This window comes from Amycolatopsis sp. NPDC104587 (assembly GCF_055583645.1).
The window spans coordinates 1-54,551 of the sequence record NZ_JBVJNO010000006.1 but is presented as its reverse complement, the minus strand read 5'-3'; the positions used below and the strand labels follow the sequence as shown (position 1 = coordinate 54,551).

General features: G+C 71.6%; 60 protein-coding genes (1 of these 60 running past the window's edge). 15 read left to right on the top strand and 45 right to left on the bottom strand.

Annotated features, from left to right (window positions below; genetic code table 11):
- The 8 genes from ACZ61C_RS18990 to hemL form a co-directional block, all read right to left on the bottom strand.
- Positions 1-850, bottom strand: the 5' portion of a protein-coding gene (locus ACZ61C_RS18990) for a MinD/ParA family ATP-binding protein (protein WP_465308409.1). Its footprint begins 461 nt before the window's first position; only the first 850 of its 1,311 coding nucleotides appear in the window; the start codon lies at positions 848-850; its stop codon lies off the left edge, out of view.
- Between the two features lie 76 nt (positions 851-926).
- The gene (gene ccsB, locus ACZ61C_RS18985) at positions 927-1,895 is read right to left on the bottom strand and encodes a c-type cytochrome biogenesis protein CcsB (protein ID WP_465308407.1); all 969 of its coding nucleotides are present in this window, start codon (positions 1,893-1,895) and stop codon (positions 927-929) included.
- 3 nt (positions 1,896-1,898) lie between these two features.
- Positions 1,899-3,494: a cytochrome c biogenesis protein ResB gene (resB, locus tag ACZ61C_RS18980; protein ID WP_465308405.1), complete on the bottom strand. Its 1,596-nt coding sequence runs from the start codon at positions 3,492-3,494 to the stop codon at positions 1,899-1,901.
- A complete protein-coding gene (locus tag ACZ61C_RS18975; RefSeq protein WP_465308403.1) occupies positions 3,491-4,264 on the bottom strand; it encodes a cytochrome c biogenesis CcdA family protein in 774 nt (257 codons plus the stop codon). Before ACZ61C_RS18975 ends, resB begins: the two co-directional genes overlap by 4 nt.
- A 195-nt stretch (positions 4,265-4,459) precedes the next feature.
- Positions 4,460-4,813 (bottom strand): hypothetical protein, encoded by a 354-nt coding sequence (locus tag ACZ61C_RS18970; RefSeq protein WP_465308401.1) that lies wholly within the window; start codon positions 4,811-4,813, stop codon positions 4,460-4,462.
- 90 nt (positions 4,814-4,903) lie between these two features.
- Positions 4,904-5,467, bottom strand: coding sequence for a TlpA family protein disulfide reductase (locus ACZ61C_RS18965; RefSeq protein ID WP_465308399.1), 564 nt, complete (start codon positions 5,465-5,467; stop codon positions 4,904-4,906).
- Positions 5,464-6,090, bottom strand: coding sequence for a histidine phosphatase family protein (locus ACZ61C_RS18960; protein WP_465308397.1), 627 nt, complete (start codon positions 6,088-6,090; stop codon positions 5,464-5,466). The genes ACZ61C_RS18965 and ACZ61C_RS18960 overlap by 4 nt, the downstream gene beginning before the upstream one ends.
- On the bottom strand, positions 6,087-7,388 hold the full coding sequence (hemL, locus tag ACZ61C_RS18955) for a glutamate-1-semialdehyde 2,1-aminomutase (protein ID WP_465308395.1): 1,302 nt from the start codon (positions 7,386-7,388) through the stop codon (positions 6,087-6,089). Before hemL ends, ACZ61C_RS18960 begins: the two co-directional genes overlap by 4 nt.
- 62 nt (positions 7,389-7,450) lie before the next feature.
- Here hemL and ACZ61C_RS18950 point away from each other — a divergent pair, with 62 nt between their 5' ends.
- The gene (locus ACZ61C_RS18950; protein ID WP_465308393.1) at positions 7,451-7,927 is read left to right on the top strand and encodes a TspO/MBR family protein; all 477 of its coding nucleotides are present in this window, start codon (positions 7,451-7,453) and stop codon (positions 7,925-7,927) included.
- Here ACZ61C_RS18950 and ACZ61C_RS18945 read toward each other — a convergent pair.
- The 15 genes from ACZ61C_RS18945 to ACZ61C_RS18875 form a co-directional block, all read right to left on the bottom strand.
- A complete protein-coding gene (locus ACZ61C_RS18945; protein WP_465308391.1) occupies positions 7,924-8,466 on the bottom strand; it encodes a hypothetical protein in 543 nt (180 codons plus the stop codon). The two genes, ACZ61C_RS18950 and ACZ61C_RS18945, sit on opposite strands and share 4 nt — an antisense overlap.
- An 11-nt stretch (positions 8,467-8,477) precedes the next feature.
- The gene (locus ACZ61C_RS18940) at positions 8,478-9,683 is read right to left on the bottom strand and encodes an ABC transporter permease (RefSeq protein ID WP_465308389.1); all 1,206 of its coding nucleotides are present in this window, start codon (positions 9,681-9,683) and stop codon (positions 8,478-8,480) included.
- Positions 9,680-10,393, bottom strand: a complete 714-nt coding sequence (locus ACZ61C_RS18935; protein WP_465308387.1) for an ABC transporter ATP-binding protein — start codon at positions 10,391-10,393, stop codon at positions 9,680-9,682. The genes ACZ61C_RS18940 and ACZ61C_RS18935 overlap by 4 nt, the downstream gene beginning before the upstream one ends.
- Positions 10,390-11,679 carry an efflux RND transporter periplasmic adaptor subunit gene (locus ACZ61C_RS18930; protein ID WP_465308385.1) on the bottom strand — a complete coding sequence of 430 codons (1,290 nt, stop codon included), beginning with the start codon at positions 11,677-11,679 and terminating at the stop codon, positions 10,390-10,392. The genes ACZ61C_RS18935 and ACZ61C_RS18930 overlap by 4 nt, the downstream gene beginning before the upstream one ends.
- Before the next feature lie 62 nt (positions 11,680-11,741).
- A complete protein-coding gene (locus ACZ61C_RS18925) occupies positions 11,742-12,068 on the bottom strand; it encodes a hypothetical protein (protein ID WP_465308383.1) in 327 nt (108 codons plus the stop codon).
- Between the two features lie 13 nt (positions 12,069-12,081).
- Positions 12,082-12,528, bottom strand: a complete 447-nt coding sequence (locus ACZ61C_RS18920; protein ID WP_465308381.1) for a hypothetical protein — start codon at positions 12,526-12,528, stop codon at positions 12,082-12,084.
- On the bottom strand, positions 12,525-13,067 hold the full coding sequence (locus ACZ61C_RS18915) for a hypothetical protein (RefSeq protein WP_465308379.1): 543 nt from the start codon (positions 13,065-13,067) through the stop codon (positions 12,525-12,527). The genes ACZ61C_RS18920 and ACZ61C_RS18915 overlap by 4 nt, the downstream gene beginning before the upstream one ends.
- 18 nt (positions 13,068-13,085) lie before the next feature.
- Positions 13,086-14,057 carry a porphobilinogen synthase gene (gene hemB / locus ACZ61C_RS18910; protein WP_465308377.1) on the bottom strand — a complete coding sequence of 324 codons (972 nt, stop codon included), beginning with the start codon at positions 14,055-14,057 and terminating at the stop codon, positions 13,086-13,088.
- Between the two features lie 89 nt (positions 14,058-14,146).
- Positions 14,147-15,679 (bottom strand): bifunctional uroporphyrinogen-III C-methyltransferase/uroporphyrinogen-III synthase, encoded by a 1,533-nt coding sequence (locus ACZ61C_RS18905; RefSeq protein ID WP_465308375.1) that lies wholly within the window; start codon positions 15,677-15,679, stop codon positions 14,147-14,149.
- 87 nt (positions 15,680-15,766) lie between these two features.
- Positions 15,767-16,696: a hydroxymethylbilane synthase gene (gene hemC / locus ACZ61C_RS18900; RefSeq protein ID WP_465309399.1), complete on the bottom strand. Its 930-nt coding sequence runs from the start codon at positions 16,694-16,696 to the stop codon at positions 15,767-15,769.
- 20 nt (positions 16,697-16,716) lie between these two features.
- The gene (locus ACZ61C_RS18895; RefSeq protein WP_465308373.1) at positions 16,717-18,024 is read right to left on the bottom strand and encodes a glutamyl-tRNA reductase; all 1,308 of its coding nucleotides are present in this window, start codon (positions 18,022-18,024) and stop codon (positions 16,717-16,719) included.
- Positions 18,025-18,097: 73 nt separating this feature from the next.
- On the bottom strand, positions 18,098-19,012 hold the full coding sequence (locus ACZ61C_RS18890; RefSeq protein ID WP_465308372.1) for a redox-sensing transcriptional repressor Rex: 915 nt from the start codon (positions 19,010-19,012) through the stop codon (positions 18,098-18,100).
- Between the two features lie 342 nt (positions 19,013-19,354).
- Positions 19,355-20,917 carry a molybdopterin-dependent oxidoreductase gene (locus ACZ61C_RS18885; RefSeq protein WP_465308370.1) on the bottom strand — a complete coding sequence of 521 codons (1,563 nt, stop codon included), beginning with the start codon at positions 20,915-20,917 and terminating at the stop codon, positions 19,355-19,357.
- A gap of 166 nt (positions 20,918-21,083) precedes the next feature.
- Positions 21,084-21,320, bottom strand: coding sequence for a glutaredoxin family protein (locus ACZ61C_RS18880; RefSeq protein ID WP_465308368.1), 237 nt, complete (start codon positions 21,318-21,320; stop codon positions 21,084-21,086).
- A gap of 10 nt (positions 21,321-21,330) precedes the next feature.
- Positions 21,331-22,842, bottom strand: a complete 1,512-nt coding sequence (locus ACZ61C_RS18875) for an AMP-binding protein (protein WP_465308366.1) — start codon at positions 22,840-22,842, stop codon at positions 21,331-21,333.
- 312 nt (positions 22,843-23,154) lie between these two features.
- Here ACZ61C_RS18875 and ACZ61C_RS18870 point away from each other — a divergent pair, with 312 nt between their 5' ends.
- The 3 genes from ACZ61C_RS18870 to ACZ61C_RS18860 all read left to right on the top strand — a co-directional run bounded on the left by ACZ61C_RS18870 (position 23,155) and on the right by ACZ61C_RS18860 (position 26,046).
- Positions 23,155-23,847, top strand: a complete 693-nt coding sequence (locus ACZ61C_RS18870; RefSeq protein ID WP_465308364.1) for a sigma-70 family RNA polymerase sigma factor — start codon at positions 23,155-23,157, stop codon at positions 23,845-23,847.
- A 115-nt stretch (positions 23,848-23,962) separates the two neighbouring features.
- Positions 23,963-25,033 carry a DUF5667 domain-containing protein gene (locus ACZ61C_RS18865; protein WP_465308362.1) on the top strand — a complete coding sequence of 357 codons (1,071 nt, stop codon included), beginning with the start codon at positions 23,963-23,965 and terminating at the stop codon, positions 25,031-25,033.
- 110 nt (positions 25,034-25,143) lie between these two features.
- Positions 25,144-26,046 (top strand): HAD family hydrolase, encoded by a 903-nt coding sequence (locus tag ACZ61C_RS18860; protein ID WP_369904172.1) that lies wholly within the window; start codon positions 25,144-25,146, stop codon positions 26,044-26,046.
- Between the two features lie 51 nt (positions 26,047-26,097).
- On the opposite strand, the gene ACZ61C_RS18855 is transcribed toward ACZ61C_RS18860, so the two are convergent.
- The 5 genes from ACZ61C_RS18855 to ACZ61C_RS18835 all read right to left on the bottom strand — a co-directional run bounded on the left by ACZ61C_RS18855 (position 26,098) and on the right by ACZ61C_RS18835 (position 29,631).
- On the bottom strand, positions 26,098-27,105 hold the full coding sequence (locus ACZ61C_RS18855; protein ID WP_465308359.1) for a lysophospholipid acyltransferase family protein: 1,008 nt from the start codon (positions 27,103-27,105) through the stop codon (positions 26,098-26,100).
- Positions 27,102-28,145, bottom strand: a complete 1,044-nt coding sequence (locus tag ACZ61C_RS18850; RefSeq protein WP_465308357.1) for an NAD-dependent epimerase/dehydratase family protein — start codon at positions 28,143-28,145, stop codon at positions 27,102-27,104. Before ACZ61C_RS18850 ends, ACZ61C_RS18855 begins: the two co-directional genes overlap by 4 nt.
- Positions 28,146-28,404: 259 nt before the next feature.
- Entirely contained in the window at positions 28,405-28,506 is a 102-nt protein-coding gene (locus tag ACZ61C_RS18845) for a 30S ribosomal protein bS22 (RefSeq protein WP_007030867.1), read from the bottom strand.
- Positions 28,507-28,672: 166 nt separating this feature from the next.
- Positions 28,673-28,888: a helix-turn-helix domain-containing protein gene (locus tag ACZ61C_RS18840; protein WP_013222402.1), complete on the bottom strand. Its 216-nt coding sequence runs from the start codon at positions 28,886-28,888 to the stop codon at positions 28,673-28,675.
- 182 nt (positions 28,889-29,070) lie between these two features.
- Positions 29,071-29,631, bottom strand: a complete 561-nt coding sequence (locus tag ACZ61C_RS18835; protein ID WP_465308355.1) for a carboxymuconolactone decarboxylase family protein — start codon at positions 29,629-29,631, stop codon at positions 29,071-29,073.
- Positions 29,632-29,673: 42 nt separating this feature from the next.
- Here ACZ61C_RS18835 and ACZ61C_RS18830 point away from each other — a divergent pair, with 42 nt between their 5' ends.
- Positions 29,674-29,997 (top strand): winged helix-turn-helix transcriptional regulator, encoded by a 324-nt coding sequence (locus ACZ61C_RS18830; protein ID WP_465308353.1) that lies wholly within the window; start codon positions 29,674-29,676, stop codon positions 29,995-29,997.
- Here the strand turns inward: ACZ61C_RS18830 and proC are convergent.
- The 8 genes from proC to ACZ61C_RS18790 all read right to left on the bottom strand — a co-directional run bounded on the left by proC (position 29,994) and on the right by ACZ61C_RS18790 (position 38,768).
- Positions 29,994-30,803, bottom strand: a complete 810-nt coding sequence (gene proC, locus ACZ61C_RS18825; protein ID WP_465308351.1) for a pyrroline-5-carboxylate reductase — start codon at positions 30,801-30,803, stop codon at positions 29,994-29,996. The genes ACZ61C_RS18830 and proC overlap by 4 nt on opposite strands.
- Positions 30,804-30,827: 24 nt before the next feature.
- On the bottom strand, positions 30,828-31,646 hold the full coding sequence (locus ACZ61C_RS18820) for a thioesterase family protein (protein ID WP_465308349.1): 819 nt from the start codon (positions 31,644-31,646) through the stop codon (positions 30,828-30,830).
- Positions 31,647-31,789: 143 nt separating this feature from the next.
- Entirely contained in the window at positions 31,790-32,602 is an 813-nt protein-coding gene (locus tag ACZ61C_RS18815; RefSeq protein ID WP_465308347.1) for a sugar phosphate isomerase/epimerase family protein, read from the bottom strand.
- A gap of 73 nt (positions 32,603-32,675) precedes the next feature.
- Positions 32,676-34,292: a hypothetical protein gene (locus ACZ61C_RS18810; RefSeq protein WP_465308345.1), complete on the bottom strand. Its 1,617-nt coding sequence runs from the start codon at positions 34,290-34,292 to the stop codon at positions 32,676-32,678.
- Between the two features lie 157 nt (positions 34,293-34,449).
- Positions 34,450-35,433 carry a Ppx/GppA phosphatase family protein gene (locus tag ACZ61C_RS18805; protein ID WP_465308343.1) on the bottom strand — a complete coding sequence of 328 codons (984 nt, stop codon included), beginning with the start codon at positions 35,431-35,433 and terminating at the stop codon, positions 34,450-34,452.
- 398 nt (positions 35,434-35,831) lie between these two features.
- Positions 35,832-36,521: a response regulator transcription factor gene (locus ACZ61C_RS18800; protein ID WP_125310281.1), complete on the bottom strand. Its 690-nt coding sequence runs from the start codon at positions 36,519-36,521 to the stop codon at positions 35,832-35,834.
- Entirely contained in the window at positions 36,518-37,762 is a 1,245-nt protein-coding gene (locus tag ACZ61C_RS18795; RefSeq protein WP_465308340.1) for a sensor histidine kinase, read from the bottom strand. Before ACZ61C_RS18795 ends, ACZ61C_RS18800 begins: the two co-directional genes overlap by 4 nt.
- 145 nt (positions 37,763-37,907) lie before the next feature.
- Positions 37,908-38,768, bottom strand: a complete 861-nt coding sequence (locus tag ACZ61C_RS18790) for an aldo/keto reductase (protein ID WP_465308338.1) — start codon at positions 38,766-38,768, stop codon at positions 37,908-37,910.
- Positions 38,769-38,834: 66 nt separating this feature from the next.
- On the opposite strand from ACZ61C_RS18790, the gene ACZ61C_RS18785 reads away from it, so the two are divergent.
- Both ACZ61C_RS18785 and ACZ61C_RS18780 read left to right on the top strand, forming a co-directional pair.
- On the top strand, positions 38,835-39,473 hold the full coding sequence (locus tag ACZ61C_RS18785; protein WP_465308336.1) for a helix-turn-helix domain-containing protein: 639 nt from the start codon (positions 38,835-38,837) through the stop codon (positions 39,471-39,473).
- A complete protein-coding gene (locus tag ACZ61C_RS18780) occupies positions 39,470-40,354 on the top strand; it encodes a hypothetical protein (RefSeq protein ID WP_465308334.1) in 885 nt (294 codons plus the stop codon). The genes ACZ61C_RS18785 and ACZ61C_RS18780 overlap by 4 nt, the downstream gene beginning before the upstream one ends.
- Position 40,355: 1 nt before the next feature.
- Here ACZ61C_RS18780 and ACZ61C_RS18775 read toward each other — a convergent pair whose 3' ends face one another.
- The 7 genes from ACZ61C_RS18775 to ACZ61C_RS18745 form a co-directional block, all read right to left on the bottom strand.
- Positions 40,356-41,105: a phosphoglyceromutase gene (locus ACZ61C_RS18775; RefSeq protein ID WP_465308332.1), complete on the bottom strand. Its 750-nt coding sequence runs from the start codon at positions 41,103-41,105 to the stop codon at positions 40,356-40,358.
- A 446-nt stretch (positions 41,106-41,551) separates the two neighbouring features.
- Positions 41,552-42,436, bottom strand: a complete 885-nt coding sequence (locus ACZ61C_RS18770) for a DUF4349 domain-containing protein (protein WP_465308330.1) — start codon at positions 42,434-42,436, stop codon at positions 41,552-41,554.
- A gap of 69 nt (positions 42,437-42,505) precedes the next feature.
- Positions 42,506-43,018, bottom strand: a complete 513-nt coding sequence (locus ACZ61C_RS18765) for a type III secretion system chaperone family protein (protein WP_465308328.1) — start codon at positions 43,016-43,018, stop codon at positions 42,506-42,508.
- A complete protein-coding gene (gene mshA / locus ACZ61C_RS18760; RefSeq protein WP_465308326.1) occupies positions 43,015-44,262 on the bottom strand; it encodes a D-inositol-3-phosphate glycosyltransferase in 1,248 nt (415 codons plus the stop codon). The genes ACZ61C_RS18765 and mshA overlap by 4 nt, the downstream gene beginning before the upstream one ends.
- A 79-nt stretch (positions 44,263-44,341) precedes the next feature.
- On the bottom strand, positions 44,342-45,157 hold the full coding sequence (locus tag ACZ61C_RS18755) for an alpha/beta fold hydrolase (RefSeq protein ID WP_465308324.1): 816 nt from the start codon (positions 45,155-45,157) through the stop codon (positions 44,342-44,344).
- A 2-nt stretch (positions 45,158-45,159) separates the two neighbouring features.
- Positions 45,160-46,338: a L,D-transpeptidase gene (locus ACZ61C_RS18750; protein ID WP_465308322.1), complete on the bottom strand. Its 1,179-nt coding sequence runs from the start codon at positions 46,336-46,338 to the stop codon at positions 45,160-45,162.
- Between the two features lie 226 nt (positions 46,339-46,564).
- On the bottom strand, positions 46,565-47,620 hold the full coding sequence (locus ACZ61C_RS18745; protein ID WP_465308320.1) for a UDP-N-acetylmuramate dehydrogenase: 1,056 nt from the start codon (positions 47,618-47,620) through the stop codon (positions 46,565-46,567).
- Positions 47,621-47,644: 24 nt separating this feature from the next.
- Here ACZ61C_RS18745 and ACZ61C_RS18740 point away from each other — a divergent pair, with 24 nt between their 5' ends.
- The 5 genes from ACZ61C_RS18740 (at position 47,645) to purU (ending at position 51,059) form a co-directional block, all read left to right on the top strand.
- The gene (locus ACZ61C_RS18740; RefSeq protein ID WP_465308318.1) at positions 47,645-48,151 is read left to right on the top strand and encodes a DUF2505 domain-containing protein; all 507 of its coding nucleotides are present in this window, start codon (positions 47,645-47,647) and stop codon (positions 48,149-48,151) included.
- Positions 48,130-48,930, top strand: a complete 801-nt coding sequence (locus ACZ61C_RS18735) for a class I SAM-dependent methyltransferase (protein ID WP_465308316.1) — start codon at positions 48,130-48,132, stop codon at positions 48,928-48,930. The genes ACZ61C_RS18740 and ACZ61C_RS18735 overlap by 22 nt, the downstream gene beginning before the upstream one ends.
- Before the next feature lie 63 nt (positions 48,931-48,993).
- Positions 48,994-49,695, top strand: coding sequence for a DedA family protein (locus ACZ61C_RS18730; protein ID WP_465308314.1), 702 nt, complete (start codon positions 48,994-48,996; stop codon positions 49,693-49,695).
- A complete protein-coding gene (locus ACZ61C_RS18725; protein ID WP_465308312.1) occupies positions 49,592-50,167 on the top strand; it encodes a maleylpyruvate isomerase N-terminal domain-containing protein in 576 nt (191 codons plus the stop codon). The genes ACZ61C_RS18730 and ACZ61C_RS18725 overlap by 104 nt, the downstream gene beginning before the upstream one ends.
- Positions 50,168-50,192: 25 nt before the next feature.
- Positions 50,193-51,059 carry a formyltetrahydrofolate deformylase gene (gene purU, locus ACZ61C_RS18720; RefSeq protein WP_465308310.1) on the top strand — a complete coding sequence of 289 codons (867 nt, stop codon included), beginning with the start codon at positions 50,193-50,195 and terminating at the stop codon, positions 51,057-51,059.
- 18 nt (positions 51,060-51,077) lie between these two features.
- On the opposite strand, the gene ACZ61C_RS18715 is transcribed toward purU, so the two are convergent.
- Complete coding sequence (locus ACZ61C_RS18715) at positions 51,078-52,127, bottom strand: NAD(P)-dependent alcohol dehydrogenase (RefSeq protein WP_465308308.1); 1,050 nt, start codon at positions 52,125-52,127, stop codon at positions 51,078-51,080.
- Between the two features lie 103 nt (positions 52,128-52,230).
- Here ACZ61C_RS18715 and ACZ61C_RS18710 point away from each other — a divergent pair, with 103 nt between their 5' ends.
- Together ACZ61C_RS18710 and ACZ61C_RS18705 are read left to right on the top strand one after the other, a co-directional pair.
- The gene (locus ACZ61C_RS18710) at positions 52,231-52,830 is read left to right on the top strand and encodes a TetR/AcrR family transcriptional regulator (protein WP_465308306.1); all 600 of its coding nucleotides are present in this window, start codon (positions 52,231-52,233) and stop codon (positions 52,828-52,830) included.
- 9 nt (positions 52,831-52,839) lie between these two features.
- Positions 52,840-53,454 (top strand): pyridoxamine 5'-phosphate oxidase family protein, encoded by a 615-nt coding sequence (locus tag ACZ61C_RS18705; RefSeq protein ID WP_465308304.1) that lies wholly within the window; start codon positions 52,840-52,842, stop codon positions 53,452-53,454.
- Here ACZ61C_RS18705 and ACZ61C_RS18700 read toward each other — a convergent pair.
- The gene (locus tag ACZ61C_RS18700) at positions 53,423-53,755 is read right to left on the bottom strand and encodes an ArsR/SmtB family transcription factor (protein ID WP_465308302.1); all 333 of its coding nucleotides are present in this window, start codon (positions 53,753-53,755) and stop codon (positions 53,423-53,425) included. The two genes, ACZ61C_RS18705 and ACZ61C_RS18700, sit on opposite strands and share 32 nt — an antisense overlap.
- A 70-nt stretch (positions 53,756-53,825) precedes the next feature.
- Here ACZ61C_RS18700 and ACZ61C_RS18695 point away from each other — a divergent pair, with 70 nt between their 5' ends.
- Positions 53,826-54,455 carry a haloacid dehalogenase type II gene (locus tag ACZ61C_RS18695; RefSeq protein WP_465309397.1) on the top strand — a complete coding sequence of 210 codons (630 nt, stop codon included), beginning with the start codon at positions 53,826-53,828 and terminating at the stop codon, positions 54,453-54,455.
- The last annotated feature ends 96 nt before the right edge of the window (positions 54,456-54,551 follow it).

Genomic DNA, 54,551 nt, shown 5'->3' with positions numbered 1-54,551 from the left:
AGAAGGCCTCGGACACGGCCGGGTCCTGCTCGCTCGCGAGGATCTCCAGCCGGCTGGCGCCCTGGGACGTGTACGACCGGACGTCGCTGTAGCGCGTGATGCGGGCCGCGTCGCGCAGGAGGTGGCGGACCGTCGCCGTGGTCTCCAGCGGGAGCTTCTGCGACAGCGTGCCGCGGTCCGGGTTGGCGTCCACCGCCACCACGCGGTCGCCGCGCAGCGAGGCGAACGTCGCCCCGAGCGTCGTGGTCACCGTGGTCTTGCCGACGCCGCCCTTCAGCGACAGCATCGCAATCTTGTAGCACCCGCGCAGCGGCTGGTTGACGCGCGCGATCAGGTCGCGGCGCTGGGTGTCGGCCGGGCTCTCCCCCGGGTTGATCAGCTTGCCGGACCCGACGTAGACGGCCTTGCGCCAGCCGGACTGCGGCGGCCGCTTCACCTGCTTGACCAGGTGCGCGGTCGACAGGTCGTGGCCGTGGCCACCCGGCTGCTGCGGCGGCGCCGCGTGCCGGCCGCCCTGGGGCTGCGGCAGCCCGGACGGCTGCTGCTGCGGGTACTGGGCCTGCGCCTGGGGGTACTGCTGCTGCGGCTGCAGCGGCGGGAGGTTCTGGTCGTAGCCGTACTGGGGCACCTGGTGCGGCCCCGAAACGGCCGGGTTCGGCACCTGGTGCGGCCCGGACACCGCCGGGTTCGCCGGCGGCGCGACGGCCTGCGTCGGCTGCACGTCGAACGCCCCCGAGGTCTCCGGGTGCGGGTGCGAGTCCGTCCGGTCGTCGGCGAACAGGTTCGCCTCAGGCTGCTGCTCGGCCTGTTCGGGGTGGCCAGGAGCCGATTCTTCGCTGGGTCCGGTCACCGGTGTAAACCTCCGCGCACTCCGCCGACATCGCTCTCCCCTGAAGACGACGGTAGTCGGCGTACCCGCGGGATGCTCAGCCCACCCCGGCGTAGGAGTGCAAGCCCGCCGTGACGAGGTTCACGAAGAACAGGTTGAAGATGATCGCGGCGAACCCGACGATGTTGATCGCCGCCGCCCGGGCGCCCCGCCAGCCCGCCGTCGCGCGGGAGTGCAGGTAGGCCGCGTAGACGACCCAGGCGATGAAGGCGACGGTCTCCTTGGGGTCCCAGCCCCAGAACCGGCCCCAGGCCGACTCGGCCCAGACGGCGCCGCAGAGCACGCCGAAGGTGAAGACCGGGAAGGCGAAGATCGTCGTCCGGTAGGCGATCCGGTCGAGGACGTCGGCCGCGGGCAGCTTCGACGCGAACCGGGCGAACTTCGTCTCGTCCTTCTCGTGGGCCGCGCGGAACAGGTAAAGCACGCTCGCGACCCCCGGCACCAGGAAGACGCCGGAGCCGATGATGGCCGCCGAGACGTGGATGACCAGCCAGTACGACTGCAGCGCGGGCTGCACCGGCGCCGCGATCGTGTACAGCAGCGTGCCGTTGACGAACATCAGGATCACGACGGGCAGCAGCAGGAAGCCGGTGAGGTGCCGGACCGGGAACTTCGACATCACGAGGATCCAGGTGACCACCGTGATGAAGGTGACCGCCATGCCGTACTCGTACATGTTGCCCCACGGCGCGCGGTGCACGGCGAGCCCGCGCAGCACGATCGCCGACAGCTGCAGCAGCGCGCCGAGCACGAGCAGCGCCGCGCCCATCCGGCCGATCCGCTCGGGGCGGCCGACCTCGCGCTGCGCGGCCTGGACCTCCTCGATCGGCGGCCCGCCGGCACCGACGAGCTCCCGCGCGCGCAGCTTGGCGCGTTCGGTGGCGAGCCGGCCCTTCGCGCCGAAGCCCTGCTCGATCAGCGTCATCATCAGCGCGACGACGTAGATCGCCGCGGCGGTGGTGTAGAGCCAGTCGCTGTACTGCGACAGCGTCTCGTTGATCGGCATGCCTCAGCCCTTCTGACCACTGATCAGGCGTTCGCTGATCCGGTGGAACTCTTCGCCGTACCCGGCCTGGTCGGTGCGGGCCAGCCCGGCGACCTCGATCACCGTACTCGGCTCGCTGTCGGTCCCCGGCTTCACCCGCACCCACAGTCGACGCCGCTTGACCAGCAAGGACGCGCCAAGACCGAGGAACATCGCGATGGCGAACCCGAGCACGAAACCCTGCGTCGGGTCGTGGGAGACCTGCAGCGAGACCCAGTGCCCGACGCCGTCGAAGCGGACCTTCGTGCCGTCGTCGAGCTTGATCTCCTGGCCGACCTTGAGGTTCTCGCGGGCGATCTTCTTCAGCCGCCCGTCGTCGACCATCGTCTGGTCGACCTCGAAGACGGACTGGCCGCGCCCGGCGTCCAGGCCGAGGTCGCCGCGCAGGATGTCGACGGCGACCGCGGGGTCCTTCAGCTCCGGCGCCGACGACGTCAGGACATTGCCGTGCAGGAACGACGTCGGCGCGAACAGGCCGGTGATGGCCAGCTGCCGCGTCCGGCGCTGCACCTCGTCGGTGACGCCGGGCTGGTCGAACTTCGTCGCGCCCTCGGCGAGCATCGTGGTCGGGTCGACTGTGCGCCACTGCGTGTTCTGCGTGCGCTGGGTGCCGTCGGGGAAGGTCACCGTGAACTTCGGCGAGTACCCCTGGCCGAGCAGGTAGACGCGGTCGCCGGCGGTGCGCAGCGGCGAGTTGACCTCGAGGCCGTACGGGCGCCAGGTGTTCGTGTCGAGGTCGCCGCCGGACTGGTACTCGATGTTCGAGTGGTAGTACTCCGGCTCGCCGGCGTCGGTGTAGCGCGCGGTGAAGTCGTTGATCTTCACGCAGAACGGGTCGAGGTCGGTGCCGTCGACGCGCAGGCCCGCGTTGAAGGAGTCGTAGTTGTAGATGCCGGAGTTGCAGAAGGTGCTGCCGTCGGCCTGGACGATGACCTGGCCCTCGTAGCCGAACATCTTGCCCAGCGCGAAGAACACGATCAGGCCCAGCATGCTGAAGTGGAAGATCAGGTTGCCGGTCTCGCGCAGGAACCCGCGCTCGGCGGAGATCGTGCGGACGCCGTCGGCCTCTTCGCGCTCGACGCGCCGCCAGCCGGACAGCTGCTTGTGGACGGCGGCGACCTCGGCGGAGACGTCGGCCTTGCCGCGGCCGAGCCGGTAGTGCGGCATCCGCGCCAGGTTGCGCGGGGTCAGCACCGGCTTGGCGCGCATCGCCTTGACGTACTCGAAGCTGCGCGGGGTGAGGCAGCCGACCAGCGAGATCATCAGCAGCAGGTAGATGGCCGAGAACCAGATGCTGGAGTAGACGTCGTAGAACTCGAGCTTGTCGAGCAGGGTGCCCCACCAGCCGTGGGCGCCGATGTACTCGTCGACCTTGGGGGCGTTGAGCTTCCGCTGCGGCAGGAGCGCGCCGGGCAGGGCGGCCAGCGCGAGCAGGAACAGCAGGACGAGCGCGGTGCGCATCGACGTCAGGCCGCGCCAGGTGTTGCGGATGAACGCGAAGGTGCGCTTGGCGGGCGTCGGGCCTTGCGGGGTCTTCGGGGGCGCTTCGGTGGTGGTCACAGCGGCAGCTCCAGAGTGCCCGTGAGCTCGTTGCGGAGGAAGCCCATCAGATCTCCCCAGACGCCGGTGACCAGCAGGATCCCGACGACCATCAGCAGCGCGCCACCGAAGATCTGCACGTGGCGGCCGTGCCGGCGCACCCAGTCGGTGGCCCGGACGGCCCAGCGGGCGCCGAGCGCGATGAGCAGGAACGGCACCCCGAGGCCGAGGCAGTAGACGGCGATCAGCAGGTAGCCGCGGGCCGCGGCGCCACCGGTCGCGCTGGCCAGCGACATGACGGCCGAGAGCGTCGGGCCGATGCAGGGCGTCCAGCCGAGGCCGAAGACCGCGCCCAGCAGCGGGGCGCCCCAGACGCCGCCGCCGGGGACGCGGTGTGAGCGGAACTCGCGCTGCATGCCCGGGATCCAGCCGAGGAACACCAGCGCCATCGCGATGGTGAGGACGCCGCCGAGGCGTTGCAGCAGGTCCTGGTTGAGGACGAGCGTGTCGGCCAGCCAGACCAGGGTGCCCAGGGTGGCGACGAACACGACGGTGAACCCGAGCACGAACAGCAGCGCGGCGCCGAGAACGGACCATCGGCCCTTCTTGCGCTCCTCGTCGGCCTTGACCGCGGGGGCGTCCGCGCCGACGAGCGCGGCGAGGTACGCGAGGTACCCCGGCACGAGCGGCACCACGCACGGCGAGGCGAAGGAGATGGTTCCGGCCAGCAGCGCGACGCCCGCGGCGAGCAGCAGCGGTCCGGAGATCGCCAGCTCGGTAACGGAGTTCACCCCGTTGAGGGTAGGCAGTGAGGTCCCGGTGAGAACTCCGGGGCCGGTTCACAGGACCTCGGTCACAGCAGATCAGGACGTTGGTCCCGTTCGTCCGGACCCGAGCGCCCCAATGTGGCCTTGGTTGCGTTCAACGCACCCAAGGGGCCCTCCGGTGCGTTCAACGCACCGAAGGCCACATTGGGGCGCTGGGGATCAGACGTGGAGCTCGCCGCCGCCGGCCAGCTTGGCGTTCAGGTTGGGGCCGTAGTTGCCGTACTCCCCCGTGTTGAGCTCGGACTGGCCGTTGCTCGTAACCGTTTCGTACGTCGTGTACGGGTAGCAGCAGCTACCGATCGACAGCGTGTCGCCGTACCGGGCGCCGGACAGGTTCGCGTGCACCTGGTTGTTGGCCGAGTTCAGCCACAGGCGCAGCGTGCGGCCGTTTCCGCTCGTCTGCTTGAGCACCGTGAACCCCTGGACGGAGGCGGGCGCGGCCGAGGCAGGCACCTCGACCGTGACGGTGGCGGCGGCCGCGACCAGCGCGACGGCCGCGATCTTCTTCAGCATGGACTTCTCCCCATGGTCGTGCGAAACGATCATGGGGAACCTAGCCGAACAACCGCGCAAGCCGGTTAAAACCCGGCAAAAGCCCCTCGATCAGGCTTCCTTCTCCAGGCGCCGGGCCACCGGCAGCAGGTCCTGGGCCAGCACCTGCCGCAGGAAGACCGCCGCCACGCGGTGCTGTTTGTCCAGCACGATCGTCGACGGGATGATGTTGCGCGGGTAGCCGCTCAGCTTGAGCAGCACCCGGCCGTCCGGGTCGTAGATCGACGGGTACGTCAGCTTCCGGTCGCGGACGAAGTCCTGGGCCACCTCGCGCGCCGGGTCGCGGACGTCGATGCCGACCACCTGGACACCCTGCTTGACCAGGCTCTCCATCTCCGGCACCTCGGTGCGGCACGGCCCGCACCACTGCCCCCAGAGGTTGAGCACGAGCACCTTGCCCGGGTAGTCGGCCAGCGAGAGCTGCTTGCCCTCGTTCATCAGGTCGTCGCCGGAGAGCACCGGCGCGGTCTGGCGCTGGGAGACGTCGTAGGTGATGTCCACCTGGCCGCCCGGGGAGACGAAGCTGAAGCTGCTCCCCTGCACCACCGCGTCCTTGCCGGCGCTGCACCCGGCCACCAGGCCCAGCACGGCCAGCGAGACGAGCAGGCGCTTCATGCCCCGGTCACCTTCGGGTCGGTCGTGCCCGCCGGCTCGCTGTAGACGATCTCGCGCAGCTCGTCGCCGTCGAAGACCAGCGACGTCAGCGACGCCAGTGAGCACTGGCGGCGACGCGGGTCGTGCCACAGCTTCTTGCCCTCGAGGAACCGCCGCAGCGTCCAGATCGGGAGCTGGTGCGACACGCACAGCGCTTCGTGCCCCGACGCCGCTTCGCGCGCCCGGTGGACCGCGCCGAGCATCCGGTGCGCGATCTCCAGGTACGGCTCGCCCCACGACGGCTTGAACGGGTTCACCAGCTTCGGCCAGTGGCGAGGCTCCCGCAGCGCGCCGTCGCCGACCGCGACGTGCAGGCCCTCGAACTGGTTGCCGGCCTCGATCAGGTCCGGGTCGGTCGTGATGTCCAGCCGGTGCGCGGCCGCGATCGGCGCCGCTGTCTCCTGCGCGCGCTGCAGCGGCGACGCGACGACGTGCACCAGGTCGTGGCCCGCGACGGCCTCGGCGACCGTGAGAGCCTGACGCTGGCCGCGCTCGGAGAGCCGGTAGCCCGGCAGGCGGCCGTAGAGGATCTTCTCGGGGTTGTGGACTTCGCCGTGACGCAGCATGTGGACGACGGTGGTCACTTGACTGCCTCCGCCGCTGCGCGCGCCGCCGCGGGCAGAGCCGCTTCGATCACTTCGAACGCTTCGTCGTCCATCGCCGCGTTGACGAACCAGGCCTCGTACGCGCTCGGGGGCGCGTACACGCCTCCGTCGAGCAGCGCGTGGAAGAACGGCGGGAAGCGCCACGTCTCGGACGCCTGCGCGCCCGCGTAGTCGCGTACCTCGTTCTCGCCGAAGAACACGCTCACCAAGTTGCCCGCGTACTGCACGTTGTGCGCGACGCCGGCTTCGGTCAGCGCGAGGTGGAAGAGGTTGCCGAGCCGCTTCGCGTTGGCGTCGAGCGCCGCGTACACGGCGTGGTCGGCCGCGCGCAGCGTCGCGAGGCCCGCGGCGACCGCGACGGGGTTCCCGGACAGCGTCCCGGCCTGGTAGACCGGCCCGCCCGGGGCGAGCTTGGCCATCACGTCGGCGCGGCCGCCGAAGGCCGCCGCCGGCAGCCCGCCGGACATCACCTTGCCGAACGTGTAGAGGTCGCCGGCCACGCCTTCGAGGCCGAACCAGCCCGCGCCCGAGACGCGGAACCCGGTCATCACCTCGTCCATGACCAGCAGCGCGCCGTGCTCGTGGGCGAGGTCACGCAGGCCCTCGTTGAAGCCGGGCGCCGGGGCGACCGCGCCCATGTTCCCGGCCGCGGCCTCGGTGATCACCGCCGCGATCTCGCCCGGGTTGTCCACAAAGGACTTCCGGACGGCGTCGAGGTCGTTGTAGGGCAGCACGATCGTGTCCGCGGCCTGGGCACCGGTGACACCCGGCGACGTCGGCAGCCCGAGCGTCGCGACGCCGGAGCCGGCCTGGGCGAGCAGCGCGTCGACGTGACCGTGGTAACACCCGGCGAACTTCACGATCTTCGCCCGGCCGGTGAACCCGCGGGCCAGCCGGATCGCGCTCATCGTGGCCTCGGTGCCCGAGTTGACCAGCCGCACCTGCTCGACCGGCCCGACCCGGCCGATGATCTCCTCGGCCAGCTCGACCTCGCCGATCGTCGGGGTGCCGAACGACAGCCCGGACGTCGCCGCCGCGCGCGCCGCCTCGACGACGTGCGGGTGCGCGTGGCCCAGGATCATCGGCCCCCAGGACGAGACCAGGTCGACGTAGCGGTTCCCGTCGGCGTCCCACAGGTGCGGGCCCTCGCCGCGGACCATGAACCGCGGGGTGCCGCCGACCGAGTTGAACGCCCGGACCGGCGAGTTCACCCCGCCCGGGACGGCCGCCTTCGCGCGTTCGAACCATGCCTTGGACTGCTCGGTTCCAGTGCTCACGAGGTCCAGTCTCGCAAACCCGCCTAGGATGGCCGGACGCCGCCCGGGGAGGGGAACAGCCGGTGACCGAACGTGTGTCCCAGCGCAACCCGTGGCTCGTGCTGGCCGGCTTCGTCGGCGTGGTCGCCGTGGTGGCCGTGGTCGGCGCGCTGGCCGCGACCTCGGCGAAGGACGTCTACGCGCGCCTCGAGCTGCCGTCGTGGGCACCACCGGTGTCGCTGTTCGGTCCGGTGTGGACGGTGCTGTACGTCATGATCGCGCTGTCCGGCTGGTGCTACTGGCGCACCGACGGCGAGACCCGCGGGTTCGCCGCGTACGGCATCGGGCTGCTGGCCAACCTGCTCTGGCCCCCGCTGTTCTTCGAGGGCGCCGCCGCCGTGCTCGCGCTGCTCGACATCGTGCTGCTGGACGTCGTCGTGGTCGTGACGATCGTCCTGTTCGCCCGCCGGTCGAAGCTCGCGGCCGCGCTGCAGGTGCCCTACCTGGCCTGGATCCTCTTCGCGACCGCGCTCAACACCGCCATCGTCGTGCTGAACTAGCGCCCGGCCTGCTGGGTGATGGCCTGCGCGGCCACCGTGCCGTCGGCACCCGCCTGGCCCTGGACGACCACCGTCGAGCCCGGCTTGAGGTCCGAGAGCTTGCCCTGCTGGGTCACGCCGACCGTGGTCGAGTCCGAAGTGGACACCTTGACGTCGGTGCCCTGCGCGGTCTTCACGTACACCGTGGAGCCGTCGACGCGGTCGACCGTGCCGGTGGTGCCGCGGCCGCCCGCCCCGCGGAAGCCACCGCCCTGCTGGCCGGTGCCGCCGGTCTGGCCGGTGCCGCCCTGGGCCTGCTGACCGCCGAAGCTGCCACCTTGGCGTCCGGTGGGCGTCGAGGAGGACGACGAGCCGAAGGCCGCGTGCGTCCAGGCGCCGCCGCCGAACGCGATCGCGAGCACGACGAGCCCGGCCAGCACGAGCGTCGTGCGGGAGAACGGCTTCGCGGCCCGGCACATCTCGGCGTGGAGGTCACCGTCGACCGCCGGGCGGGCGACGATGTCCTCCGCGGTCGGCGGGTTCGTGGTGGACGAAGACATGCGAAAGCTCCTTATTCGTGACGCAGGGCGTCGATGGGCCGCAGCTTGGCGGCCCGGTTCGCCGGGAAGCTGCCGAAGAACAGCCCGATCAGGGCGGAGACCGCGAACGCGAGCAGGATCGACGAGGGCACCACGACCGGCTGGATCCCGGAGATGGTGAACCGGCTGCCGACCAGCCCGATCGCGACGCCGAGCAGCCCGCCGAACAGGCTGAGCATGGTCGCTTCGGCGAGGAACTGGCCGAGGATGGCCGCGCGCGGGGCGCCGATGGCCTTGCGGATGCCGATTTCGCGGATCCGCTCGGTCACCGTGACGAGCATGATGTTCGTGACGCCGATCCCGCCGACCAGCAGTGAGATCGCCGCGACCGCCGCCAGCAGCACGGTGAACGTCTCGGTCGCCGACGTCCGGGTCGCGAGCAGCTGCTCGGAGTTCTGGATCTGGTAGTCGGCGGTGCCGCCGAGCCGGATGCCGTGGCGCGCGTTGAGGATCGCGGTGATCTCGGACTGGGCCAGCGAGACGGAGTCCGCGCTGGTGGCCTGGACGGCGATCTGGCTGAGGCTGCCGTACCCGGCCAGCGAGTTCTGCACGGCCGAGATCGGCGCGATCGCGACGTCGTCGGCGTTCTGCAGCCCGGTGCTGCCCTTGGCCTGCAGCACCCCGACCACGGTGAACTGGATGCTGTTGAGCAGCACGTTCTTGCCGACCGCGCCGGTGGTGCTCCCGAAGATCGACTCCGCGGTCGTCGGGCCGAGGACGACGACCTTCCGCGCGGCCGTCACGTCCTCGCTGCTGAACAGCTGACCCTGCGCGAGCTCGCGGTTGGTGGTCGTGAAGTACGCCGGCTCGGTGCCCGCGACCGTCGAGATGTCGTACGACGTCTGCCCGTAGGTCGCGGTCGCCGTGGTGTTCACCACCGGTGAGGCGGCTTTGACGTCGGGCGCGCCGACCGGGTCGACGAGCGCGTGCGCGTCCTGCACGGTCAGCGGCCGCGCCGAAGCGCCCTGCCCGCCGCCGCGCGCCGGGGAGACGTTGACGACGTTGGTGCCGAGGCCCTGGATGCTGGCCGCGATGGCCGCCGACGCGCCGTTGCCGACCGCGACGAGCAGGATGACCGCCGCGACACCGATGGTGATGCCGAGCGTGGTGAGCGAGGAGCGCAGCTTGTTCGCGGTGAGCCCGCGCACGGCGAAGCGCAGGACTTCGAAGAAGTTCACGAGACCGCCCCCACCGCGCGGGTCACTTCGTCCGACACGATCAGGCCGTCGTCGACCCGGACCACGCGGTGCGCGTGCGCGGCGACCTCGTCCTCGTGGGTGATGACGACGATGGTGCGGCCGAGCCGGTTGAGCCGGTCGAAGACGCCGAGGACGTCTTCGGTGCTGCGGCGGTCGAGGTTGCCGGTCGGCTCGTCGGCGAGCAGCATCGCCGGGCCGGTGACCAGCGCCCGCGCCACCGCGACCCGCTGGATCTGGCCGCCGGACAGCTCGCTGGGCAGGTGCTTGGCCCGGTCGGACAGCCCGACCATCTCGAGCGCGGCGAGCGCGCGGCGCCGCCGTTCCGCCCGCCGGAGTCCACTGTAGACAAGCGGGAGCTCCACATTGGACAACGCCGAGGTGCGCGGCACGAGGTTGAACGACTGGAAGATGAACCCGATCTTCCGGTTGCGCAGCAAGGCCAGCTGCCGTTCGTTGAGCTTGCCGACCCCGAAGCCGTCCAAGAGGTACTGGCCGGACGTCGGGACGTCGAGGCAGCCCAGCATGTTCAGCAGCGTCGACTTGCCCGAGCCGGACGCGCCCATGATCGCGACGTACTCGCCGGGCCAGACCGTGAGGTCGACCCCGCGCAGCGCGTGCACCGCCGTCTCGCCGGCGCCGTAGGTCTTGCGCAGCTCGGAAACCGCGATGACCGGGTTGACCGGGCTCACCCGCGGCCGCCGAACCCGCCGCCGGCGCCCGTGCCGGTGCCGCGCTGGCCGCCGCCGGGGAACCCGCCGGTCCCGCCACCGGGGAACCCGCCGGTCCCGGCGCCGGTCCGGCCGGTGCCCGTGCCGCCGGTCGCGGCCGTCGCGGTCAGCACCACGTTCTCGCCCTCGGTCAGCCCGGAGGTGATCTGGACCGTCGGCTCGCCGCGGATGCCGATCTGCACCTGGCGCGTGACGTTCTGGCCGTTCTCCTGCACGGTGACGACGTTGGTGCTGCCGGCGGTCGTCACGGCCGCGGCCGGCACGCTCAGCGCGTTCTCGGCCGACGCGACGGTGATCACGACACTCGCGGACTGGCCGGGCCGCAGCCCGTCCGGCGGGTCGGTCAGCGCCAGCTGCGCGCCGTAGGACACCACGCTGCCGCTGGTCGTCGGGGTCAGGTTGATGCTCGAGACGGTCGCCTGCACCGGCTTGTCCGGCAGCGCGTTGAGCGTCACCGTGGCCTTCTGGCCCGTCTTGACCTTGCTGACGTCGATCTCGGCGACCGAGGTGTCGACGACCAGGCCGGTCATGTTCGTGATGGTGATGAACCCGCTGCCGCTCGCGCTCGACGACGAAGCGGCGCTGGAGTTCGAGGAACCCTGCCCGCTGCCCTGGCCGCTCCCGCTCGACGACGTCGCGGACTGCGAGCTGCTCGACGAGCCGCTGGAGGACTGCTGCCCCACCGTGCCGTTGACCGCGGTGACCGTGCCGGCGCCGGGCGCGTAGAGCGTGGTGTTCTCGAGGGCTTCCTGCGCGGTCTGGACGTCCAGCTGCGCCTGGTCCAGCTTCGCCTGCGCCGAGGTGACGCTGTTCGCGGCGGTCTGCGCGCTGTTCTGGCTGTTCTGCCCGGTCGCCGGGGTGTCTTCGGCGTCCTCGGCGCTGTTGAGGCTGTCCTGCGCGACGGCGAGGTTCGCCTTCGCGACCTGAAGCTGCTTCGCCGCCTGAGTGCTGTCGACCGTCGCGAGCTTCTGCCCGGCGCTGACGACGTCACCGACCTTCACGGCGATCGAGGTGACCTTGCCGGCCGTCGCGAAGTTCGCCGCGCCGGTGTAGCTGCTGGCGAGGGTCCCGGCGGCGGAGATGGTCTCCGTGACCGTCGCGCGCCGCACCGGCGTGCTGCGCGTCTGGGCCTGCGCCGTGCTCGGTTCGGGGCTGAACGCCTGGTATATCCCGAATCCCGCTCCGGCCAGCAGCACGACCAGAGCACCGTTGATCACCCATGCCTTCGAGGCACGCACGCGCGTCATGCGGCAACTCTGGGACCGCCGCTTAGTGATTGGCTGTTCGTTCCCTGTGCGGAGGCTGTGTATCAGGGGTGTCGCGTACGGACCGCGAGCAGCACCTGACGCACCGCGTCGACCAGCAGGATCGCGGCCAGCGTGCCGAGCCCGACGGCCGCGGCGAGCAGCCCGCCGAAGTACCGGTGCGACTCGAGCACCGCGCCGTCGTCGGTGCGGGTGACGACAGTGGCGACGCCGCCGTGCCAGCACGCGTAGGCGGCCCAGCCGGCCAGTACGGCGAGCACGACCTCCACGACGGCGACCAGCGTCCGCCACGGCTTGTGCAGCCGCGCGCGGGGGCCGGGTTCTTCCGGCGGCCAGAGCTCGGCGCCGGTGGGCTGCGGAAGGTCGATCACAGCGCCGATTTTCTCATGCTTCGCGCGGCGTCGCCCGGACGAGCCGGTCAAGCGCGTCCTGGAGGGCCTCGACGTCCTTCGCCCACGCCAGCACGACCGTGCCGTCGGTGAGCTTGACCGGCAGCGAGTCGTACTTGCGCGGCACCGCCCAGCCCCCGCCGAGCACCCGCGCGCCGACCGGCGCCCCGACGTCGGTGACCTCGGCGAGCTGCTCGGCCGGCACCTTCTCGCGGCCCTGCCGCAGCTGCCGCGTGGTGACCTCCAGCGACAGGAACCGGCGTCGCGCGTACACCCACGGCACGGTGATGGCGCACAGCCCGGCGGCGACCAGCACCCAGCCCACGACGTGCACGGGCCCACCGGTGGCGAGCTCGGCCAGTGCGCCGACGAGGGCGAACACCGGGCCCCAGGCGATCGCGGCCCAGCTCACGCCGGATTCGGCGTAGAGCCGGTCGCTCACGGCTTCTTGCCGGCCTTCGGGAAGTAGGGGGCCACCGACGGCAGGTACATCAGGATCAGCGCGATCACGAACAGCAGGGTGGCCATCACCGACGGCAGGTTGCTGAAGAGGGCGAACTGGAACAGCACGCAGGCGACCCCGAGCCAGGTGAGCACGGTGCGGGCCGAGCGGGTGCCTTCACGGGCCTTGTAGGCGAACAGCCCGACCAGCAGGGCGAACACCACCGCCCCGACGAAGAGCAGCCAGACGAAGGTGTTCGTGCCGCTCGCCACCGAGTTCGGGTCGATCTGCCGCCCGGCCTCGCGGTTCTGCTTGATCAGCTCGTCGATCAGCTGCTGCTTGAGGGCCAGCGTGAGCACCTGCCCGCCGATCAGCACCACCCCGCCGAGCAGCCAGATCCAGAACGACGCCTGCACGGGCCCGGGCGGCCGGACCGCCGGCGCGGCCTGACCGGGCATCAGCGGATCCGGCGAAAGGCCCCGCTTGCGCCGTTCGTCGTCGGTGAGACCGTTGAGGTCTTCGGTGTTCTTGTCCGCCACGCGGGTGAATATAGCCGGTCAGTCGAGCCAGGCGGCGGCTTCGGCGGCCCAGTAGGTGAGGATCATGTCGGCGCCGGCCCGGCGGATCGACGTCAGGACCTCGAGGACCGTGCGCTCGCGCTCCAGCCAGCCGTTCGCCGCGGCGGCCTCGACCATCGCGTACTCGCCGGAGATGTTGTACGCGGCCACCGGCACCGGGGAGATCTCCGCGGCCGCCTTCACGACGTCCAAATAGGACAGCGCGGGCTTGACCATGACCATGTCCGCGCCCTCGGCGAGGTCGAGCTCGATCTCGCGCAGCGCCTCGCGGGCGTTGCCCGGGTCCTGCTGGTAGGTCTTGCGGTCACCCTTGAGCTGCGAGTCGACGGCCTCGCGGAAGGGGCCGTAGAACGCGCTGGCGTACTTCGCGGCGTAGGCGAGGACGGCCTTGTCGCTGTGGCCGACCTCGTCGAGCGCCCGGCGGATGACGCCGATCTGGCCGTCCATCATCCCGGACGGCCCGAGCACGTGCGCCCCGGCTTCGGCCTGCGCGACGGCCATCTCGGCGTAGATCCGCAGGGTGGCGTCGTTGTCCACGGCGCCGTCGGCGTCCAGGACACCGCAGTGGCCGTGGTCGGTGAACTCGTCGAGGCAGGTGTCGGCCATCAGCACGGTGGCGTCGCCGAGCTCGTGCCGCAGGTCGCGCAGGGCGACGTTGAGGATCCCGTTCTCGTCGACGGCCCCGGAGCCCTCGGCGTCCCGGTGCTCGGGGACGCCGAAGAGCATGAGCCCGCCGACCCCGGCGTTGACCGCGTCGACGGCGGCTTTCCGCAGCGTGTCGCGGGTGTGCTGCACGACGCCGGGCATGCTCGAGATCGCCTTGGGCGTGTCGAGCCCCTCGGCGACGAACATGGGGAGGATCAGCTGGCGTGGCCGCAGCGTCGTCTCACCCACCAGCCGGCGCATGGCCGGGGTGGTGCGGAGCCTGCGGGGACGATGCTCGGGGAACACCCCTCCAATTTACTCCCCGGCCCGGAAAGCCATGAGGGGCACCTTCATGGCCGTCAAGACCATGAAGGTGCCCCTCATGAACCGCGAACTCAGGAGCGGCGAGCCCGCTTGGCCTTCCGCGGCGGCGGCAGCGCACCCTCCGCACGAAGCCGCGCGGCGTGCTCGGCCAGCGCGTCCACCAGGTGCGGAACATCCGCCTTCTCCGGCTGGACGTCCACCCGGAGCCCGAACTCCACCGCGGTCTCGGCGGTCTTCGGGCCGATGCACGCGACCAGCGTGCGGGTGTGCGGCTTGCCGGCGATGCCGACCAGGTTCCGCACGGTCGAGGACGAGGTGAAGCAGACCGCGTCGAACCCGCCGGTCTTGATCATCTCGCGGGTCTCGGCGGGCGGCGGCGCGGCGCGCACCGTGCGGTACGCCGTCACGTCGTCGATCTCCCAGCCGCGCTCGCGCAGGCCGGCCGACAGGGTCTCGGTGGCGATGTCCGCCCGCGGCAGCAGCACGCGGTCGACCGGGTCGAGCACGTCGTCGTACGGCGGGAACTCGGCCAGCAGGCCTTCCGACGACTGCTCGCCGGTCGGGACCAGCTCCGGGATGATGCCGAACGAGCGCACCTTCTCCGCGGTCGCGGCGCCGACGCAGGCGATCTTCACGCCGGAGAACGCGCGGGCGTCGAGCCCGAACTCCTCGAACTTCTCCCACACCGCGCGGACCGCGTTGGTGGAGGTGAAGACGATCCACTGGTAGCGGCCGTCGACCAGGCCCTTGACCGAACGCTCCATCTGCGCCGGGCTGCGGGGCGGCTCGACCGAAATCGTGGGCACCTCGTGGGACGTCGCGCCGTGGCCGCGCAGGCGCTCGGCCATCTCGCCGGCCTGCTCCTTGGTGCGCGGCACCAGGACCTTCCAGCCGTACAGCGCGCGCGACTCCCACCACGACAGCTTCGAGCGCTGCCCGGCGGCCTGGCCGATCGTGACGATCAGCGGCCCGACGAGCTCACCCGCGTCGTTGGCGACCTTCTCGAGCGTGGTGTCGAGGGTGCGCTGGGTGTTGATGGTGCCGTTCGCGGTGACCGCGACCGGGGTCGACGCCGGGACGCCGTTGCCGGTCAGCGCCGACGCCGCTTCGGCCAGGTGGGCCGACGTCGCGTGCAGCACCAGCGGGCCCGGGGACGCCGCCAGCGCCGCCCAGTCGACGTCGCCGCGGACGTCGACCTCGACGTGCGTGCCGCCGAGCGCGACACCCGCGTACGCCGGGACGGCCGCGCCCGGGGAAACGCCCGGGATGACGTCGAACACGGCGCTCGTGCGCGCGACCGCCTGGACCTCGGCCACCACGGCCGGGGTGGTCAGCGGGTCGCCCGCGACCAGCCGCAGCACCAGCCGGCCGGCCTTGGCCTCGGCCGTCAGGTCCTTGGCGACCTCGGTGGCCTCGCCGACGGCGGGCCGGACCTCGGCGCCCTCGGCCGCCATGGCCAGCACGGCCTGCGGCACGTCGGGGTCGGTCACCACGACCTCGGCCTTGGCGAGCAGTTCCTGGGCACGGACCGTGAGCAGGCCGGCGTCGCCGGGCCCGGAGCCCACGAACGCTACGCGCCCGGTGGTCTTTCGCGCGGGGGTCATCTGTGCGTTTCTCCTCTTGCGGCGGCCGTGCGGGATGGCACGGACGCAGGTCTCCTACGTCTTGCGGAAAGCGCTTTGTGAAAAGCGCTACTCGGCGGTGCCGGAGAGGGCTCCGGCACCGAGGTCCAGCAGCTCGGCGGCCAGGTCCTTGCCCAGCTGGGCGGCCTGGTGCTTGTCAGCCAGCGCGATGGCCCGGACCATGTCCACCGCGCCGTCCTCGCCGTCGGCCGCGGCGGTGCCGCGCAGCGAGATCCGTTCCACGACCTTGCCCTCGGCGTCGAGATCTTCGACGATCTCGGCGAGCGCGCCCACCGGCGCGCTGCACCCCGCCTCGAGCGCGGCCAGCAGGGCCCGCTCGGCCGTCACCGCGGCCCGCGTACCCTCGTCGTCCAACGTGGACGCGAGCAGGTGCTCGAGGTCCACGTCGGCGGCCCGGCACTCCACCGCCAGCGCGCCCTGTGCGGGCGCGGGCAGCATCTGGATCGGGTCGAGGGTCTCGGTGATCACCTCGGCCAGTCCGACCCTGGCCAGTCCGGCACGCGCGAGCACCACGGCATCCAGCTCGCCGTCGGTCACCTTGCGCATGCGGGTGTCGATATTGCCGCGAATCGGCACGATTTCCAAACCGAGACCCAGCGCGCGCAGCTGAGCGGTGCGCCGCGGCGAGCCCGTGCCCACCGTCGAACCCGGCGACAGCTCGCCCAAGGTCAGCCCGTCGCGCGCGATCAGCGCGTCCCGCGGGTCCTCGCGCGGCGGCACGGCGGCCAGCGAAATGCCCGGCTCGGGCGCGGTCGGCAGGTCCTTGTACGAGTGGACGATGACGTCGACCTCGTTGCGCAGCAACGCTTCCCGCAGCGCCGACGTGAAGACGCCGACCCCGATCGTGGGAATCGGCGCGGAGGACTTGTCGCCGGGAGTGGTCACGGTGACGATCTCGACCTCGGCGCCGGTGGCGCGCAGGGCGTCGGCGACGGTCCCGGTCTGGGCGAGCGCGAGCTTCGAGCCGCGGGTGCCCATGCGAATGACTCTGGTCACTGCTACTTCTTCTCTGGTGGGGGCTTCGGGCTCGCCACCGCGGCGGGCGCCTGCGGGTCGAGGCAGAACAGTTCGCGCAACGCGTTCGCGTAGTCGGTTTCGGCCGTCTCGGCAGCCAGCTGCTTCACCCGCACGGTGGGCGCGTGCAGCAGCTTGTCGACCACCCGGCGGACCGTGCGGCCGACCTCTTCGCGGACGCCCGGTTCGAGGTCGGGCAGCCGGTGGTCCAGGCGCAGCAGCTCGGCGTCGACGACCTCGGCCGCCCGCCGCCGCAGCGCCGTCACGGTCGGGGTGACCTCGGCGCTGCGCTGCCCGGCGAGGTAGTCGCGCACCTCGTCGAGCACGATCCCGGTCGCCTTGGCCGTCTGGCGCTCGGTGGTCGGGGTGCCGGCTTCGCGCATCCGGCGCTGGATGGTGGCCAGGTCGACAACCCGGACGCCGGCCAGCTCGCCGACCTCGGGGTCGACGTCGCGGGGCAGGCCGAGGTCGCACACCACGAGCGGGCGGCCGCCGCGGGGAAGCACCTGCCCGGGACCGAAGACGGCGTCCTGCGCGCCGGTGCAGCAGATCACGATGTCGGCCTCGCGGACCGCGTCCGCGACCTGGGACAGCGGGATCGCGCGGGTGGGCACGCCGTGTTCGGTGCTGTTCGCGGCCAGGCGGCGGGCGCGGGCGTCGGTGCGGTTGGCGACGGTGATCTCGCCGATCCCGGCCTTGCGCAGCTGCGACGCGCTCAAGGCGCCCATCGAGCCGGCGCCGACGATGACGGCGTGCTTGCCGGTGACGTCCCCGGCCGCGGCGAGCGCCTCGGAGACGACCGACGCGCCGAGCTGGTCGAGCCCGGTTTCGCTGTGGACGCGCTTGCCGACGCGCAGCGTGGTCTGGATCAGCTCGTGCAGCGTGCGGCCGACGGTGCCGACCTCGCGCGCGGTGGCGTAGGCGGCGCGGACCTGCCCGAGGATCTGCGTCTCGCCGACGACCATGGAGTCCAGGCCGGAGGTGACGGAGAACAGGTGCTCGACGGCCGCGCCGGCGTAGTGCACGTACAGGCTGTCGTAGAGCTCGGCGGGTTCCATCCCGGCCTGGCGGGAAAGCACTTCGGAGACGTCGTTGAGGCCGCCGTGGAAGGTCTCGACGACCGCGTACACCTCGATGCGGTTGCACGTCGAGACGAGCATGACCTCACTGATGTGCTCGGCCTGCTGCAGCTCGTGCAGCACCTTGGCCACCTCGGGCGCCGGTACCGCGACGCGCTCCAGCGTGCTCAGCTCCGCACTGCGATGCGAGAGACCGACCGCCAACACGCTCATGCGATCACCTCGCTGGCGCTCGGTGAGCGCCTAAGCGGTTGCGCTGTGTTGAATGATTCACTCGCAAGCTCGCTCATGAGCGCACCACCATTTCCCGTCCGCCGTCCGGACCCGACCCGTTCCGCCCGCCTTTGCCATTGTCGGACGGCAGGCCCGCGCCGGGTAATCCGGAAGTGCCCTGGTTCCCAGCGGCATCATCCGCCCTGCGGGCCACGTGAAATGACAGTATCTGCAGCTCGACGGCCAAATCCACTTTGCGGACCTCGATGTGAGCAGGAACCTGCAACACGACCGGGGCGAAGTTGAGGATGCACTGGACACCGCCCGCGACCAGGCGGTCACACACCGACTGCGCCGCGGTGGGCGGGGTGGCGATCACGCCGATCGAGATGCCGCGCTCGGCGCAGACCCGCGGGATGTCGTCCATGTGCGACACCAGCAGGCCGCCGACCGGCACGCCGATCAGGTCCGCGTCCAGGTCGAACAGCGCTTCCACCGGGAAGCCGCGCCCCGGGAAGCCGCCGTAGTTGGCCAGCGCGTGACCCAGGTTCCCGATCCCGACCACGGCCACCTTGTGCTGCCGGGTGAGGCCGAGGATGCGCTCGATCTGGCTGACCAGGACGCTGACTTCGTAGCCGACGCCGCGGGTGCCGTAGGAGCCGAGGTACGAGAGGTCTTTGCGCAATTTCGCGGAATTGACGCCCGCGGCCTGCGACAGCTCTTCGCTCGAAACGGTCGTCGCGCCCTGTTCCGACATTCCGGACAGCACACGGAGGTAGACGGCCAGGCGCGCGACGGCGGCTTCGGGGATCTGCTTCGCCCGGACGGCCTCGGGGGCATCCCCGTTGCGGCCGTTCCCGTCGGCGGGTACGGCGGGCATCTCGGCCGTCGGCGCGTTGTCGGCGTCGGGCGTGTCCGGCCGGCGTGACCGCCGCGATGGCCGGCCCGGGGAGTCCGCCGCGTCGCGCCTCCCCCGCTGTGTCACCACGCCGTCGTCTCCTGCCCGCTGTGCACCCGGCGGCCATCGCCACGGCCGTGCCGAACTGTGTCTTGACCCAGGGCGCGGAGTCCGGTTCGATGCCGGACCGCCCGAGGGGCGATGGTCCTACGGTAGACCACTTGTGAACGCGCGCACAAAGTCACTGGTCGGAGGCGGTTCCCGGCGACCGGGACGGCCCGCCGATCATGACACGGCGTCAGAATCCTTGTCCGCCAGGCACTTCCGCCCGCCCGGCCTCAAGCGCCCCAATGTGGCCTTCGGTGCGTCAGACGCACCCAAGGGGCCCTTCGGTGCGTCAGACGCAACCAAGGCCGCCTTGGGGCGCTTGGGTCAGTGCGCGTCGAGCGTCACCGAGTGCCAGCCGGTGGCGCCGTCGGGCACCGGGTCGGCGCGGTTCTCCGTCTGGGTGTAGCCGTCCTGGTCGGTGGCCCGGACGAACGCCTGGTGCGTGCCCGCGGGCACGTCGAGCTCGATCCACCACAGGCGCCAGGTGTCCTTGCTGACCTCGGCCGAGAGCGTCGCCGGCAGCCAGGCGCCCTGGTCGAGCCGGACCTCGACCTTCGCGATGCCGGTGTGCTGCGCCCACGCCGTGCCGGCCAGCCGGACCTTGCCCGCGGTGACGTTCGCGAAGCCGGCCGGGGTGTCGATCCGGGACTCCGTCTTGATCGGCGCCTGCTCGGCCCAGCCGCGGTTGAGCCAGTACGACTGCCGCGCGTCCCACTTGGTGAATTCGAGGTCCTTGACCCACTTGGTGGCGGACACGTAGCCGTACAGGCCGGGGATGACGATCCGCGCCGGGAAGCCGTGCTCGACCGGGAGCGGCTCGCCGTTCATCCCGATCGCCAGCATCGCGCCGCGTGCCGGGTCGAGCGCGACGTTCGCCGGGGTGCCGCACGTCCAGCCGTCGACGCTCGTCGCGTACATCTGCTCGGCGCCGGCCTGCACGCCGGCTTCGTCGAGCAGGTCGACGAGGTCGACGCCGAGGAACGCCGCGTTCGAGATCAGCGGCCCGCCGACCTCGTTGGACACGCAGGTCAGCGTCACGCGCCGCTCGACCAGCGGGCGGTTGCGGATGTCGGCGTAGGAGAACGTCACCTCCTTGTCGACCATCCCGTGGATCTTCAGGCCCCAGTCCTCGGTCCGGATCTGCGGCACGACCAGCGCGGTGTCGATGCGGTAGAAGTCCGCGTTGGGCGTGATGAACGGCGGTGAGCCGAGCTTCACGAAGTCGGCGTCGGCGGGCAGCGGCGGCGCGGTGCGCGCGGGCACGAGCGGCCCGACGGCGGCCCGCGAGTCCTCGGCGTTCGAGCTGGTCCCGGCGACCTCGCCGACCACCGCCGCGAGCCCCGAACCCGCCGCGACGCCGACGCCGGCCCGCAGGAACTTCCGGCGGTCGAAGCCGCGGTAGCGGACGACGTCGGGCGGCAGGGCGAGCCGGTGCAGCATCGTGAACACGACCAGCCCGGCGACCAGCGCGGCGACCGGGGCGAGCAGGGAGACCTGCCCGAGGTCGGTGCGCACGAACACGGCGGCGACCCCGGCGGCGCCGAGCAGGAAGACGAGCACCTGGCCCGCGCGCGGCGTCTTGCGCGAGAGCTGACCGGCCAGCACCGCGAGCAGGACCAGCACCACGCCGAGCCCGACCTTGAGGATCGGCTTGTCCCAGGTGCCCAGCGTCCGCTCGGCCCACTTCACGATCGCGGTCGGGCTGTGGTCGATGACGTAGTTCGCCACCGCGATGAACGGCGAAGCCGTGTACCCGACGAAGCCCGCGACGAAGTGCCCGACACCGAGTGCGGCAGCGAGCGCGAGAAGCCCGATCAGGGTCGAAACGGGCAGCGAGAGCCGCCGCGGCGCCTCGGCCGGGGCGGGGGCGTCCTGGACAGTGCTCACGCCTCCATCTTCGACGCGGTAGGCCGTTCGGGTGGCCCGGCACTGCTTACGGACTTGTTACCAATCCGGCCAAAAGCAGGCCGCCTGCCCCGCGGCACGCAACTGTTGCCACGAAGCCATTCGGCCGTGGCTGTGGCCGGATTGGTAACGAACGGCACAGCACGGCTCAGGCGAGCGCCTTCCGCAGGCGGTCCTCCTCGACGCGCCAGTAGCCGTGCTCGGCGCCGTCGACCAGGATCACCGGCACGCGGTCGCCGTACTCCGCGCGCCACTCCGGGTCCGTGTCGACGTCCTCGGCCGTCCACGCGACGCCCAGCTCGCCGCAGATGCGCTCGACGTCCGCCTCCGCCACCTCGCAGAGGTGGCAGCCCGCCCGGCCCATCACCGTCACTACCTGTGCCATGACGTCCTTATTACCGCAGCCGCACGCGGCGCAGCTTGCCGGTGGCCGAGTGCGGCAGCGACTCGGCGAACTCGACCGCGTGCGGCACCTTGTACCCGGCCAGGTGGGCCGCGCACTGGTCGACGACCTGCTGCTCCGACAGCGACGCCCCGGCGACCGGCACCACGAACGCCTTCACGGCCTCGCCGCTGCGCTCGTCGACAACCCCGACCACCGCGGCCTCGGCCACCTCGGGCAGCTGGGCGATGACCGACTCGACCTCGTTCGGGAAGACGTTGAAGCCGTTGACAATGATCAGGTCGTTGGCCCGGTCGACCAGGTGCAGGTCGCCGTCGACGTCGAGGTAGCCGACGTCGCCGGTGCGGAACCAGCCTTCGTCGTCGGGCCCGTGGCCGCCGTCGGGCCAGTAGCCGGAGAACAGGTTCGCGCCGCGGATCGACACGAGCCCGGTCTCGCCTTCGGCCTCGAAGACGTCGTCGACGTCGTCCGGGTCGAGCGGCACGGCCTGGTCGGTGCCGTCGCTGTCGACCAGCCGCAGCTCGACGCCCGGCAGCGGGCGACCGACCGAACCCGGCTTCGGGTATCCGGTGACCAGCGTCGACGTGACGACCGGCGCGCACTCGGTGAGGCCGTAGCCCTCGTAGACGTCGAGGCCGGTGGCCTCGCGGATCGCGCCGAGCACCTTCGGGTGCAGCGGCGCGGCGCCCGACGTCATCCGCCGGACGGTGGCCAGCCCGCGGCCGAGCTCCTCGGCGCCGAGCGCGGCGAACTCGCCGTACATCGTCGGGACGCCGGTGATCGTGGTGACGCCGTGCTCGGCGCAGTCGGCCAGCGTGCGCTGCGCCTCGAAGCGCTCCGAGAGGATCGCGGTCGCGCCGACGGAGACGGCCTGCAGCAGGCCCGGCCCGAGGCCGTAGACGTGGAAGAGCGGGATGGTGACCAGCACGCGGTCGTCGTGGGTCAGGACGCCTTCGACGTGGCTGAGCTGCTCGAGGTTCGCCAGCAGCGCGCGGTGCGAGAGCATCACGCCGCGCGGTGGCCCGGTGGTGCCCGAGGTGTACGACACGACGGCGATGTCCTCGCCCGCCCGGCCGGCGTCGACGGGTTCGACTGGTCCATCCGGGTCAGCTTCGGGAGTGAGACCGATCACTCCGGCCGGCAGCGCCGTATCCGTGTCGCGATGAACGACAACCTTGGCCCCGCTGTGCTCGAGCAGCTTTTCGAGCTCGGGTCCCGGCGCCTGCGGCGACAGCGGCACCACGACCGCACCGGCGCGCAGCGCGCCGTAGAACGCGACCACGAAGTCGGCCGACGTCGGCAGCCGCAGCGCGACCCGGTCACCGGGTGTGACACCGGCACCCACAAGTGTCTTGGCCTGGGCCTCCACGACCGCCGCGAGCTCACGGTAGGTCAGCTTCCGGCCGTCGCCGGTCTCGTGCACGGCCGGGTGGTCCGGCCACGTCGCCACGGCCCGCGTGAGCAACCCGCCGACCCCCGACTGCGTCTCCTCTGGCGCACTCACCCGCGGTCCACCTCTCGTCGCCCGGCCAAACCGTTGCAAGTCTGTCATTGGGAACGACGTCATGGGCGCACGCCGCGAGTGTCCCCTCTTCGCAACCCCGGAGCCACTACCTACTTCGCGGTAACTACACGTATGCTGCACTGCGTCGCGGGGTGGTGTTGATCACCACTGCGACCGGAGAGAGGGAGTCGCCGTGACGAACTTGCCTGCCCACGAGGCCGTGGGGCATGCGAGCCGGCAGGCCCCTGCTCGCCCGGGTTCCGGGGGTACCGTGACCCACTGGGTCCGAGCCGCCGCCGGAGGTGCCCGCCGATGACCGTGCCGACCACCGTGGGCCGCGGGCCCGTCTTCATGTTCGCCGAGCGCGTCTTCGGGCGGTCGTCGACCGTGCCGCTGAGCAGGCAGGCGTCCGACGACGAGCGCGCCGAAGCGGCGAAAGCCGAGGCCTGGGACCTGGTCCGCGCCGCGCAGGACGGCGATTCGTCCGCTTTCGGCAGGCTCTACGACCGCTACGTCGACGTCGTCTACCGCTACGTGCTCTTCCGGCTGGGCGACCGCGACCTCGCCGAGGACGTCACCAGCGAGACGTTCCTGCGCGCGCTGCGCCGGATCACGTCCGTGAGCTACCAGGGGCGTGACGTCGGCGCCTGGTTCGTCACCATCGCCCGCAACCTCGTGCTCGACCACGTGAAGTCGAGCCGGTTCCGCCTCGAAGTCGTCACCGACGAGGTGACCGAACCCGGTTCGGCGCCGTTTTCGGTCGGCGCGACCGCGCAGGCTGGCCCCGAGCAGGAGGCCATCAGCCGCGCGACCCGCACCGAGCTGCTGCGCTGCGTCGCGGAACTGGGCGACGACCAGCGGGAATGCATCATCCTCCGGTTCCTGCAGGGACTGTCCGTGGCCGAGACGGCCCAGATCATGAACCGCAACGAGGGCGCGATCAAGGCGCTGCAGCACCGCGCGGTACGCCGTCTGGCACAACTTCTGCCCACCGGATTGCGCTGAAACCCGCAACTTTTCGAGCTCTTGACCGAATCCGGTAACCCTGACGGCTTCTGGATCGTTACTCCTCGCAGACCGGTGTCAGGACCGGCCACGGGCCCGAGATGGAGCTGGCGCAGTGAGGTTTGCGCGTGAGCGAGCCGAGATCGACCGGTTCGCGCGTGCTTTGGAGCCGTCCCCGGTACGCCGGGACGGCGAGTTCGCCGACGAGCTGGCCCTCGTCGGCGCGCTGCGCGAGCTCGGTGCGGCCGGGGCCCCGGACCTCGAGACCCGGCAGCGGATCCGCGCGGAGATCGCGGGCCGCCTGGAGACGGCGGCGGCCACCCCGCGTCGGAGGTGGCGGCCGCGGACCGCCGACCTGGTGGCCGCCGCGCTCTTCCTCTTCCTGGTGCTGTCCGGGCTGACGCTCGTGCTCTCGCGCAACGCGCTGCCGGGCTCCCCGCTCTACGGCGTCAAGCGCGCCGGGGAGTCGACGGCGCTGGGCCTGACCTTCGGCGACCAGGCCAAGGCCAAGAAGCACCTCGAGTTCGCGACCAACCGGATCACCGAGCTGTCGCAGCTGACGACCGAAGGCGCGAGCGAGGCCGACTACCGGACCGCGTACGACGACTTCGCCGCGGACCTGCGCGCCGGCGTCGCCGAGACGGCCGCCGTCGCGACCAGCGACGGAAGTGCGCAGGAGCTCGCCGACGTCCGGCTGTGGGCGCGCAACCAGGCGGCGCGGCTGGCCGCGGCGCAGCCGGCCCTCCCGGCGGACGCGGCGACGGTGTTCGGCGACGTCCGCACCCTGCTCGGCAAGGTCCAGGAGCGCACGAGCGGGCTGGCCGCCCGGATGAGCTGCTACCAGATCACCACCGGCTCGTCGGACGACCTGGGCCTGCTGCCGGCGACCGGCGAGTGCACGCAGCGGCCGGCGCCGTCGTCCGGCGGGGAGCCGTCCTCGGCGCCGACGTCGCCCTCGGCGGCCGAGAGCACCCAGCCGACGCCGACCGGCACCGAGCTGCCGCCGTCCGGCACCACGGCGACCCCGGGCTCGCCGCAGCCGACCGGCGGCGTCACCCCGCCGCCGGTGTACGGCGAGGTTCCGACGACCACCCCGCGGCTGCCGGTGACGTCGACCTCGAAGCCGCCGCCCCTGGTTTCCATCCCGCCGCTCATCCCGGGTCTGCCGCCGATCGTGATCGGCTGAGGTCCGGGCCACACCTGCGACGGCGCGGTGGGCGGCTCGCTACGCTGTGCGAAGGACCCGTCCCCGCGCAGGGACGTGGCCGGACGTGGGCAGACGTGGAGGCGGTGTGCGTGTCAGCTTGGCGTGGCAGGGATAAGAGTCAGGAGCTGGAACGGCTCGCCGCGCTCGCGGGCGAGGCGTCGGCCGAGGCCGCCCACGCCCGAGTGGTTTCCGAAGCCGCCGAGCCCCCCGCCCCGCCCGCGCCACCGGACCTCACCGCGGCCGCGTTCTTCGACGTCGACAACACGATGATGATGGGCGCGTCGATCTTCTACTTCGCCCGCGGCCTGGCGGCGCGCAAGTTCTTCACGTCGTCCGACCTGGCCGGGTTCGTCTGGGGCCAGATCAAGTTCCGGCTCGGCGGGCGCGAAAACAAGGAAGACATCAAGACCCACCGCGAGCGCGCACTGTCCTTTGTGGCCGGCCGCACGGTGGCGGAGCTGACGTCGATCAGCGAAGAGATCTACGACGAGCTGATGGCCGACAAGATCTGGTCCGGCACCCGCGCCCTGGCCCAGATGCACCTCGACGCGGGCCAGCGGGTCTGGCTGGTGACGGCAACACCGATCGAGCTGGCGGCGATCATCTCCCGCCGTCTCGGCCTGACGGGGGCACTGGGCACGGTGGCCGAAACCCGCGACGGCGTGTACACGGGCCGCCTGGTGGGCGACCTGCTGCACGGCCGGGCGAAGGCTCACGCGGTGCGCGCGCTGGCGTCCCGGGAGGGGTTGAACCTCAAGCGCTGCACGGCGTATTCGGACTCGGCGAACGACATCCCGATGCTGTCCGCGGTGGGGACGGCGGTGGCGGTGAACCCGGACGGCGGCTTGCGTGACGTCGCCCGCGCGCGCGGCTGGGAGATCCGCGACTTCCGGACGGGGCGTAAGGCGGCGAAGATCGGGGTGCCTTCGGTGCTCGGCGCCGGAGCGCTGGCCGGTGCCGTGGCGGCGGGAATGGCCTACCGCCGCCGCTGACCCGGACACCCGTGTCGTCCCTTGAATCACGCGAGTCGCGACGACACCGCCTCAGCCGCGGAAGACGGACTTCCGCTGTGAAAGCCGCTGGTAGAGCGTCTGCTGGATCGACTCCCGCACCTGGTCGGTCAGCTGGAACACCAGCATCGGGTCGTCGACGGCGTCCGGGCCGTAGGAGTCCGTTGCGATCGGCTCGCCGAACTCGATGCTCCACTTCGTCGGGAGCGGGATCGCGCCGAGGGCGCCGAACAGCGGGAAGAACGGCGTCACCGGGAAGTACGGGAGGCCCAGCATGCGCGCCAGCAGCTTGATGTCGCCGAGCTTCGGGTAGATCTCCTCGGCGCCGATGACCGACACCGGGATGATCGGCACGCCGGCGCGCAGCGCGGCCGACACGAACCCGCCGCGGCCGAAGCGCTGCAGCTTGTAGCGGGACGAAAACGGCTTTCCGACGCCCTTGAAGCCCTCCGGCCACACGCCGACCAGCTCGCCCCGCTCCAGCAGGCGCTCCGCGTCCGCGTTGCAGGCCAGCGTCTGGCCGGATTTGCGGGCGAACGAGCCCACCAGCGGCACCTGGAACACCAGGTCGGCGCCGAGACCGCGCAGGTGGCGGCCGCCCGTTTCGTCGTGGACCGCCACCGCCGTCATCAGCGAGTCCAGCGGCAACGTGCCCGAGTGGTTGGACACCAGCAGCGCGCCGCCCTCGAGCGGGAGGTTCTCGACGCCGTGGGTGTCGACGCGGAACCACTTCTTGTACAGCGCGCGCAGCGGCGGCAGGAAGACGGCGTCGGTCAGCTCGGCGTCGAAACCGAACTCGTCGACGGTGTAGTCGCCGGTCAGCCGGTCGCGGAGGAAGCCGAGCGCCGAGCGCGCGGCGTCCGAAAGCGGCTCGGGGGCCGGCTGGTCCGCGCGCGGGAACGCGACGACCGGAGCGTCACCGCTCTGGTCGCGCGGGTCGGCCTCCGGCTTTTCCCGGCCCGGCCCGTGCAGGGGGATGACCTGCGCCTCGGCACCGCCCACTGTCTCCGCCTCGCTTTCGAACTCATGTGGCCTGCTCACCGGCTCTGCCCCGTCGCCGCGGCGACGAGCACCTTCCCGGCCAGGCCCGCCAGCTTGCCGCCGTCGAGCACCGGCCGGAGCCCGCGTCCGACGACGTAATCGTCGAACGCCTCACGCGTGGTCCACCGCGGGGTGTACCCGAACTCCTGCTTCAGCTTGGTGATGTCGACGACCCGGCCGAAGTTCAGCAGCCGCACCTGGTCGGCGGAAAAGTCGACGACGCGGGCGCCGCGCAGGACCTTGCCGACCGACGGCACCACCGTCCGCGGCATCGGCAGCTCCACCCGGCCGGCTCGCCGGATCGCCTGCGAGAGGGTGAGTACCCCTTCCGAGCCGACGTTGAAGACGCCGGGCTTGTCGGCCAGGGTCGCGCGCTCCAGCACGGCCAGCGCGTCCGACGAATGCAGCAGCTGGATCCGGGCGTCGTAACCGAAAACGGTCGGCACCACCGGAAGCGCGAAGTAGCGCGAAAGGACGGTGTCGGTCGACGGCCCGATGATGTTGGCGAAGCGGAACAACGTCGTGGTGATGTCGGGACGGCGCCGCACCAGGCCGCGCACGTACCCCTCCATCTCGACGGCGTCCTTCGCGTATCCGCTGGTCGACGTCGGGATGAGCTCGGAGTCCTCGGTGAACACCGCCTGCGAGCGGGCGCCGGCGCCGTAGACGGCCGCCGTCGACTTGACCACCAGCTTGCGGACCAGCGGCGAGCGCTGGCAGGCGGCGAGCAGCCGCATGGTGCCGATGACGTTGACTTCCTTGATGGCCGTGCGGCGGCCCGGCCCGGCCGGGTGCGCGGTGCAGGACGCGTGCACCACGGTGTCCACTTTGGCCGTGCTGATCACCTTGGCGATCAAGGGGTTCCGGATGTCCGCGCGGACGAACTCCGCGTGGCCCATGCGCTGCAGGACCGTCTTGTCCGGGGGGACCGTGTCGACACCGATGACCCGTTCGAAGTCGGCGTTGTTGCCCAGCCGGGCGAGCAGTTTCCCGCCCAGTTCGCCGGCGACCCCGGTCACGAGCACGATGTTCGACGGCATACGACTCCCTGCGGCGTAGGGCGTGTGGGGGGTGGACGATCACCCGAGGTGCGCGAACCTGCACTCACTGGAAGCATCGCGCGGACGCCCTTGAGATGTTACCGCTCATCAGTGGTAGCACCGGGTTGTCTTACGTGCTATTAACCGCCGGCCCCCGGAAAGCGACGAAGGCAACACTCGAACGGGGGGACGGGTCCACCACATGGACGTGGCCCGTCCAGAGACTGGACGGGCCACGGTCACGCTCGGGCTGGCAGGCTTACTTGCCGGCCTTACGACGCTGCACTCGCGTGCGGCGCAGCAGCTTGCGGTGCTTCTTCTTCGACATGCGCTTGCGGCGCTTCTTGATCACAGAGCCCATGGGCGCTCCTTAGGTCGTCGTCGGTAACGCTGCCCGGCGCAGCGTCCAACGGGTGGAGCGCACAGGCACGAGCGGTCTTCCAGGTTACCCGTGACCCTTCGCGGGCCGGTCGGCGGGCACGTTGTAGCGCTGCGCGCCGCTGGCCACGGCGTGCCCGGCGACCGGATCAACCCACGTCGTAGTAGGCGCCCTGGAGGTACTCGTGCACTGCTTTCTCCGGCACCCGGAAGGACTTCCCGACCCTTACGGCGGGCAGCTCACCCGAGTGCACGAGACGGTAGACGGTCATCTTGGAGACCCGCATCAGCGTGGCCACCTCGGCGACCGTCAGGAACTGGACCTGCCCGACTGCCGGCAGATCCTCCTTCTTGTTCGGCGACATGTTTACCGCGTCCTTCGACACGTGTCGCGCCACGAGGCTTCCCCACCTGTGGTATCGACACGCACGTGCTCTATCGAGAGTAGCGGGACTGGTGGGACTAATGCGACGCCTGTCACCGAGATGGGCTCCTACCAGCGCTAACGCACGGGCACCCGCTCGTGCAAGACCGCAGGAATCGCCCATTACGGCGAAACCGGGCGCTCGGTCCCCGGTTCGGGCGGCAGCCGCAGGGCGCGGACGGTGAACGAGATGGCGTGGTACCAGCCGCAGACGAGCAGCAGGTCGAGCGCGCCGTCTTCGCCGACGACGTCGACCAGGGCGGCCCACGCCTCGTCGGAGAGGTCCGACGTCGTGTGCAGCTCGTCGACGGCCACGAGGACCGCGCGGTCGCCGGCGTCCCAGCAGCCGTCGGCCGGATCGCCGTCCGCGAGCGAGCGGAGCTGCGCGTCGTCGAAGCCGGCCTTCGCGGCGAAGGTCGCGACGTGCACGCCCCACTCGTAGCCGGCGCCGCACCGGGCGGTCGTGCGGGTGATGACGAGCTCACGCTGCCGGACGCTCAGCGCCGAGCGTCGCGAGAAGTAGTACCGCCCCCAGTTCGCGATGGCGTCGACCAGGTCGGGGCGCCGCGCCCACACGCGGAACAGCTGCAAGGGCGGGCCGAGCTGCTCGATCGCGGCCGCCGCGGCGGCGTCGTACGGCGGCTCGAGGGGTGCGATCCGAGGCTGCTTCGATTTCAGAGGCATGACCGGCACGCTAACATCGGCCGCTTCGGAAAGGAAAGCACTTTGACGACTCCCCTGCCCGGCCGCCCGGTCCGCGGATCGGCCACCGGCCGCCCGGTGATGGCGCTGCTCGACCTGCTCGGCCGGCGCTGGGCGCTGCGGATCCTCTGGGAGCTGCGCGACGACGCGAACCCGACGTTCCGCGAGCTCCAGCGACGCTGCGACGGCGTCTCGTCGAGCGTGCTGGCCACCCGGCTGCGCGAGCTCGGCGAAGCGGACCTGGTCGGCCACGCCGAGGGCTACACGCTCACCGACCAGGGAAAATCGCTGTTCGAGGCGCTGGTGCGGCTCGACACGTGGGCGAACGACTGGCGGCCGAGGGCCTAGTCCTCGTGGGCCTTGCCCAGCTCCACGGACCGGTCCCTCGCCGCCTCGATCGCCGCGAGCAGCGCGGCGCGGACGCCGTGTTTCTCCAGCTCACGGATGGCGTTGATGGTCGTCCCGGCCGGGGACGTCACGGCCTCGCGCAGCAGCACCGGGTGCTCCTCCGACTCGGCGAGCATCTTCGCCGCGCCGACGGCCGACTGGATGATCAGCTGCCCGGCCAGCGCCCGCGGCAGGCCGAGCAGGATGCCGGCGTCGATCATGGCCTCGACCAGGAAGAAGAAGTAGGCGGGCCCGGAGCCCGACAGCGCCGTGACGGCGTCCTGCTGGGCCTCGGGCACCTCGACGACCTGGCCGACGTGCGAAAGCAGCTCACGCACGACCGCGAGGTGCTCGGCGGTGGCGTGCCGCCCGGCCGACATGGCGCTCATGGCCTCGCCGACCAGCATCGGCGTGTTCGGCATGACCCGCACCACGGGAACGCCCTCGGCCAGCCGCCGCTCGTACAGCGAGGTCGGCAGGCCCGCGCACAGCGACACGACCAGCGACGACGGCCCGAGGAAGGGCGCGAGCTCGGCGAGCACGGGGTCGATGTCCTGCGGCTTCACGGCCACGACGAGGACATCGGCCCGCTTGGCGGCTTCCTCGACCTCGACGCCACGGATGCCGTAGCGCTCGGTCAGCTCCTGGACGCGCGCCGGGTAGCGCTCGGTGAAGAGGAGGCCGTCCGGCTCGTGGCCGCCGTGCAGCAGCCCCGAGAGCAACGCCTCGCCGATCTTCCCCGCACCCAGCACCGCGATGACCGTCATGGCGTAAAGCGTGCCAAACGCCGCTCAGCCGCCCGGGGCCGGGGCGAGGCCCAGCTGCCGCGCCTGGCAGACCAGCCGCCCCTGGGCGTCCACCACCGTGGCGTCCGAGTCGAACCACGACTCGTGGACCGACCTCGACTCCACCACCACCCGCAGCCAGCCCGGGGCCGGGCGGGTGCGCAGCAGCGCCGTCAGCTGGACCGTCGGGGCCCAGCCGATGCGGCCCAGGTTCATCACCACCGGCGGGTTGACGTCGGAGGCCAAGAGCGTGAAGTACGGGTCGACCAGGCTGTGGCGCGGCCGGACCCACAGCCGCATCCGGGGTGGCTCGCCCGTACGCCCGGCCAGGTAACCCGCGGTCGCCGGGTCGAGGCGGACCTCGCAGCCCTTGGCCAGGTTGAACGGCCCCTCCGGGCTCTCGGGCATCGTCAGCGCGCCGGGCGGCGGCTCGGCGGGCATCGACGGCACGTCCGTCCACTCCGGGCGCCGCATCGGCAGCCGGCCGGTCGTCACGCGCGCCTCGACGCAGCTGCGGCCGCGCTGCTCCAGGCGGACCTCGACGACCGTCGCGCGGCGCCCCACCTTGCGGACGTCCGTGCGCAGCAGCACCGGGCCGAGCGCCGGCGCGTGCAGGAACTCCGCGCTGACGACGAGCGGCTCGGCGTGCGGCTCCCCGCGTTCGTGGAGCGCGGCGATCGCCGCCTTGGCCAGCAGGGCCAGGAGGAAGCCCCCGTGCGGGTGCGAGCCGATGGCCCATTCCGCACGCAGCACCGCGGTGAAGGTGCCGTCCCCCAGCGACCGCGCCGCACTCGCCGTGTCGAAGGACACGGCGGTGGCGTCCATTCCGCTCACGAACGCGCCGTGCCGGTGCGGGAATCCGGGAAGGTGACAAGCAACGCGCGCGACGGTTTCACAGTCGGAACTTTACGTGTTCGACCGGCGGAAATGCACTCGGGAGTAGTGGTGTCCTGTCGGAACGTGCTCAGTTATAAGCCGAGGTGGAATCGCGCGAACAGCAATGCCTCCGCCAGATCACGCACGCGCTCGGTCGCGGTGACGGCGTGCCGCGTGTTGACCTCGAGCACGATCTGCCCGGCAAAACCGCTGCTGACCAGCTTCTCCAGGAGCGCGGCGCAGGGCTGCCCACCCCGTCCGGGCACCAGGTGTTCGTCCTTCGGGACGCCGGTGCCGTCCGCCAGATGGAGGTGTGTCAGGCCTTCCCCCATCCGCTCGGCGAGCGCCAGCGCGTCCATCCGGGCCGCCGCCGTGTGGGACAGGTCGAGCGTGTAGTGCCGGAAACCGACGTCCGTCGGATCGATCGACGGCCGGAACGCCGACACGCGCGCATTCTTCGAACCGCCGGGCGGGCGGACCTTGAACATGTTCTCGACGGCGATTTCGATCCCGCTCGACTCCTCCAGCTCGTCGACGAGATCACCGAATGCGTCACCGTAGCGGCGCTGCCAGCGGAATGGCGGGTGCACGACAACCGTGCGCGCCCCGAGCTCAACGGCGGCGTCGACCGACATCCGCAGCCGGACCACCGGATCGGGTGACCAGATCCGCTGGGTGATCAGCAGTGACGGCGAGTGGATCGACAGCACGGGCATCCCGGTGCGGCGCGACCAGCGGCGCAGGGCGGCGACGTCCTGGCTGACGGCGTCGGCCCAGACCATCACCTCGACCCCGTCGTAGCCCAGCTCGGCGGCCAGCTCGAACGCCGACCCGGCCTTGAGGGGCCACACGGACGCCGTGCTGAGGCCGACCGGCACCGGCTTCTCGTCTGTCACGCGCGCCATCCTGCCTCGTCACGCAGGGCGGGAGGCAGGGGCGTGCCTCGAAGGGGACGCGCGTCACCGCGTCCCTTCGAGGTCAGCGTCCGACAAGCAGCAGCGCGGCAGGCGACACCGTCACCACCAGGCCGACCAGCACGGCCAGCACCGTGGTCTGCAGGTCTTCGGCGCGGCGGATCTTCCGCACGATCCAGACCAGCGCGACGACCACGAGCAGCGCGGCGACGAGGGCGGCGGCCGGGATGTTCACCCACAGCCAGTTGAAGCCGAGCCAGACGGCGGCGCCGCCGACCACACCCAGCGCCAGCTGACCGGCCAGCGCCAGCCACGCCTTGCCGGGCGAAGCCGCGGGCTCCGGCTCCGCGACCGGGCCGGGCGCGTCCTCGTACTCGTCATCTTCGTAGCCTTCGCCCTGCTCGTAGCCGTAGTCGTCCTGCTCGAAGTCCGGGCCGTCCGCCGGGTACCCGTCGGCGAACTCGCGCTCGTACGGCTCGAGGTCGTCCGGGATCGGCGCGCGCGAGGCACGCTCGCCGGGCGCGAACGGCATCGGCGGCGGGTACGTGCCGGTCGGCGGGCCCGCGTCGTAGGCGGCCTGGTAGCCGCTGCTCTCCGGCGCGAACCCGTCGGGCTCGAAGTCGTCCTCGGGGTAACCGTCGTCCGGAGCATCGGTGGGCACCACCGGCATGACGCCGATCTCGGTGTCCTCCATCTGTTCCTTCTGCCGGCGCTTGCGCCAGTTCGCCAGGCCCGCGGGCGACGACGGCGGCTCGTCCGGCTTCTTGCCCTTCGGCCCCTTGGGCGGGACGGGCGGCGCCGGCTCGTCGTCGGGGACCGCCGAGAACTGCTCGGTGTAGGCCTCCTGCTGCGGCTGCGGGCGGCGCGCCGGGCCCCGGCGCGGGCGGCCGGGCGCGGCCGGCGGCGTCGAGAACGTGCCGCCGGCCATCGGGGGCGGCGGCCCGTCGACGTCGGCGTCCGGAGTGCCGTTGAGGCCGTCGAGCCGGGCCGACAGCGGACCGGACGGCGGCGGCGTCGGCAGCTGCTGGGACGGCTGCGGCGGCGGGGTCGGCAACTGCTGCGACGGCTGCGGCGGGCCCGGGCGGCGGCGGACCGGCGGAACGGCCTCGCGGGTCTCCTCGGCCGCGGGCGGCGGCGGGGTCGGCAGCTGCTGGGACGCCTGAGGCGGAGGCGGCGGCTGACGCCGGGGCGCGCGCGGCGGCTCCGGCGGGCTCGCGAACTGCCCGGACTCCTGCGGCGGCCGCGCGAACTGGCCCGACTGCTGCGGCGGGCGCGCGTACTGGCCGGACTCGGCGCCACCGGGGGCGGGCCGGGCCGGGGGCGGCGGTGGCGGGACCGGCCGCGGCAGCGGCTGCGAGTCCTGCGGGACCGCGCGGGGCGCGGGCGGCGGTTCGGCGCGACGCCGTCCGGACGGCCGCGCGGGCGGCGCCGCGGGCGGCGCCGCCGGGGGCGGGCCTTCGCCGGCCACGCGGTCGATGATCGCCTGCGGGCCGGTGTCGCTCACGCCGGGCCGCCGGTGCGAGCCGGTCGCGCCGGGCGGGGCTTCGGGGGTGCCGGGTTCGTCGTCGTCCTCGGCCGCGCGCCGGCGGCGACGGCGTCCGCCGTCGACCTGGGCGCCGTGCTGGGCGAGCAGCTCAGCCACGGTCTTCTGCGGCTGGTCGCCTCCGGTCTGGTCCGTCATACCTGGTAATCCCCTGCGCGCTCCGGTTCTTCGGCACTTCGCGAACGGGTTCCCGACGGCACGCCGGCGGCGCAGCGCGCGCTGTGCGTTGTCCTCTGCATGTCCGTCACCCCTCCACCGTGCCCGTCTTCCTCGTGCGAAGTCCAGCCGACTGCTTTCACCGGTCCTCCTGTGCGCCGAAGCGCGCCACGAGGGCGGCTCCAGTCTCATCCGCGCCGTTGGAATGGTCCAGCCGCCGCAGGATGACACCTTCTCGCAGAGCCCACGGGCAAATCTCGAGTTCCGGCAATCCGAGCACCCGCATCGTGGCCTGCGCGACGAGCGCACCCGCCACCAGCTGGTGCGACCGGCTCGAACTGACCCCCTCGAGCTGGGCCAGATCGGCCGAGGGCATCCGCGAGATGAAGGCCAGGAGCTGCCGCAATGCGGTGTCGGTGAGCGTACGTCGCACGCGCGGGCCCGCCGCCGAGGGGGCGGCGCCGGTCAGCCGCGCGAGCGACCGAAACGTCTTCGACGTCGCGACGACCCGATCGGGTTCACCCCATTTGGTGACCTTCCGCGCCAGCTCGGTGAGCTGGTCGTCGAGCCACGCCGAGGTGGCGACGAGCTCCGAGCGCGTCGGCGGATCGTGCTTGAAGCGGGTGCGCGTGGTCCGGCCCGCGCCCAGCGCGAGCGATTCGGCCAGCACGGGCTCCTCGTCCCGACCCATGGCGATCTCCAGCGAGCCCCCGCCGATGTCGAGCACCAGCAGCTTCCCGGCCGACCACCCGTACCACCGCCGCACGGCGAGGAAGGTGAGCCGCGCCTCGTCGACCCCGGAGAGAACCTGCAGCTCAACGCCGGTTTCTTCGGCCACGCGGGCCAGCACCTTGGCGGAGTTCTTCGCCTCGCGGACGGCGGAGGTGGCGAAGGCCATCAGCTCTTCACAGCCGAGCCGGGCTGCGGCTTCCTTGGCGGATTCGACGGCGGTCACGAGCTCGTCGGCACCGGCGCGGCTGAGGTCCCCGGTTCGGGTGATCCGCTCGGCCAGCCGCAGCACCGACTTTTCGGAATGCATCGGCGTCGGGTGGGCGCCCCGGTGGGCGTCGACCACGAGCAGGTGGACGGTGTTGGAACCGACGTCGAGTACCCCTAGGCGCACGGGGGTCCAGGGTACCGGCCCCAGCCCCAGGTCTCGAACTTGTAACCGAAAACACTCGGTACAACCCCACCCCGGCGCGCCTCCCACCCACCAAAACCGCCCAAAAAGGACGCCAAGGGCAAGCAGCCCAGACAAAGGAGCGGCTGGTCATCCCGTCGCCTGAGGCCGAAAAAATCACTTTGAGCCGGGCCCGCAACCCCAAGCGCAAAGAGGGCGAAGAGCCCAAGCTTGCGGGCCCGGCTCAAAGTGATAGGCCTCAGTCAGGCGACGGGATGACCAACCGCGGCCACCACACAAAAGTGAGACGAAGGCACAACCCAGGGGTCATCCCAGAGCCTGCCCGTCCGGCGAGGACAGTCCTTAGCAGGCGGCAGCCCACAAACGCGACGCCCCAGGGCCTACGTCTCGAACTTGTACCCCAACCCCCGAACAGTCACGAGATGCCGAGGCGACCCGGGATCCGGCTCGATCTTCGACCGCAACCGCTTCACATGGACATCCAGAGTCTTGGTGTCCCCGACGTAGTCCGCGCCCCAAACCCGATCGATCAGCTGCCCCCGGGTCAGCACCCGCCCCACGTTCCGAAGCAGATACTCCAGCAGGTCGAACTCCTTCAACGGCAGCGAAACCTCAGCCCCGTCCACCGTCACGACATGCCGCTCGACATCCATCCGAACCGGCCCGGCGGACAGCACGAGCGGCGCCAGCTCCCCCTCGGCGCCCGGCTCACCACCCCGCCGCAGCACAGCCCGGACCCGCGCGATCAGCTCCCGAGCCGAGTACGGCTTGGTGACGTAGTCGTCCGCACCGAGCTCCAGCCCCACGACCTTGTCGATCTCGCTGTCCCGCGCGGTCACCATGATCACCGGCACGGCGGAGCGCTGACGCAGCTGCTTGCAGACGTCGGTGCCGCTCATCCCCGGCAGCATCAGGTCGAGCAGCACGATGTCGGCGCCGTTGCGGTCGAACTCTTCGAGCGCGGCCTGGCCGGTGCCGGCGACGGCCGCGGTGAACCCTTCCTTGCGCAGCAGGAAGGCGAGGGGGTCGGCGAACGACTCCTCGTCCTCGACGATGAGAACCCTGGTCACAGGTTTCCTCCATGATCTGGGCTGTCCTGCCCGGTAACCACGAGCCTCGGGGTGCGCTCGGGGGTCTTCTCCTGCCGTGGTGCCGGCGAGGTCTGCTTGCCGGGCTTGGCCGGCTCGGGGGCCGGCTCCGGCCGGACGTGCGCGGGGATGCGGAGGGTGAACGTCGAGCCGGTGCCGGGCCGGCTCCACAGCCCGACCGAGCCGCCGTGGTTGGCCGCGACGTGCTTGACGATCGCCAGGCCGAGCCCGGTGCCGCCGGTGGCCCGCGAGCGGGCCTTGTCGGCGCGGTAGAAGCGCTCGAACACCCGGGTCTGCTCGTCCTCGGGGATGCCGATGCCGCGGTCGGTGACGGCGATCTCGACCATGCCGTCGGCGAGCCGCCGGGAGATCGACACCGGGCTGCCCGCCGACGAGTACGCGACGGCGTTCTCCAGCAGGTTCGACAGCGCGGTGACCAGCAGCGTCCGGTCGCCCTCGATGAGCAGGCCGCTGGGGGTGTCGGTGGTGATCCGGATGTCGGCCGACTCGGCCGACAGCGTCGTCCGGCCGAGCGACTCGCGGACGACGGCGTCGACCTCGACGACGTTGAGGTCCGGCAGCCGTTCGGCGCCCTGCAGCCGCGACAGCGCGATCAGCTCGGTGACGAGCTGGCCGAGCCGGGTGGACTCCCGGAGGATCTTGCCGCCGAAGCGGCGGACCTCCTCGACGTCCTCGGCGGCGTCGAGGACGGCCTCGGTGAGCAGCGCGATCGCGCCCACCGGGGTCTTGAGCTCGTGGCTGACGTTCGCGACGAAGTCGCGGCGCACGGCTTCGAGCCGGATGGCCTCGGAGTGGTCGACGGCCTCGACGACGGTGAAGCCGTCCCCGAGCGGCCGGACCTGGCCGAGCACCGCTTCCGGCTGGCGGCCGCGCGCTTCGAGCGGCGAAAGGTCGATCTCCATCGGCTCGTCGGTCTCGACGACCTGCTCGGCGGCCTTGCGGGCCCGCGGGTCGGCCTGGTTGACCTTCACCAGGCCCAGCTCGTAGGCGCGCGGGTTGTGCAGCACCATGTCGCCGAACTTGTTGAGCACGACAACGCCGTTGTTGGAAGACCGGATCAGCCGTTCGAGGAGCTCCGCGACGGTCGGCCCCGGTGGCCGGGCCTCTTCGCGCCGGGTTCGTGCCCGCGCGAGGAGGAAACCGACCACCGCACCGGCCACCAGGGCTCCGATGGCCAGTGCGAGTGAAACAGGCGTGGTCACAGCCCGATCGTAAGCTGTGATGTGGTCCTTCGGCCTAGCGTTGTCCGCCTTGTCGTGAGCACCGCGACATCTGGGGAGGACATGTTCGCCGGTGCTTCAACCGGCGTTCACCCGATCGATTCCCCGGCGAGACATTCCGGGTGAATCACCCGAGGGTTTTCAAATCGTCTTCGGTGAGCTCCAGCGCGGCCGCCGCGACGTTCTGTTCCAGGTGCGCGACGTCGCCCGTGCCGGGAATGGCGAGCACGTGCGGGCCCTGGTGGAGCGTCCAGGCGAGCCGCACCTGCGCCGGGGTGACGTCGTGGCGGCGCGCGACTTCCGCGACCCGCGCGTCCTCCCCGGTCCCGCTCGCGACGGCGAAGAACGGCACGAACGCGATCCCCCGTTCGGCGCACATCCGGACGATTTCGTCGTCTTCGCGCCGCGCGGTGAGGCCGTACTGGTTCTGGACGCAGACGACCGGCGCGATTTCCAGCGCCTCGGTCAGGTGCCCGGGAGCGACGTTCGAAATGCCCAGCTCGCGGATCATCCCGGCTTCGCGCAGTTCGGCGAGCGCGCCGAAACCGTCGGCGAGGGAGCCCTCGCCGCGGTCGAGGCCTTCGCCGATCCGGTAGTTCGCGATGTCGAGGTGGTCCAGACCCAGTTCGCGGAGGTTCTCCTCGACCTGGGCCCGCAGCTGCTCGGGCCGGGCGGTGTAGAACGCGCCGGTGAAGTCGCGGCCCGGGCCGACCTTGGTGGTGATCGTCAGGTCGTCGTACGGCGACAGCGCGCTGTTGATGAGCTCGTTCGCCGACCGCGGACCGGCGAAGTAGAAGACCGCGGTGTCGACGTGGTTGACGCCGAGCTCGACGGCGCGCCGCAGCACGGCGATCGACGTCTCGCGGTCGCGGATGCCACCGTCCGAAGTGGACATCAGGCGCATGGCGCCGAAACCGACGCGGTTGACTTCGAAGGAGCCGAGCTTCCAGGTGCCCGCCGCGGCGGCGGGAAGGGTGTTCGTGGTCATGGCTCCAGCTTTCCGGTGCGGACTCGCGACCACCGGTTTTGGCAATTTGCTGCCACACTGGAATGCGTGGAGAGAGTCAGTGACGTGGTGGTGGTGCGGGGTGAAGCCGAGCTCTTCGAGCGGACGGCCCACCTGTTCGCGGCCGCGGCGGAGGTCTCGTGCGCGGCCCGCGACCTGCACACCTGGTCGGTGGCGCACCCGACGATGCCGGAGCGGGAGCAGGCGGTGCGCACCACGTCCGTGCGCAAGATGTACCTGCCCGGCGTCCTGTTCGACCCGGCGCTGGCCGAACACCTGCGGTTCATGGCCACGCACGGCGCGCGCATCCGGATCACCGAGCGCGAGGTCAACGAGACGATCCTGCTCGACCGCCGGATCGCGATCGTCGCGGGCGACAACGTCGGCGGCGTGCGCAGCTACACCGTCGTCAGCAGCCCGGAGCTGGTCCAGGGCATCCAGTCGCTGTTCGAGGCGGCCTGGGCCGGCGCCACGGACCTGGCGTCCTACCAGGCGCGGTTCACCGAGCTGGGCGCGCGGGAGATCCTCGAGCAGCTGGCGTCCGGCTGCAAGGACGAGACGGCGGCCCGCGTCCTCGGGGTCGGCCTGCGGACCTACCGGCGGCGGGTGGCGGAGCTGATGGAGCTCCTCGGCGCGTCTTCGCGGTTCCAGGCCGGCGCGCGGGCCCGCGAGGCCGGGCTGCTGTGAAGCGATTGCTCCTGGCGCTCGTCCTGACGACGTCGGCGTGCTCGTCGGCGATCCCCGGCACGGCCGTCCCGATCCCGGGCGCGGGAAACCTCGCGCTGGTCTACGCCTCGGGCACGGGCGCGGCTCTCGACGCGGTGAAGACGGCTGTGGAGGCGGTGTTCAGCTACGACTCCGCGAACCCGGCGGGCTTCGACCAGGCCGTCGCGGCGAACGTCACCGGCGCGGCGAAGGACCAGCTCACGACGTTGTTCGACGCGGTGCGGAAGAGCCCGCAGCCGGTCCGCCTGGTCACGAGGGTGCGGGAGGCGGCCGCGGTGGAGTTCACCGGCGACCGGATCCGCGAACTGGCCGTGCTCCGGCAGGACAGCGGCGCCACGCAGGGCCTGGCCACGGTCGCGGTCACCGGGACCCGGCAAGGCGGGCGCTGGCGGCTCTCCGACATCGCGGTGAACCCCGCGCAGCCGCCGCCGGCGCCGCAGCCGGACGACGGCAGCCCCGGCGGGGTGCGCGACTCGGCGCTGGCCGGCGCCCGGGCGGTGGCGGGCGGGCTCTTCACGACCGACAGCGGCGATCCCGAGGGCAGCTACGCACGGGCCGAAGCCGTCCTCGCCGATCCGCTGCTGAGCGACTACCGCGCGAAGAAGGCGGCGTACGTCGAGTCGATCCGCAAGGCGGGCACGAAGGTCGCGCTCGGCCCGAACCCGGTGGCCGGGGTCCTCGCGCTCACCGGCGGGCGGGCGGTCGTGCTGTTCTTCACGACACTGCAGGTCACCGACGCGGGCGGGAAGGTGACCAGCCGCCCCTTCACGGCCGAACTCGACGTCGTCCGCGAAGGGGCGAGCTGGCGGGCGACCGGCGTGCGGCCGGTCGTCTCGCCCTAGCTCAGCGGCCCTGGTTCGCCACCGCGGCGGCGGCTTCCTTGGCGGCCTCGGGGTCGAGGTACTCCCCGCCCGGCTTCACGGGCTTGAGGTCGTCGGTGAGGTCGTAGCGCAGCGGGATGCCGGTCGGGATGTTGAGGCCGGCGATGTCGGCGTCGGAGATGCCGTCGAGGTGCTTCACCAGCGCGCGCAGCGAGTTGCCGTGCGCGGCGACCAGCACGGTCTTGCCCGCGCGCAGGTCCGGCACGATCTCGGACTCCCAGTACGGCAGCAGCCGCTCGACGACGTCCTTGAGGCACTCGGTCAGCGGCGCGCTGTCGCCGAGGTTCGCGTACCGGGCGTCACCGGCCTGGCTCCACTCGTCCTTCGGGTCGATCGCCGGCGGCGGGGTGTCGTAGGAACGGCGCCAGAGCATGAACTGCTCCTCGCCGAACTCGTCGAGGGTCTGCTTCTTGTTCTTGCCCTGCAGCGCGCCGTAGTGCCGCTCGTTGAGGCGCCAGTCGCGCTTGACCGGGATCCAGTGCCGGTCGGCGGCGTCCAGCGCGATGTTCGCGGTGGCGATCGCGCGCCGCAGCAGCGAGGTGTGCAGCACGTCGGGCAGCAGGCCGGCGTCCGCCAGCAACTGGCCGCCCTGGCGGGCTTCGGCCTCGCCCTGCTCCGACAGCGGCACGTCCACCCAGCCGGTAAACAGGTTTTCCGCGTTCCACGTGCTCTGCCCGTGTCGCAGCAGCACCAAGGTCCCGAGTTCAGCCATGCCGCCAAGCCTGCCAGAGCGGACCACCACGCCCACCGGTGACTCCCCAGGGTCCGCGGTTTCCCCAGTTGTCCTACCCAGAGTGTGTTACTTCGGAGTAACACCTCACTCTTCGACAAGTCCGAGTGCCAACAACGCGCAAATTCCGGGCAACGGACTGCGCACCGTTATCGCTCAGCGGTAAATTCACTCGAACGGACTAGTGAGTAGTCTTGTGATTACAGGTCGAGATCTGACAGGTTGGCTTAGTCCCGAGCGGCCGGATTCCACGCACTCCCCGGCCGGTTTCGGGCTTTGACCGCGGCTCGTCTCCCCCCTGCCGAGCCGCGGCCCGCCCGGCCCCGTTGGCACCCCCCTCGTCACCGGGTCCTGATCGGCGGGAACTTCAGCGGGGCGGCTCGAGATCGCGACTCCCCCCTCCCTCGAGCCGTCCCGCCTGTTCTCCCTCACATCTCGGTCGGCACCGGCACCGGCTCCGGTCGCGCGGCCCGGCGGCGCTTGTGCAGCCACCAGCCACCCCAGGCCAGCGGCCCGACGAGCAGCAGGAACGGCGCGACCGCGCCCAGCACCGTCAGCAGGCCGCCGCCGAAGGTCAGGAACGCGTCCCACCCGCCGGACAGGCCGCCCAGGAACCCGGTGCTCCGCTCCTCGGCGGGCGGCGGCGCGGCGACGCCGCGGATGCTCATCGCCACCGTGGCCATCGCGACACTGCCCGCCAGCGAGTTCCGTTGCTGCTCCAGCGATTCGAGCGCCGACTCGCGGCTCGTCAGCTCGCTTTCGATCGACGTGATGTCCGACACGGACGACGCCTGGGACAGCAGTGCGCGGATGCGCTCCACCGACGCCCGCTGCGTGGTCAGCCGCGCGTCGACGTCGACGACCTGCTCGGTGACGTCCTGGGTGGTCAGCTCCCGCTTGACCATCGCGGAACCCAGGTGTGACAGCTGGTCGAGGACCCCGTCGAGCTTGTCCGAGGGCACCGCCAGCGAGAGGGTCGCCGAATCCTCGGCCGTGCTCTCCTGGCCGGTGTAGCCCCCGGCGCCCAGCGCGATCCCGCGGGCCTGCGCGACGACGTCGGTGACCTTGGTGGCGGTCAGGTCCAGCCGGGCACTGCGCGAAAGCTTGCGGTCGGTGGCCCCGGCCTGTGGCGGGGTCACCTTCGAGCCCTGTTCGGTCTTGCCGGTGCCGCCGGTTCCCTGCTGCGGCGCCGCGGGGACCCGCGCCGTTCCGGCGCTGTCCGCCGTGGACGCCGGGTTTTCCGCCGCCGAGCAGCCGGCCAGCGCGAACGCCACCGCCGTGACCGCCAGCGCCGTTCTCCATCGAGTCCGCATCCTGGTCTCCCTCCAGTTTCGACTGGCGGTGAGACGGATGTCCGGTTCAGCCCCGTTGCACGGGTCCGGTCACGACTCGGTCAAGCCCGGTTGGTGCGGCTTCTCCGGCGCGACGAGGTGCTTGAAAGCCTGGAGGTTGGCCAGCGACTCGCCGCGGGAGACGCGCCAGTCCCACTCGCGCTTGATCGACGTCGCGAAGCCGATCTCGAGGAGCGTGTTGAAGTCGCCGTCGGCGGCCTCGAGGACCTGCCCGAGCACCTTGTCGAGCTCGTCGGCGCTCATCGTGTCCTTGCCGAACCGGCCGACCAGGTAGATGTCACCGAGGTTGTCCACCGTGTAGTGCACGCCGTAGAGCTTCGCGTTGCGCTGCAACAGGAACCGGTAAACGTCCTCATGGGACTCGTCGGGACGGCGGCAGACGAAGGCTTCCACGGAGAACGCGTGGTCGCCGTCGACGAGCCACGCGTTCGTCTGGAGCTTCTTCGTGCCCGGGAGCGTCACGAAGTACTTGCCCGGCGCGCGTTTGTCGTACTTCAGCTCCGCGGAGTCCAAAGTAGACTGGATCAGCTCGTCCAGGCTCACACCGCCACCTCCGCGCGCCGTTCCAGCGCGTGCCGGAAGGCGCTGGTGGCCTGAGCATAGATGTCCAGCAGCGCGTCCGTGGTCCGGCGCCAGGAGAACCGCCGCGCGTGCACGACGGCGTTGGCGCCGAGCTCGGCGCAGCGGTCCGGCCGCAGGGCGACGGCGGCGAGCGCGTCCGCCCACTCCTCGGCGCCGTGCCCCGGCACCAGCAGGCCGGAGACGCCGTGCGGCACCGCCACCGGCAGGCCGCCGACCTCGGCCGCGACGACCGGTGTCCCGCAGGCCTGCGCCTCCAGGGCGACCAGCCCGAACGACTCGTTGTAGCTGGGCACCGCGACGACGTCGGCGGCGCGGAACACCCGGGCGAGCGCCTCGCCCGGTTGCGGTGGCAGGAACCGGACCTGCGCCTCGATGCCGAGGGACCCGGCGAGCTCGCGCAGCGCCTGCGGCTGCTCCAGCCCGGTCCCGGACGGCCCGCCGACGACCAGCACGACCAGCTTCGAGGCGAGTTCGGGACGCCGTCGCAGCAGCGCCTCGGCGGCGTGGAGCAGGACGTCCGGCGCCTTCAGCGGCTGGATCCGGCCGGCGAACGCGAGCACCACGGCGTCGTCGGGCAGGCCCAGCTCGATGCGGGCGAGGTGCTTCGAGCCCGGCGTGAAGCGCTCGAGGTCGACCCCCGGCGGCACGGCGTGCACCGCGTGCGGCTCGGCGTCGTAAAGGTCGATGAGCTGGCGCGCCTCGACGGCGGTGTTGGCGACGAGCCGGTCGGCCTCGGCGACCACCTGCTCCTCGCCGATGACGCGGATGCGCGACTCGGGCTTGTCCCCCTCGGCGAGCGCGGAGTTCTTCACCTTCGCGAGCGTGTGCGCGGTGTGCACCAGTGGTACGGACCACCGGTCGCGCGCGAGCCAGCCGACCTGGCCCGACAGCCAGTAGTGGGAGTGGATGAGGTCGTAGTGCCCGGGCTCGTGGAAGGCCTCGGTCCGCAGCACCCCGGAGGTGAACGCGCACAGCTGGCCGGGCAGCTCGTCGCGGCTCAGCGGCTCGAACGGCCCCGCCTGCACGTGCCGGACGGTCACGCCCGGCGCCAGCTCGGCGACCGGCGGCTGGTCGGACGACGTCGCGCGGGTGAACACCTCGACCTCGACCCCGCGGCGGGCCATCTCGGTCGCCGTCTGGCTCACGTAGACGTTCATCCCGCCGGCGTCGCCCGTTCCGGGCTGCTCGAGCGGTGAAGTGTGCACGGACAGCACCGCGATCCTTCGCGGCGCAGCACGGAACCCCCGGATGGAGCTGGTCACCTGGTCACGTCTCCCGAATACGTCAGCATTCTTCGGCGAATTGCCGGAGCACCGCGTCGAACTCGTCCGCGGACTCGGCGAAGGGCACATGGCCCCCCTCAGCAAACCAACGCCCGACGGCACCCGGAATCTTCCCGAGTGCGTGTTCGGCCGCCGAAGGATCGATGACGCGGTCCGCCGAACCGTGCACGACCAGGGCCGGCTTGTCGATCGCGGCCAGGACCTGGTCGCTGCCGACGTCGCGGCGGAACAGGGCCGCCCGGACCGCCGGCGGCACGCTCAAACCGGCCCCGAGCAGGGCCTGGACCTGCGCGCCGGGCACCGGCCGCGCGGCCATCTCGCGGCAGAACGCCGTGAGCGCCGGGACCGCGATGTCCGGATCGTCCGAAAGCATGTCCCGCATGTGCTCGCGCATCAGCGGACCGACGCGGCCACCCGGCCGCTCGCGGCCGATCTCGGTGATCGCGCCGACGAGCACGATGCCGCGCAGCCGTGCGGTGCCGTGCACGCGGATGTGGTCGGCGAGCACCAGGCCGCCGTAGGACCAGGCGACGACGATCGCGTCCGGCCCGGCGAAGTCGAGCACGGCGGCGAGGTCGTCGGCCCAGACGACCGGGTCGTCGTACCCGGTGGCGGGGACGTCGGAGGCGCCGTGGCCGCGCAGGTCCATCGCGACGAGCCGGAACCGCTCGGTCAGCGCGGGGTCGGCGAGCTGCGCCGCCCAGCACCCGGACGACTGCGCCCAGCCGTGCACGAAGACGATCGGCCTGCTGTTCTCCGCGCCCTCGACCCGCAGGCCGAGCCGCGCCCCGCCGTGTCCGACGACCTCGGTCCGCACGGTTACTTCGCGCCCAGCGCCTGCCAGGCCGACCAGGAGAAGTTCCAGTCCTTGACGTCGGAGTTCATCGGCGCGCCCAGCTTGGACCCGGTGATCTCGACCGGGTCGCCGACGAGCGCGGAGTCGAAGTAGTCCTTGGCGTCGGCTTCGAGCAGGTTGACGCAGCCGTGGGAGTTGTTGGCCTTCCCGATGTTGGCCGCGTTGTCCTGGTTCTCGTGGATGAACTCACCGTGGTTGGAGAACCGGCAGGCCCACTTCTTGTTGACGTTCGTGTAGCCGTAGCGGGCGTTGTCGAAGATCGCCGACGGCTCCTTGCTCATCACGATGTAGGTGCCGTTGGGGGTGTTGCGGTCGACCTCGGCGTCCAGGCCGTTCGCGCACGGGTAGCTCTTGACCTGCGAGCCGCCGCGGTAGACGTGCATCTGGTGCTCGGGCGTGCTGATCTTGACGACCTGGTTGCGGCCGATCTTGAACTTCGTGGTGACGTCGGCCTTGCCGTACGCGCCGCCGCCCAGCTCGACGCCGTAGAGCTTCGCCTCGACGCTCACGGTGATGTTCTGCGGCCAGTACTCCTTCGGCCGGTAGTCTACCTGCGAGTCGGACAGCCAGCCCCAGGCGCCTTCGACGTCCTTGTCCGTCTTCACCGACAGCGCCTTCTCCACGGCCTTGCGGTCCTTGACCGGCGACTGGAACTTGACGCTGATCGGCATGGCCACGCCGACCTGGGCGTTGTCGGCCGGGTTGAGCGTGGCGCGGACCTGCTTCGCCGGGCTGATGGTGGTGAACTTGCCCGTGAAGCCGGCCGGCTTGCCGTCGCTGCCGGTGGCCTTCGCCGTGTACGTGTAGGTCTTGCCGTAGCCGAGCGGCTCGGTGCTGGTCCAGCTGAGGCCGTCCGGCGCGGTCTCGCCCTTGACGTCCTTGCCGCCGTCGGCGGTCACCTTGCACTCGGTGAGCTTGCCGTCGGCGACCTTGAGGACGACCGGCTTGAGGACGGAAGCGTCCTTGGCGTCCACGGCGGGCTCGGCCGTGAACTTCGCCACGGGCTGGGCGTTGCCCTCGCCGTCGGCGCCCGCCGCCCCGGTGGGCAGCGCGGTGCCGTCGTTGGTGCTCGAACACGCCGCGGCCACCAGGGCGGCCCCGGCCGCGAGTGCGGCCTTGAAGACCATGCGCCGTTCGATCACCGAAACCTCCTGTGTCATGCGGGGGCTCGCCCCCGCACCCCAACCGTGGGGGCTCTGCCCCCCGGACCCCCCGAAGCGGTAGTCCCCGCCGACCAGCGGGCACACACGCCCTTAGCGCTGGTAACCCAGCTGACGTTACCCGCTGAATGGTAAAGACCAACCGATCAGATGGTGACGCCTTTGTCGACAAAGACGTCCCATCCACGTCCAGGTTGCCCGGTTCGGCTCAAATGACGCAGTTGATCAGGAGCGGTTCGGGGTGCAGCCGGACGCCGAAGCGCTCGAAAACGCCGTCGCGCACCTCGCGGGCCAGGGCCAGCAGGTCTTCCGTCGTCGCTTCGCCGCGGTTGGTCAGCGCGAGGGTGTGCTTGGTCGACAGCGAGACGCGGTTCCCCGGCCCGGGGTACCCCTTGGCGAAGCCGGCGCGCTCGATCAGCCACGCCGCGGACAGCTTGACGCCGCCGTCGGCGGGGTACTGCGGCGGGGGGGGGGGGGGGGGGTGGGGGGGGGGGGGGGGGGGGGGGTCCGCCTCGGCCGACGGGACGATCGGGTTGGTGAAGAACGAGCCCGCGCTCCACGTGTCGTGGTCGGCCGGGTCGAGCACCATGCCCTTGCCGCGACGCAGCTTGAGCACGGCTTCGCGCGCTTCGGCGGCCGGGACGCGTGAGCCGATCTCGACGCCGAGCGTGCGCGCGAGCTCGGCGTAGCGGATGGGCGCGGAGAGGCCGTCTTCGCGGATTTCGAAGCGGACCGACAGGACAACGCCGGTGTCTGTGCCCTTGAGCACACTGGTGCGGTAGGCGAAGCCGAGCTCGTCGGCCTTGAGCGTGCGCACTTCGCGCGTCCGGCGGTCGTAGAGCTCGACCGAGACGATCGATTCCGAGACTTCGCAGCCGTACGCGCCGACGTTCTGGATCGGCGTCGCGCCCACGCTGCCCGGGATGCCGGAGAGGCATTCGAGCCCGCCCAGCCCGGCCTCGACGAGCGAGGCGACGAAGGCGTCCCAGTTCTGGCCGGCCTCGACCTCCACGACGTCACCGTCGCGGCGCCAGCCCGTGTTCGCGACCTCGATCAGCGTGCCGTCGAACCCCGCGTCGCCGACCACCAGGTTGGAGCCGCCGCCGAGCAGCAGCACCGGCTCGCCCGCCGCGTCGGCGTCGCGGACCGCCGTGACGAGGTCTTCGCTGGTCACGGCGCTGACGAAGTGGCGGGCCGGGCCGCCGAGCCGCAGCGTGGTGTACGCGGAGAGCTTCGGGAGTGCGGGAGTTCGGGCGGGGTTCACGCGTCTGACGGTACTGTCCGGCCCATGGGATCCCGGATCGAGCACCGTGCTGAGTTCTCCGCCGACGTCGCGGCCGTCTACGCCGCGGTCGCCGGCGAAGAGGCGCTGCGAGCCCGGCTCGAGCAGCTCGGCGGGCACAGCGCGGCGCTGCTGTCGTACGAGGTCTCCGGCACGAACCTCCGGTACGAGCTGCGCCAGGGCATCAGCGCGGAGAAGCTGCCGCAGGCGGTGCGGACGCTGCACAAGGGCGACCTGATGGTGACCCGCACGCAGACCTGGCGCGTCAGCAAGGACGGCACCGGCCACCAGGGTGACGCCACGGTCGAGGTCGGCGGGGTGCCGGGCGAGATCGTCGCGCGGACCGCCGTGCTGGCCAACGGCGCCAAGACGGTGCTGCGGACCAGCGGCGAGGTGACGGTCCGGATCCCGCTGTTCGGCGGGAAGCTGGAGGGCGTCATCGCCGAGCAGGTCACGAAGCTGCTGGAGCGCGAAGCCGAATTCACCGCGAAGTGGCTGGCCGAAGCCGCCTGAGCCCGGTCGGCGCGCCGACCCGCGGCACGACCAACCCGAACCGCCTCCGCCGGGTCGACCGGTGGATCACCTACGCGCCCGCGACGACCAGGCTGCTGCGCTCGGCCGCGTCGCCGCTGGTCGTCGACCTCGGGTACGGCGCTTCGCCGGTGACCACGATCGAGCTGGCGCGCTGGGTGCGCCGGGTCCGGCCCGACGTCCGGGTGCTGGGCCTGGAGCTGGACGCCGCCCGCGTCGCCGCCGCCCAGCCGGCCGCGTCCCCGCCGCTGCTGGAGTTCCGCCGCGGCGGGTTCGAGCTGGCCGGGACCCGACCGGTGCTGGTCCGGGCGTTCAACGTGCTGCGCCAGTACGCGGAGGACGAGGTCGCGGGCGCGTGGCGGCTGATGCTGGAGTCGATGGCCCCGGAGGGGTTGCTGGTCGAGGGGACGTGTGACGAGATCGGCCGCCTGTCGACGTGGGTGCTGGTGTCGGCGTCCGGTCCGGTGTCGCTGACGTTGTCGATGCGGCTGGCGGGGCTCGACCGCCCGTCGACGGTGGCCGAGCGGCTGCCGAAGGCGCTGATCCACCGGAACGTCCCGGGCGAGCGGGTCCACGCGCTGCTGGCCGCCTTGGACGCGTGCTGGGCGACGGCGGCCCCGCACCAGGCGTTCGGCGTGCGGTCGAGGTGGCGGGAAACGGTGCGGCTGCTGGTTTCCCGCGGCTGGCCGGTGCTGGGTCCGCCGTCGCGGGTGCGACCCGGCGAGCTGAGTGTCCCCTGGGCGGCGGTCGCCCCCGCCTGAACGTTCACCGGGCCACCCCCGCTCCGTCACCCGCAGGTGACCTGCGGTGATCACCATGGGGACGTGGAACTCCTCGCGCAGGTCACCGAGCTGCTGCGCGACGCCTTGGGCTCGCCGTGGCTGTGGGTGCTCGTCTTCGCCGTGTCCGGGTTGGACGCGCTGCTGCCGTTCATGCCGAGCGAGACGACCGTCGTCACCGTCGCCGTCCTGCTCGGACCCGATCCGGCGAATCTCGCGCTGCTCGCCGCCGTCGCCGCGGCCGGCGCGTGGGCCGGGGACTGCCTCGGGTACGCCGTCGGCCGCTCCGCCGGGCCGCGCGCGGTCGCCTGGCTGCAGCGCGGCGCGGACGGGCAACGGCGCTACGCATGGGCGCAGGACCAGGTGCGGCGCAACGGCGGGCTGCTGATCATCGCCGCGCGGTACCTGCCGGGCGGCCGGGTCGCCAGCGCCCTCGCGAACGGCAGCCTCGGTTATCCGCTGCGCCGGTTCGTGCCGCTCGACGCCGCCGGCGCGGCGATCTGGGCGGTCTACAGCGTGCTGATCGGCTTGGCCGGCGGAGCCGCCTTCGCCGACGAGCCGGCGAAGGGCCTTCTACTGTCCTTCAGCCTCGGTCTCGGGCTGGTTTTCGCCATCGAGGCGGGACGACGGCTACGGTCGGCTCATGCTCGAAGCGATCGACGTCCACGCCGACGCGCTGAAGCGGGCGGCGCTGAAGGCCGGTCCGGCGGCCCGGGTGCGGAACTGTCCGAAGTGGACTGTTCATGACCTGGTGACGCACCTCGCGTCCGGGTACTGCACCACGGTCGGCGCGGTTTTGGACCGGCCCGTCGAGCCGGCCCCGCCGGCCGCCTGGACGGACTTGCTGGGGTGGTGGGACGGCCAGCGCCTGGCACTGCGCGAAGCGCTGGCGCGCGACCAGGACGTCTCCTGGGCCCGCCGGATGGCCCACGAGACGGCGATCCACCGCCTCGACGCCGAATCAGCGCTTGTGGACGCTCCGGCGACGCGCTTCGCGCCCGGGTTCGCGAACGACGGCATCGACGAGTTCCTGACGGTCTTTGTGGCCCGCCTGGGCCGGAGGGCCGACGTGCGCGTCACGACGCCGGAGCACAACTGGACCCTCGGCGTGCCGCGCGCCGAGGTCTCCGGTGCGGCCGGCGATGTCTACCGCGCGTTGTGGGGGCGTCCGCACGCGGCGTCCGTCACGGGTGACCTCGCACCACTGGCGGCACCCTGAAACCCGGCAGGGGACAATACCCCGCGTGACCGCTCCCGAACGCCGCTACGTGATCACCTTCGGCTGCCCCGACCGCACCGGCATCATCGCCCGGATCTCCGGGTTTCTCGCCGAGCACGGCGGCTGGATCGTCGAGGCGGCCTACCACACCGACCCGGACACCGGCTGGTTCTTCACCCGCCAGGTCGTCCGCGCGGACTCGCTGCCGTTCGACGCCGCCGGGCTGCGCGCCCGGTTCGCCGAGGTGGCCGCGGACCTCTCGGCGGACTCGAGCTGGCAGGTCAGCGACACCGGTGAGCGGCGCCGCGCGGTCGTGCTGGTGTCGAAGGCCGGGCACTGCCTGTACGACCTGCTCGGCCGTGTCGCGTCCGGGGAGCTGGACGTCGATGTCGCTGCGGTGATCGGCAACCACGAGTCGCTCGCCGACATCACCCGCGCGCACGGCATCCCGTTCCACCACGTGCGGTTCCCGGCCGGTGGCAAGGAAGCCGCGTTCGAGCAGGTGCGCAAGCTGGTCGACGAGCACGAGCCGCACGCGGTGGTGCTGGCCCGGTTCATGCAGATCCTGCCCGCGGACCTCTGCCGCGACTGGGCGGGCCGCGCGATCAACATCCACCACAGCTTCCTGCCGTCGTTCATCGGCGCGAAGCCGTACCACCAGGCGCACACCCGCGGGGTGAAGCTGGTTGGCGCGACCTGCCACTACGTGACGGCGGACCTCGACGCGGGCCCGATCATCGACCAGGACGTCATCCGCGTGGACCACGGCGACTCGGTCGAGGACATGGTCCGCAAGGGCCGCGACATCGAGAAGGTCACCCTCGCCCGCGGTCTGCGCTGGCACCTGGAGAACCGGGTGCTGGTGCACGGCAACCGGACAGTGGTGTTCTGACCGGTTGCCGCGCTTTTGTCAGGCGCCGATCGTCTTGGCGTCGATGACGAAGCGGTAGCGCACGTCGGAGTTCTCGACGCGCTCGTAGGCCTCGTTGACCTTGTCGGCGGAAATCGTCTCGATCTCCGCGCCGATGCCGTGCTTCGCGCAGAAGTCCAGCATCTCCTGGGTCTCGGCGATGCCGCCGATCATCGACCCGGCGAGCGTCTTGTTGCCGCCGAGCAGCGAGAAAGCGTTGTACGACAGCGGTTCGCCGGGCGCGCCGACGTTGACCATCGCGCCGCCGACCTTGAGCAGGCTCAGGTAGGCGTCGATCGGCAGCTTGGCCGACACGGTGTTGAGGATGACGTCGAAGGTGCCCTTGAGGACGTCGAACGTCGCCTCGTCATTGGTCGCGTAGTAGTGCTGCGCGCCGAGCTTGAGGCCGTCTTCCTGCTTCTTGAGGCTCTGGCTGAGCACGGTCACCTCGGCGCCCATGGCGGCGGCGATCTTGACGCCCATGTGCCCGAGCCCGCCGAGGCCGATCACGGCGACCTTCTTGCCGGGGCCGGCACCCCAGTGGTTCAACGGGGAGTAGGTGGTGATGCCCGCGCACAGCAGCGGCGCGGCGATGTCGAGGCTGATGCCTTCGGGGATGCGGCAGACGAAGGCGTCCTTCACGACGATCTGGTTGCTGTAGCCGCCGTAGGTGTTCTCGCCGTCGAAGCCGACGCCGTTGTACGTCTGGACGTTGCCCTTGACGCAGAACTGCTCGGTGCCGGCCCGGCAGTACTCGCACTCGCCGCAGGAGTCGACCATGCAGCCGACGCCGACGCGGTCGCCGACCTGGTACTTCGTGACGTTCGCGCCGACCGCGGCGACCACACCGGCGATCTCGTGGCCCGGGACCATCGGGAAGATCGCCTGGCCCCAGTCCTCCTTGGCCTGGTGGAGGTCGCTGTGGCAGATGCCGGCGTAGGCGATGTCGATGAGGACGTCGTCGGCGCGCAGGTCGCGGCGCTCGATCGTGGTCGGTGCGAGCGGCGCACCCGGCGCCGGTGCGGCGATGGCGTTCGTGGTGGTGCTCATGGAACCCTCCAGGTTCAAGTACCGTTGGTCCTCGTAAGAGGTCTCTTACATCTCTACGTAAGAGGGGTCTTACATATTTCGAGCGGGAGATGTGATCCAGGTCATGGGCACGAAGTACCACCGCGGTGATCTCCGGGGCGAGCTCGTGCGCATTTCGCTCGACCTCATCGCCGAGCAGGGCCTCGGCGGCTTCTCCGTCGCGAAGGTCGCCAAGCTGGCGAACGTCAGCCCCGGCGCGCCCTACCGGCACTTCGCGACTCGCGAGGCCCTCCTGGCCGAGGTCGCCTGCAACGTCGCCTGCCAGCTCACGGACCGCGTCGCCGCGGCGGCGGCCGAGCACGAAGACCCGGCGGACGCGCTGGCGGCGGCCGCGGGCGCGTACACGCGCTACCTGATCGAGCGCCGGGCCGGGATGGACGTGATCTACGCCGCGGGCCTGCACGGTCCCGAGTACGTCGGCCTGCACGAGCAGACCCGCCGCATGACCGACGAGTTCCTGCTGCGCAGCCTCGCCGTGGCGCCCGACCCGGCGACCGGGCTGGAGCTGATGGAGCAGCTGTTCACCCAGGCCCACGGCTACGGCACGTTCCAGCTCGACGGCGTGTTCGTGAAGCACGGCTACTCGGTCGACCAGGTCGTGGCGAAGTCCACCGAGGCGGCCCGGATCGCGATCCGGGGCCGGACTGCCGGTGGTGCGCGTTAGCTTGGGGTCATGGGGACCATCGACTCACACGAGGCGCTGCGCGAACTGATCGGCCTGCCGAAGGAAACGACCCAGCGGAAGATCATCAGCCGGATCGACGAGCACGCGCGCACGCTGATCGCCCACTCGCCGTTCGTGCTGCTGGCGACGTCGGCGCCGGACGGCAGCTGCGACGTCTCACCCCGGGGCGACCCGGCGGGTTCGGTGCTGGTGCTCGACGACCGGACGCTGGTGCTCGCCGACCGGCCGGGCAACAAGCTCGTCGACAGCTTCCGCAACATCATCGACAACCCCCACGCGGGGCTGCTGTTCCTGGTGCCGGGCATGAACGAGACGCTCCGGGTGAACGGCGGCGCCCGGCTCGTGTCGGACGCGCCGTTCTTCGACGACCTGGTGGTGCAGGGGAAACGGCCGAAGCTGGCCGTGGTCATCGAGGTCGAAGAGCTCTACATGCACTGCGCGAAGGCGTTCCTGCGGTCGTCGCTGTGGCAGCCGGAGACGTGGCCGGAGCGCACGGAGCTGCCGACGTTCGGCACGATCCTGCGTGACCACATGGCGCTGCCGATCTCGGCCGAGGAGCTGGACGCGGACCTCAACGAGCGGGCGCTGACCCAGCAGTACTGATCCCGGCGACGACGTCGAGCAGGCCGGGGAAGCGCACGTCGAACTCGTCGCGGCGCAGGCGGACGAACGTGCCGTTGCCCGCGTCGCGCTGCCGGACCAGGCCGGCTTCGCGCAGCACGCGCCAGTGGTGCGTGCGCGTCGACTTCGCGATCGGCAGCGGGAACGACGAGCAGGCGCGCTCGGCGCCGTCACCCTCGACGAGCTCGAGCACTACCGCGCGGCGGTGCGGGTCGGCGAGCGCGGACAGCACCGCGCCGAGGTCGACGTCGGCCATCGCCGGGATCGGCAGTTCACCGGGCATGCTGGACATGGTACGGCAGCTGTCGTACCTTCGGGCAGGTACGAACACCTTCGAACCTCCGGAGAGCCGCATGCTCTGCGTCTTCGACGTCAACGAGACCCTCCTCGACCTCGCCGCGCTCGACGGGACCATCGGCAGCCCGGAGCTGCGGCGCGAGTGGTTCGGGCTGGCCATCCACACCGTGCTGACCGTGACGGCGACCGGCGGTTACCGCGACTTCGCGGGCATCGCGGGTGAGGCCGCGACCGAGATCGCGGCCCGGCACGGGCGGGAGCTGGACCTCACGAAGATCGGCGAGGGTCTCCGCTCGCTCCCGGCCCACCCGGACGCCGAACCGGGTCTCGTCAAGCTGCGCGAAGCCGGTCACGACGTCGTCGCGCTCACCAACTCACCGCTCGCCACGGCCGAGGCGCAGCTGCAGAACTCGGGCCTGGCGAAGCTGTTCGACCGGATCTTCTCGGCCGAGCAGGCGGGCCGGCTCAAGCCCGCGCCCGAGCCGTACCGGCAGGTCCTGGCCGCTTACCAGGTCGAGCCCCGGAACGCCGTGATGATCGCGGCCCACGACTGGGACATCGCGGGCGCGCAGGCGGCCGGGCTGCGGACGGCGTTGCTCGCCCGCCCCGGCGTCCGCCCGCTGCCCGGCTCCCCTTCGCCGACGTACACGATCTCGACGTTGCCCGAGCTCGCTTCGCTGCTCTAGTTGTGATGTCCAGGGACGTTGTCCCGAGTTGAGGTGACCTGGTGGCGGCCTGTCGTGCAGACAGGTGAAGGCCTCCGGTTGTGAAGTGGAGCTGTC

Excerpts from the sequence above, each read along its gene's own strand:
- hemC (WP_465309399.1), bottom strand. The coding sequence starts at position 16,696 with ATGGGCACCCGCGGCTCGAAGCTCGCGCTCGCCCAGACCGGGACCGTC.
- ACZ61C_RS18835 (WP_465308355.1), bottom strand. The coding sequence starts at position 29,631 with ATGCCTCTGAAATCGAAGCAGCCTCGGATCGCACCCCTCGAGCCGCCG.
- ACZ61C_RS18840 (WP_013222402.1), bottom strand. The coding sequence starts at position 28,888 with ATGTCGCCGAACAAGAAGGAGGATCTGCCGGCAGTCGGGCAGGTCCAG.
- ACZ61C_RS18970 (WP_465308401.1), bottom strand. The coding sequence starts at position 4,813 with ATGCTGAAGAAGATCGCGGCCGTCGCGCTGGTCGCGGCCGCCGCCACC.
- ACZ61C_RS18740 (WP_465308318.1), top strand. The coding sequence starts at position 47,645 with ATGGGATCCCGGATCGAGCACCGTGCTGAGTTCTCCGCCGACGTCGCG.
- ACZ61C_RS18710 (WP_465308306.1), top strand. The coding sequence starts at position 52,231 with ATGGGCACGAAGTACCACCGCGGTGATCTCCGGGGCGAGCTCGTGCGC.
- ACZ61C_RS18870 (WP_465308364.1), top strand. The coding sequence starts at position 23,155 with ATGACCGTGCCGACCACCGTGGGCCGCGGGCCCGTCTTCATGTTCGCC.
- ACZ61C_RS18815 (WP_465308347.1), bottom strand. The coding sequence starts at position 32,602 with ATGGCGCGCGTGACAGACGAGAAGCCGGTGCCGGTCGGCCTCAGCACG.
- ACZ61C_RS18895 (WP_465308373.1), bottom strand. The coding sequence starts at position 18,024 with ATGAGCGTGTTGGCGGTCGGTCTCTCGCATCGCAGTGCGGAGCTGAGC.
- ACZ61C_RS18695 (WP_465309397.1), top strand. The coding sequence starts at position 53,826 with ATGCTCTGCGTCTTCGACGTCAACGAGACCCTCCTCGACCTCGCCGCG.
- ACZ61C_RS18965 (WP_465308399.1), bottom strand. The coding sequence starts at position 5,467 with ATGAAGCGCCTGCTCGTCTCGCTGGCCGTGCTGGGCCTGGTGGCCGGG.
- ACZ61C_RS18775 (WP_465308332.1), bottom strand. The coding sequence starts at position 41,105 with ATGGCTGAACTCGGGACCTTGGTGCTGCTGCGACACGGGCAGAGCACG.
- ACZ61C_RS18810 (WP_465308345.1), bottom strand. The coding sequence starts at position 34,292 with ATGACGGACCAGACCGGAGGCGACCAGCCGCAGAAGACCGTGGCTGAG.
- proC (WP_465308351.1), bottom strand. The coding sequence starts at position 30,803 with ATGACGGTCATCGCGGTGCTGGGTGCGGGGAAGATCGGCGAGGCGTTG.
- ACZ61C_RS18930 (WP_465308385.1), bottom strand. The coding sequence starts at position 11,679 with ATGACGCGCGTGCGTGCCTCGAAGGCATGGGTGATCAACGGTGCTCTG.
- ccsB (WP_465308407.1), bottom strand. The coding sequence starts at position 1,895 with ATGCCGATCAACGAGACGCTGTCGCAGTACAGCGACTGGCTCTACACC.
- ACZ61C_RS18790 (WP_465308338.1), bottom strand. The coding sequence starts at position 38,768 with ATGACCACGAACACCCTTCCCGCCGCCGCGGCGGGCACCTGGAAGCTC.
- ACZ61C_RS18945 (WP_465308391.1), bottom strand. The coding sequence starts at position 8,466 with ATGTCTTCGTCCACCACGAACCCGCCGACCGCGGAGGACATCGTCGCC.
- ACZ61C_RS18880 (WP_465308368.1), bottom strand. The coding sequence starts at position 21,320 with ATGGCACAGGTAGTGACGGTGATGGGCCGGGCGGGCTGCCACCTCTGC.
- ACZ61C_RS18715 (WP_465308308.1), bottom strand. The coding sequence starts at position 52,127 with ATGAGCACCACCACGAACGCCATCGCCGCACCGGCGCCGGGTGCGCCG.
- ACZ61C_RS18820 (WP_465308349.1), bottom strand. The coding sequence starts at position 31,646 with ATGGACGCCACCGCCGTGTCCTTCGACACGGCGAGTGCGGCGCGGTCG.
- ACZ61C_RS18725 (WP_465308312.1), top strand. The coding sequence starts at position 49,592 with ATGCTCGAAGCGATCGACGTCCACGCCGACGCGCTGAAGCGGGCGGCG.
- ACZ61C_RS18905 (WP_465308375.1), bottom strand. The coding sequence starts at position 15,679 with ATGACCCCCGCGCGAAAGACCACCGGGCGCGTAGCGTTCGTGGGCTCC.
- ACZ61C_RS18700 (WP_465308302.1), bottom strand. The coding sequence starts at position 53,755 with ATGCCCGGTGAACTGCCGATCCCGGCGATGGCCGACGTCGACCTCGGC.
- ACZ61C_RS18705 (WP_465308304.1), top strand. The coding sequence starts at position 52,840 with ATGGGGACCATCGACTCACACGAGGCGCTGCGCGAACTGATCGGCCTG.
- ACZ61C_RS18850 (WP_465308357.1), bottom strand. The coding sequence starts at position 28,145 with ATGCCGTCGAACATCGTGCTCGTGACCGGGGTCGCCGGCGAACTGGGC.
- ACZ61C_RS18770 (WP_465308330.1), bottom strand. The coding sequence starts at position 42,436 with ATGCGGACTCGATGGAGAACGGCGCTGGCGGTCACGGCGGTGGCGTTC.
- ACZ61C_RS18845 (WP_007030867.1), bottom strand. The coding sequence starts at position 28,506 with ATGGGCTCTGTGATCAAGAAGCGCCGCAAGCGCATGTCGAAGAAGAAG.